Here is a 57,671-nt window from a genome sequence, read left to right as displayed (position 1 = left end):
TTTACGCATGCGGCGTGATGGCAGGCATCAAGTCATGGAAAGTACGACCAGAAGCCGTTTCACCAATCGCATGCATTTTCCACTCGTTATTATGACGATATACTTTTGCCATAATCATCGCGGTATGCCCACCTTGCGCTGATAAATTGTAGCGCGCGACTTCCTGATTGTTATTGGCATTGACGATACGACAAAATGCATTTTCTACCGTTTCAAACGTTTGACCAGTGAAACTATTGACCGTAAATACTAGAGAGACGACATTGGCAGGGATTTTTGAAAGATCGACATTGATAACTTCGTCGTCACCATCGCCGTCGCCAGTGCGGTTATCACCAGTATGGACGATACTGCCATCTTTTGATTTCAGCTGACTGAACCAAATCGCATCGATGGCTTGTTTATTGGTATCAAACATAATGCACGAAGCATCTAAGTCAATCGAGTCGCCGCCGCTACCACCACCGAATAATTTGCCCAAGAACCCACCTTTTTTGTCTTGAGGGTTTTGAGCAACGTCCCAGCCTAAACCCAGTTTTACTTGGGTAAGCTCGCCGCCCGCTTCTTTGCTTAGGGAGATTTTCTGACCTTTTTGTAAACTAACTGCCATGTGATATTCCTTATACTACAGTGTTATAGTAATTGTGAGTAGAGGGTTAAATAAAGTCCATGATGACGAGGAGTCGTTGTAACATACAGCTTTAAAAACATAATAATAGCTATAAGATATTGCCAAGCAAACTGTTACTGCCACCTCGACCGCCTGAGCTAGTCCCTAAGACGCTTTGTAGCCAGCCTTGGTAACTATCACGATTACGAGAGCAGATAATGACTTTGCCTGAGCCTGAGAAGTTTAAAACCATACCTTCGCCACTGGTGACCGAATTGATAATATTGCCCATGAAGCCTTTTTTCTTACTGGTGGCGACTGAGAGTTTATATTCCAAACGCGAGTCCCAACAGACCACATGACCGTTATCAATGATGACGTCTTTACCAGGTTCGACATCAATCTCAAACAATGAGCCGAAACCCGATACCACTACCTGACCTTGACCTTGCGTCTGCATCACCATAAAGCCGCCAGTATCACCAAAGACGGCGCCACCTAGATTACGTTGAATCTTAGCCTTCACATCGACACCCGTTTGCGCCGCGACAAATGCGCCATCGCTTAAAGTATATTGCTGCGCACCGCAATCAATGATTTGCATATCACCGTCGAGCGTTGGCGCAAGTAAACAATCGCCTTCACCATTGACTGCTTCGATTTGCTGTTGAAATAGTGACTCGTCGTTGGCAAAACGACGCATAAGTGACTGCATCAGACCGCCTTGTAGCTTGCCTTTTAGCTCAAGGTTTGATTCCATCATCACCATTGCATTGGCTTCACAATAGATGGAGTCGCCTTTTTTGAGGTTACAATGAAGAAATGGTTCAATGGTACCGATCAAGCTAAACGTGGCGGTCATAGAGTGCGAATCCTTATATCAGTATTCTATATATTTGTAAGTTATGTCTGTAAGTCGGCTTAACCATAGATTTTCGCTAGCCTATTACTTTTAAAGCCATCAAATGCGATAGTAGGGCACACTTGATGGCTTTTGGGGCTTATATTATTAGCGCTAAATGTTAGTCAGCTCTTAAACATTAACGCCATAAGAAGCCGCTAATGGTCCAAGACCACCGCTGAAGCCTTGACCGACGGCACGGAATTTCCAGTCACCACTATGACGATATAATTCACCAAAAATCATCGCGGTTTCGGTGCTACCGTCTTCTGATAAGTCATAACGTGCGATTTCAGCATCGCCATTATCGTTAATGACACGGATGTAAGCGTCACCCACTTGACCAAAGTTTTGATTGCGGCTTTGACCTTCATAAATAATCGCACAGATAGCGACTTTGCTCACGTCAGCTGGAATGCTAGCAAGATTGATTTTGATTTTTTCATCATCGCCGTCGCCTTCACCAGTACGGTTATCGCCTGTGTGCTCAACCGCGCCATTGTCTGACTTTAAGTTGTTAAAAAAGATGAAATCTTGGTCATTACGTACTTTGCCTGCTTCATTGACCAAAAAGCCAATCGCATCTAAATCAAACTCTTGACCATCAGTAGCACGTGGATCCCAGCCAAGACCGACTGTAATATTGGTTAAACCCGGCGCTTCTTTTGATAAGTTTACGTTGCCGCCTTTTGTTAAGCTAATAGCCATATAAATATCCTTTTGATTAATAATTGAGTGGATTGAATGATAAAAAAAATAAACTAAAATAGTGCAGTGGTCGATATATAAATGCAAACAATGAATAAATTTACTCGTATGCCACGCCCTGCATATCATTACGATTTACTATACTAAGCGATTGCTTACTAAGCAAGGCGTATTTTGTGTGATTACGATATGATTACTAAGGGACATATCAATGCTGCAAGTCTGATACTTTTTAACCGTCCGAGCAACAGTCGTTAAGGTGTTGTTATCAAAAAGTAAATTAGATCGTCAGGCAGTACAACATAAAAAAGCACTTATTCAACGGGTGTCAAATAAGTGCTTTAAAGCAAAAACGGGTCATACCAACTGCTTTGGTACAACCCGTCTATTTTTAAACTAACTTTATCTACCCACTTTATACTGTTTGATATTAAAAATTTTTGCTTGGGTTTTTAACATCGAACGAGCATCAAGTAATTGATTTGGCTTCTCGCTTACGATAATTGAGTGAAGCGACAAACGCCCAACCAATAAAGGTAATACCAATCAGACCAGTGATAAGCTCTGGTACATGGAATTTCACTGATAGCAGCATGATGATAGCTAAAGCACCGATAGCATAATGCGCGCCATGCTCAAGATAGACATATTCATCAAGGGTGCCTTTATCGACTAAGAAGATAGTCATCGAACGTACGAACATCGCACCAATAGCCAGACCTAGCATAATAACGATTACGTCATTAGTAATCGCAAATGCGCCAATCACGCCATCGAAACTGAATGAAGCATCAAGGACTTCTAGATATAAGAAACCGATAATACCACCTTTCATAATCGCGCTAGTTGCAGCACCAGTACTGTTACCTTGAGCGTCTAGTTCTTCTTCAAGATCACCCTCTAACATACCAGAGACCACTTGTACGCCAAGGTAAACTAAGATGCCCCATACGCCAGCGATTAGGACCGCAGCTGATTGCTCAGGCTGGGCAAATGATACGGCAATCATCAAGACGATAAGCGCAACGAAGACGCTCATGGCATCGACTTTACCTAATTTTGCCAGACGGCTCTCAAGCCAATCGAACCAGTGTACTTCTTTTTCATCAAAGATGAAGTTTAAGAAGACGAGCAACAAGAAAATACCACCAAATGCTGAGATTTCGGCATGATGCGCTAATAGTCTGGCTGAGTATTCTTTAGGATCATTCAATGCCAGATCGATTACTTGCATCATACCAAGGTCGGCAGTAACAGCGACGATAACAATAGGGAATACCAAGCGCATACCAAAGACGGCGATTAAAATACCTACCGTTAAAAATATCTTTTTCCAAAACTCGTCCCAGCCCTTAAGGACTGAGGCGTTGACCACCGCATTATCAAACGATAATGAAATCTCCATGACGGCCAAAATAGCGGTAATAGATAGGGTGGTTATCATACCGCCCATACCGCCATGTGAATATCCCCACCATGCCGCGACCGCTAGGGCGATGGCGGTGAAAATAAAGTCTAAATAAAAATGTCTCATGACACATCCTGTCTGGTTGCATAAAGCTAAGGTCGGCCTACTATAGGCACAAACCACAAAAAAAGCGGTTATCGCTAACCACTTTTTTTGCATAATTCTAAACGAAACATAAAGCATTACTAGTCATTTAGCTATGAATAATTGTGACTATTTTGCAACCATATTTTACAGCCATTATCATTGCTAATGGTGAGTAAAAATAGAGCGCTAATACTTGCTTTATATTTTGAGTTTAATTGTCATATAGTAGTCTAAGCATGAATAAGTTATCACATTAGATAACAACGCCATACTGTTGACACATGGCTTGCAAGCCGCCTGAATAGCCTTGACCAACGGCGCGGAATTTCCATTCACCGTTGTGACGATAGACTTCGCCAAATACCATTGCTGTTTCCACAGAGTAATCTTCTGCCAAATCAAAACGTACCACTTCAGTGCCTGTCTCTTCATTCACGACACGAATGAAGGCATTGGCAACTTGACCAAAGTTTTGACTACGAGCCGCCGCATCATGAATAGTAACAGTGACGACAATTTTATCCACATCAGCAGGTACTTGAGTCAGGTTTACTTTGACGACTTCATCATCGCCATCACCTTCGCCAGTGCGGTTATCACCAGTATGCTCAACCGCGCCATTATCAGACTTAAGCTGGTTATAGAAAATGAAGTCATGGTCGCCGCGTACTTTACCTGCCGTATTCAGTAAAAACACACTGGCATCAAGATCAAACTCAGCACCAGAAGTTGCGCGTTCATCCCAGCCAAGACCGATAAGTAACTTCGTTAAATTTGGGTCAGTTTTGGTAAGCGATAAGTTACCGCCTTTATTAAGTGATAAAGCCATGGTGTTATCCTTGTTATTAGAGTGATTAAGGGTTTGATAGTTAAGTTATATAAATAAAAACAATCGCAATAGTGGGATTAAAGCGCTCGTAAATATACGCTTCACGGTTGCTTAGCTATTACTTAGCTAGTATTTAGTGACGCTCTATCATAGCAACAAAAAATGACCCAATCAAAGCCGATTGGGTCATTGTTATGTGTACGACAAGACTGACTATAAAAGATGGCGTCTAAATGCGGTGGTTAACCTTCATATCCATCCATAAACCTAAATTATCAGCCCTGACGATGACGAATCTCAAAGCTTTGATGAATAGGCTTTTTAATATCAAAATCAAAACCAATGGTTTTTTGCGTGATATCGACAATATCATAACGCTCGGTTAACTGCTCATCGAGCTCAAAGCGGGTAAAGTTATTTGAAAAATATAAAATCCCGTCAGAGGTCAAGCGGTTCATCGCGCGATTAATGAGGGCAGAGTGGTCGCGCTGCACATCAAAGGTACCTTGGAACTTTTTCGAATTTGAAAAAGTCGGTGGATCGATAAAGATGACATCAAATTGTTCAGTGTTGTCTTTAATCCACTCAAAGATATCGGCTGCGACGAATTGATATTTATTGCGGCTAACGTCCAGACCATTTAATACAAAGTTTTGCTTGCCCCAGTCTAGATAGTTCTGTGACAAGTCAACGCTGGTGACTTTTTTCGCGCCAGCCAATGCTGCATGGACACTTGCCGTACAGGTATAAGCAAATAAGTTCAGTACGGATTTATTACGACTGTTGTCTTTGATACGGGCACGCATATTACGGTGATCAATGAACAAACCCGTATCTAAATAGTCCGTAAAGTTGACGTAAAAATAAGCACCATCTTCACGTGCAACATGAAATTTACCACGCTTTTCTGTGGTGTTCTGTTTGCTATATTGGTCATTACCAGACTGGCGTGCACGGGTTTTGATAAATATTTGTTCACGGTTAATACCAAAAACTTCACGAATACCCATTAGTGCCAAGTTGAAGCGTTTTTTAGCCGTCTCAGGTGGAATGGTTTTTGGTGGCGCATATTCTTGCACGTGCACATAGTCGCCATATAAGTCGACGGCGACTTTGAAGTCGGGCAAATCCGCATTGTAAACGCGCAAATTACTAACCTTGTCTTTTTTAGCCAACTTCTTCAGCTTGGACAGGTTTTTCTGCAAGCGGTTGATAAAGTCTTGTCCCTCTTCCACTTCAATTTCACGTTTTTCGAAGCGACTAACGAGATTGCCCGTTTGTCCAGCAATCAACGTACCATAGCGGAAATAAACCGTGATAGCACCATTATGACAGCGTAAGGTTTTTGGTTCTTTAATCGGTAAGATATCAACTTGCTCAACATTAGATGCCAATATGCCAAGCATCGGGTCGATGCCGCTACCAGCAAAGCTGTCTTGCAAAATAAGCCCAATCGCCTGATATAACGGCTTAATCATCTCTTCATCACCCAAACGCTCACCATAAGGTGGGTTGGTGATGACTAGAGGGTTGCTCAATCGACCGTCATCGACCAATGGCTTCAAAATAGTGCTCAGCTGGTCAAGCGCCCGCGTCTCAAGATCAAGTAATGGCAGTAAATCTTGCAACCCTGCGGCAATCAGGTTTTTCTCTGTTGCTAAAATCGCGCCGCTATCGGCATCAAAGCCCAAAATCAGTGGTAATGTATCTGGTTGCTCATTAGCAATTGCTAAGGCTTCGCGGAAGCGTGTTTGGGCATCATCGATCATCTGTTGCCATAAGGCATCGTCATGATGCTGCCATTGGTAAAAACCAAATTGATTGGCGGCTTTATCGATACCCACGGCATAATCGCAATGCATGAGTAGTGCTTCAATAATAAAGGTGCCAGACCCACACATTGGATCAATTAGCGCATTATAAAAAGGTGCATTGCCAGCTTCATTTTTCTTGTGCCAGCCTGCACTATATAGTAGAGCCGCTGCCAAGTTTTCTTTGAGTGGTGCTTCAGTCATTGCCACACGATACCCACGGCGATGCAAACTGGTACCTGATAAATCTAAATACAGCTCAGCTTGCTTATCATTCACGGTTGCAAATATAGAAAAGTCTGGATTTTTACTATCGACGTTAGGACGGCTGTCATAAACTTCATTGAATGTATCTGCAATCGCATCTTTGATACGTAGCATCGCAAACTGTTGACTGACGGCGACACGCTTGTCGACCGACAGACGAATGGCAAAGGTTTGTTCTAAACTAAACTGCTCAATCCAATTGACCGATTTTGCCAAGCCATAAAGTTGCTCAGCCACATCGTATTCGGCATTGATGTTTTTGCGTTTAATGAGCATTAATACCCGCGAGGCGACACGTGACCACAAACAAATACTATATAAGTCACGCAAAGTACCAGTAACTGCCAGACGGCCTGTACTTTTGATTTCGCTTGCAATACCAAAACTTGTCAGCTCAGTTTGGAGTGGTGCCTCAAGCCCATCGGCACAGGTGATAATAAGGTCAAGCGACAATTCTGGTGAAGCTGCTGTTAGAGATGCGGGTGCGGTTGTTTCGGTCATACGGATACCTGTGGGCTAAATTGATAAGTAATGCACATCATAAAATAAGATGTTTAACCGCCAATTTTACCATAATTCAGGGCAGGATGGTTTAAAGTGGTGGTGTTTATCAAAGAGAGATTCAGCAACGCTACCTTTCACAAAATCATGCTTACCATACTGAGGATGAAAACCTTAAGCCTAAAAATTGTGGGATAAATTGCTCAAGAGATAAATAATATAATGAGCTTATTTATCCGCTTTGCTCAGTGGTGGTGTTTCTGACACGACCTGCGTTGTAGTCGCAAAAGGTTTAGTGGCAATAGGATAATCCACATCCTTTGGCATAAGCAGACGCATATGAGGATAAGGAGTAGAAATATTAGCGGCATCAAAGGCACGCTTGATATCTTCTTTTAGACCTTCTTTAATTTTGGGCATGCGCGCGACAGCAGCAGGCTTGACCCAAAAACGCACGATAAAGAACACTCCGTATTCACCAATTTCATCCACGGTGGCGGAGGTTTCAGGACGGCTGAGTACCACATCGGTGTCAGTAAGCACCTGCAAAATTTCCTTGCGAGCAGTATCGACATCATCTTCAAAGGCGATACGCACACGAATATCGAAACGTATGAAGTTCTTGGAGGTTAAATTGGTCACCTCAGAGGAGGCAACGTTAGAGTTGGGAATAATGACGGTGATGTTGTCTCGCGTCAAAATATGGGTGGTGCGTAACGCAATGAGTACGACGCGACCCTCATTGTCATTGATATGAATCCAGTCGCCAACCTGAAAAGATTGTTCGAGTAAAATGGTAATACCTGCAATGAAATTAGCAAGCGTTGATTGGGCAGCAAAACCGACTGCCAAGCCCACAATCCCTAAACCTGCGACCAATGAGACGATATCGAAACCAAATTGCGCCATGACGCTGGCAAGTCCGAGTACCAATAGCAGCACTGACAAGATGTTTTGAAGCAGCTGCTCTATAGAAGCATTGAGACCATAATGCTGTAACACCTTATGGATAATCTGTCCAGATGACGCCCAAAGTACATAATAAATCCCCGCCCATGTACTGGCTTTTGCAGTGGCTTTGATAGTCTCTGGCTCAAAGTAAATCTGGCTCATAATGGCAATCAAGCTGGCAACTATCCAGATATAACGCAAGACTGAACGGACAATCTTAGTACGGCGCTCATTCAGGCGGATTTTTGTCCTACTTTGCTTAAGGATATAAATGGCAAGCCAATAAAAAAATCCCAACACTGCCAGCAGTATTAGGATTTTGATGGCAGTACTAGCGAGCTCTACCGCTTGAGACGACCAATCAAGTGACTCTTCATCGACAGAGCCACCAAGCGCAAGGTAGAGGCTAGTATGCAGGTCACGAACAATCTCTTTAAAAAAATCAGTAATACTAGCGATTGCCATTTTTTGGTCCATGCAGAGTTTTTAAAATACCTCAAGTCGTCAGTGCTACCAAATACAACATGAGTGATGATTAATACGACACATCCTTGTTTTGAAAGTGTAGCTGAGCTGATGCTTAAAAGCTATCTTCCTGTGTGTCTTGGTACTGATAAGGTATTGCCATTTTGTGTTGAACATCGCGTAACGCGGTACGTAAGCCTTCTAATATCGTAGGATGATAAAAAGGCGTATCGAGCATGGCTTTAACACTCAAATCATTGGTAATCGCTGCCGCTAAAATGTGTCCAATATACTCGGCATCAGGACCCACCATACTAGCGCCTAAGATTCTATCAGTTTTTTTACAGCCATAGATATGTAGCAGGCCACAGTTGACGCCCATCACGCGACTACGTCCTTGGTTGTCGAAGCTGACACTACCGATGACATATTCTAAGCTTATATCCTGCTGAATGTCTGGTAGAGACATGCCGACGTTAACGATTTGTGGTGAACAAAACACAATAGAGAAGGGCGTGGCGGGCGGGCGAATATGAGCGGCGTCTTCATTCTCGCAGACCATACTTCCAGCGCTATAGCCTTCATCGCTGGCCACATGCAATAGTGGAAGGTTGGCGTTGGCATCACCAACGATATAGACATCTAAATCACCAATCTGACCTGTTTTTTTATTCAAGTGCTTTGGACGGTCTTTGTCGTCAAGCTCAACGCCTAAATGTTCAACTCCTAGCGGTTTGATATTATTGCGGCGACCAGTGGCAACCAGTACATACTCACCTTGCCATTGTTGCGACTCTCCAGCACTGTCTTCATAATCAATGAACGCGGCTGAATGGTCATTATCCGTGGCTGTTTGCACGCCGACATCACTGATTTTGCTACCCAAATGCATGGTCAATTCGCGGCTTAAGCAATCGATAGCTTTGTTATTGATATCATCGTCTTTGAGACCTGCAACACGTTTGACACGATTAAACAAAGTTACTTCTACGCCTAAGCGTTTAAAGGCTTGCGCAAGCTCTAATCCGATAGCACCTGTACCGACGACGGCCATTGTTTTTGGTAAATTTGTGAGCTCAAAGATCGTATCAGAGGTGAGCATGGCGTCACCAAGCTTATCTGCCCAGCCATCTGGGATAAATGGAGAGCTGCCCGTGGCGATAATGATTTTGTCAGCGGCAATCAGCGCATCATTGACTTCAATGAATCCTCGGTTATTGATATGAGCGCGTCCTGAGATTTTTTTGTGATCAGGCCAGCTATCTACTTGAGCTTTGATGTAGCTAGCAAAATGAGCACGCTCGTCCCGAACGCGCTGCATGACTTGCTTGCCATCTATCTGGACAGTGGCATGGACGCCAAATTCAGCAGAGTGATTGGCTTCATAGGCCCGATCAGCGGCGGCAATCAATAGTTTGCTTGGCATACAGCCGACCGCAATACAAGTGGTCGTCCAGAATCCGTCATTAATAATAACAACATCATCATGGGTTTTACTGGCTTGACGAAAAGCATTTTGCCCAGCAGTACCTGCACCGATAATGGCAACAGATACTTTGCGAGTAGCTTTGGATACTGTGTTATCCGCTGCTGTATCGGATTGTTTATTCATATTATTCTCAAGTTATAAGATGTTTATTATTCAGGGCTGTTTTTTAGATAATTTTTTTAAGAGATTCCTCTGATAAGAGATTGCTCTAAAAGATAGTCATTCAAAAACGACTTTCAGCCTCTGATATCCAGCGTTTATCGTAATGATTATTAGCGTCTATTTTAAAATGCTTTTTTATGACTCTTAGTTTTATTGGTTAAGGTGCTAAGGTTTCAAGCAAACGTTCAGTGTAGCCTTTGGCACGTAAATTTCGCTGAGCATGGGTCAGCTCGCCATCTTTGTTAAAAACGAACGCTGAGCGGACCAGCCCTAATGTTATTTTGCCGTACATATTTTTTTCTTTAATAACGTCAAAGTATTGGCATAGTTTTTCATCAGTATCGCTGATAAGGGCAATGTTTAAATCATATTTGGTGATGAATTTCTCGTGAGATTCAACACTATCACGTGAGACGCCGATAATGTCATAGCCTAAATCATCAAACTCATGGAGATGAGCAGTAAATTCGGTTGCTTGAGTGGTACAGCCTGGCGTACTGTCTTTTGGATAAAAGTACAGAATAAGCCCTTTATCAGTATTGGCAATCATCTCTTGGAGATTGATTTCATCATGGATAAAGTTGCCGGCAAGCTTTCGTACTATCGTCACTGGAAAGTCAGGTAAGGTTAGGTTTTCTGTGGTTGGTTTTGCCATTATAAAATCCTTATTCGTTTTTGTTTGTGTCAGTACTTATATCAGTGCTTATGTCGATTGATAATCTATGCTGTGTGCTTATTATAAGCAGATTAGCAGCGATTCATAATCAGTTTTACACTTTGCGCCTGTATTGACAACAAAAAAGACTGGCAATAGCCAGTCTTTTTTATATCAAATGAGATGTGTATTATGCTGGTTTTTGTGGCTGTTTTAAATCTAAGCCAACAGTGCATTGCTGCAAATCTTTTTGCATTTTTTTGACGTAAGGCAGTCCAGACGGATCTTTTTTGTCTTGGGCATAGCTCTCAATTTCCCACATCTGACCGATGGTCATGTTGCTACGCACGCCAATAGTGCAATTGCATAGTTTGGTCGCATCGCCTTTGTCAGCGACTTTATATTTGACCGCACCATTAACGCAGGTATTGATGTTATTTTGCTTAATATCGGCAGCGTTTGCTTGTGGCATCACAAAAATGGCAGCTAAAGCTAGGGGTAATAATGGCAACAACTTCATAAATATCCTCTTACGGGTAACATCAATTTTCTAAATTTTGTACTCAAAGTCAAGCAAAAGTACTCATAGTTCGTTGACTAATATGGTTACTTATATCTTGTGATAAATGCAATCGCTCATACCATAACAAGTATGTGAGTTAAAATACAACGGCGGCGTGCTGTGTTAATGCAAGCGAATGTTTCGCTAATGTTGATTGCTATCACGCTTTCATGCAAGTGCAATCCCATCATTAACTAAGATTGATAATGGGTTGGGTCAGTGATGCCCGCCTGAGCAAATCCTTGACGGCGTAGGGCACAGCTGTCACATACACCGCAAGCAAGACCTTGTGCATCGGCTTGGTAGCAAGATATGGTTTGCCCATAATCGACGCCCAATGACAATCCAAGCTCAATGGTTTTTGCTTTTGACAGTTGCTGTAATGGCGTTTGAATGGATAAGTGATGACCGGTAACGCCCGCTTTGGTGGCAAGATTGGCCATATGCTCGAAGGCGGCAATATACTCTGGACGACAGTCAGGGTAGCCTGAGTAATCGACTGAGCTGACGCCAATGACGATATGATTGGCATCGGTCACTTCAGCAACGGCTAGCGCATAAGACAAAAATATCGTATTACGCGCAGGCACATAGGTGTTGGGAATAGCGTCGTTATCGATCTCATCACGCTTTTTATTGGGGAACTTATCCGTATCGCCATCAGGAACAATCATACTGTGATCTGTCAGCGAAGAGCCACCAAGCTGAGCGATATCAATATCGATGATTCTATGATTGACCTCGGCAGTCTCAGCGATGGCTTTTGCCGCGACCAGCTCACTATTGTGGCGTTGACCATAATTAAAACTGACCGCAGTCACCGACGCATAACGTGCCTTGGCCCAATACAAACAAGTCACCGAATCAAGCCCGCCTGACAGCAGCACAACGGCATTTTGGCTTTTATGCAGAGCATTTAAGTCAGTATCGAAGGCTTGATTATTAGAGGTACTTTGCGAAGTAACATTAGTCATAGTGGTATCTATTATTGGTTTGCGAAATGGGTTTGCGAAAAACGACTATTTTAGCAAAAATACGCTCATTACAGAACCACGAAGCCATTATAAATACGATATGAAACCTTAATCAGCTCAAATGAGAAGTTTGTTTATAAAAGTGTGGAGCTATCAGCAGTGCTGGTCGAATGTTCAGCATTCTCTAAGCTAAGCCATAAAAAAGACTGAATATTTAATCTGATAGTTTAATCTCATCTTTTCAATCTGTTAGCAAATTTTGTTATAATCGCTGCTTTTAGAGCCACTGTACTATTAACTCCTTGCTAAAGGCTTTATTCTTCCATTTTTTAGCAAAATTCCTTTGTAAAGATATTGAGTAACTTATGACCGCAGCAACCTTGTTTACGCCACAAATTACGCCTGAAATCGATGATATGTCAGCTGATACAGGTTTGGATAATCATGCTTGGGACACTGATGGTGATAGCATGGAATATGAGGATGTTGCTGACGATCATACAAATGAAGAAGACAGTATCGCTACTGCACCGTCAGCGTCTACTGAATCAGCAGAGTTCCGTAAACTACAAAAGAAGCTGCGTAGACAAGTCTCTTGGGCGATTCGTGACTTTAATATGATCGAAGACGGCGATGTGGTGATGGTCTGTGTTTCAGGTGGTAAAGACAGCTATACTTTGCTGGATATTTTACTATTACTCAAGCGTATCGCCCCGATTAACTTTGATATCGTCGCGGTCAATCTCGATCAAAAGCAACCCGGTTACCCTGAGGATATTTTGCCAGCGTATCTAAACGAGCAGGGCATTGCTCACTATATCTTAGAAAAAGACACTTATAGTATCGTTAAGAGCGTGGTGCCAGAAGGCAAAACTTATTGCTCGGCGTGTTCACGTCTCCGCCGCGGCTCGTTATACGGTTTTGCTAAGCAGATTGGCGCAACCAAAATTGCGCTGGGTCATCATCGCGATGATATGTTGGCGACTTTCTTTTTGAATTTATTTCATGGCGGTACTCTTAAATCGATGCCACCGAAATTGCTCAGTGATGACAAGCAAAATCTACTTATTCGCCCATTGGCTTATGTCGAAGAAAAAGACATCATCGAATATGCTCGCTTAAAAGAATTTCCAATTATTCCGTGCAACTTATGTGGCAGCCAAACCAACTTACAAAGAGCCATTATCAACGATATGTTGCGGGAATGGGATAATGCTCATCCGCAGCGTTTGGCCTCTATTTTTAAAGCCATGCAAAACGTCGCACCGTCGCAACTAGCAGACCGTGAATTGTTTGATTTTGAGCAGTTAAGTCTTGATCGTGATGAAAATGAGCGTTTGTTTGAAGGAGATAACATTCAAGCTGGGCAGACCGAGAGCTTGGCTGAAATTGGCTTACCTGTATCGCCAACAACCCAAGCGTTCAATCCGAAGTTTGATCGTAAGCTGCTTTCGACAGAGTCGGATAATTCAGCAGAAAATAAGCATACGAATCAGAAAATTCCAACAATAAATCCTGTTATTTAACGATTCGCTTATTCGATAATATTAAGTGACATTTATAAAAAATAGCATAAACCGTTAGTGTAAAAAACCAGCTCATTATTGATAAATGGCTGGTTTTTTATGTGTTAATAAATTGAATATTAACCATGCTTATAATAGCAAGATTGGTAAAATCAACTTTCTGCAAAAACAGGTAATGGGTCAAAGCTAACTTTTGAACGTGGTAATTTCGCTACATCTTGCATACGCCAGTCATCTTTACCATCACTACTTACTTGTAGATAATATTTTGCTTTTAAAGGATCTATATCTACCTGCGCACTGTATTTATTGCCCTCGACATGTTGAAGTACGACATCGTGATCTTTTTTGATGTCGGTTGCATGCGAGATAGACAGATCTAGTTTTTCAGGATAAGCCAGAGGATTGCCATTCAGCAGTTTACCTGATTGCAGACTCTGTTCAGGATAATTTAGATAGAATACAACATCACCATTATCTGCAAACTGCATTTCGCCGTGCAAATCTAAGTCATAAGTCAATTTGTCACGTGACACATCATGATAAAGCGTCTTACCATCCATATACCAGTCGTCACGTACCACGCTATCCCGAATTTGATAAGAGTAATAAACAAAAAAGATACAGGCCACTACGACAAATGCTGGCATGCCAATAACAAAAATAACCACCATGTAATTCTTATACCATGGCTGAGTATCTTGATGCTTAAAATTTGATGCTGGAGTAGACATAAAATACCTATTAATCAGATATCTGTTTATCAGATATCTATAAACTGTATCAATGGATAAGCTGACAGCGAAACAGCTGCCAGTTTAATGATAAATCGTCCACCTGCTAGCCACTGACTCACAGGTGAAATATAGAATTATATACTAGGGCGTGTCTTCAATCTGAATGAAAGCACCTAAACGGATTAAAAATGGTTAAATTTTGCCAAACTATATCAAACAGTTGGTTAATAGTACGATATTATCTGTACTATTTTCCCAGTTTAGCTGCCATTTATCTCATTTTTATTACCACTTTTAAAATGAGGACCCGCACTAGCTAAGCTATTAATTGCTTATAAAAACTTACTGCCCTTGAGTAGTAAATACGTTTTGTTTACTGACTTTATACTGACCATCTTCACTGGTCACATTTAGGGTCACTGATGTTTGTTCAAAATCGATAACCTTAGGGTCGCCATAAATACTCACAGGCATATCAAAGCTTTCACCTGCTTCTAATGGTACATCGTTGAATCGCAGCTCCAAGCTCAAACCTTCTTGTGGAGCAAGGGTTATTGTATAGGTATGCGGCTCTTGTGTTTTATTAGTCAGCTTGACGATATAGCTGTTTTCAATCATGCCTTGATTATTCACTGAGGACAACTGGTTACGGTCACGGCGAATATCAATCTCTAAGGGTACACGGTCCGTCAACGCATAAATAACGCCACCACATAAAATAGTAATAACGGCTAAATAAGCAAATAGACGTGGACTGATGACGCGGGTATTTTCTTTTTCTGACAACTGTCGTTCTGTCGTATAACGAATGAGCCCACGTGGATAGCCGACTTTATCCATAATTTCATTACAAGCGTCAACACAAGCCGCGCACTGTATACAAGCAACTTGCAAGCCATCTCGAATATCAATGCCAGTCGGGCATACCTGCACGCACATGGTGCATTCAATACAGTCGCCTAAATGTTCAGGATGCGTGCCTTTTTTGCGTGCCCCGCGAGGCTCTCCGCGCTCATAATCATAAGATACGACCAAGGTATCCTTATCAAACATGACACTTTGAAAACGACCGTATGGGCAGATTTGGATACACATCTGCTCACGCATATAACCTGCATTGACGTAGGTAGCAAAGGTGAAAATAAACATCGACACCCATACCCATGTTGGCCAATCAGGAATAGGAATAAAACCAATGGTTTGCCAGCTTTGATATAAATAATCTGTTCCAGCGACATAACTGACAAAGGTTGCCGCGGTAATCACTGAAAATACCAACCAAATAAAATATACCAAAGAACGTTTAAAGGCTTTTTTTGCGCTCATCGGTTCTTTGTCAAACTTGATACGCTTGTTGCGATCGCCAATCACCCATTTTTCAACATATTGATAAAGATGTGTCCAAATCGTCTGAGGGCAGGCATAGCCACACCAAACACGCCCTGCATACACAGTCACCATGAATAAAGTGAATGCGGCAATAATCGCAAAGGCGGCAATGAAGTAAAAATCTTGGGTCAAAAAAGTCATGCCAAAAATATAGTAATGCTGCGAGGGAACATCAAGCCATATTGCTTGCCTACCATTATAACGTAACCATGGCAACAGCAGAAAAGCGGCTAAAAGCGCATACATCGTGACGACACGAATGTTTTGATAAAAACCGGTGACAAACCTAGGGTGAACTCGATGCTTGGTTGCATCAAGGTCAATTTGCTGTACAGGGATTTTATTGGGTTGTGGTGCTGACATAAACGTGCCTCTTTTAAAAAAGAATCAGTTTGCTGGCATGATGAACAAACATCTTTAATCATCAGATGTATGAGTGTGTGATGTTATCAATGTCAGTAAGTAGCGGATAAAATATTGAACAGAAAAATATTTTAACCCATCTACCAAATGATCGATTGCAAATAGCTTAATGAGAATGGATGAATATCTTCTAAATTCGCCACTAATAAGTGGTTTTTAGGTATTATCATTTTAGCATTCTCCCTATTATAAATGGGGTAATAATCTTAAAAACCAATCAATATATCAGCATAATGATCGATATATTGGTCGTGCTCTATGCAGTATTAAACCGCGTTTCATTTACCACTCAAATTTTGACAATGCGGTAGCAGTTAATAAATTCTCATCAAAGAATTTATAAAAAAAGGAGAACTGCAATAACAGTTCTCCCTTTATCAAATCTTATCCACTGATGCTATGACAACCATCTTTAAATATTAGTTAGCCGTCGTTTCTACAGTGGTTGCTACTTGAGTAGCAGGTTGAGGGGTTTTATCTGATAATGAGTAAACATAAGCTGCAAGCAGCATAATACGCTCATTACCCAGTTTGGTTTCCCACTCAGGCATCACACCAGCACGACCATAACGTAAGGTTTCGCGGATGGTCTCACGATCACCACCATATAACCAAATGTTATCTGTCAAGTTTGGCGCGCCAGTAGAAGTCATACCTTTGGCATCTGCACCATGACAAAGTACACAGTTAGTCGGCTCATTGAAGATGGCCTCACCTTGAGCGACTTGAGCTTTATCAAGCTCGTAACCAGGTTGGTTGCCAGATATTGACAGCACGTATTCAGATACCGCACGTACCCCATCTTCACCGATTTGGTCACGCCATGCAGCCATACCACCAACTCGACCTTTATGTAGCGTGGTCAAAATGTTTGACGCTTCTCCGCCATATAACCAGTCATTGTCAGTTAGATTTGGATAGCCTACCGCACCTTTGGCGTTAGAGCCATGACAGACCGCACAGTTCTGTAAGAACAAACGACTACCAACTTTTAAAGCATTCGGGTTTTCTGAAAGCTTTTCTACATAAGGTGATAGTTCTGCAGTTTTCTCATCAATTTGAGCTTGCAGATCTGCTGGTGGTGTTTCACTGCGACGCATCGTTGCCTGTAACTCAGCAAGTGCCGCTAAGGTCTCTGTTGCACCACTAGCATCCGCTTTTGCTAAAATGTTTTTCTCAAAGTTATCCGTAAATACTTTGTTATTACTCTCAAGCTCGCTATATAGCTCGTTCTTAGAGGTCCACGGTACCGTTTCGCCATCGACTTCTACAGTGGCAATACCTTCCCATTTTGATGGGAAAATACCTGGGAAAAATACCCAATAGGCAACACCCCAAGCGATAGAGCCAAAAAATATTACGAGCCACCATTTAGGTAATGGCTTGTCGTACTCTTTGATACCATCATAAGCGTGGCCTGTCGTACCGTCATCTTCTAGTTCTGGCTTGTACTTCAATACCATTAGTAAGACACCGAGGATAGCAGCCCAACACATGATACTTAGTATGGTAATCCAAGAACTCCAAAAAAATGTCATCGTTTATCCTTATTGCGCTGCTCTTCAGACAGAGATTTTATATCCTCGTCATCAAGCGCAAGTTGTGCATCTTCTTCGAAGCGTTTTTTGTTTTTTGGCGAATACGCCCACCATGCAACACCTACGAAGGCAACAAAGGCAGAAACGGTCGCAATTGTTTGTAATTCACCAATACCCATTAGCGCTGTCCTTCCATCGCGGTGCCCAGTTGCTGTAGATAAGCAACCAAAGCATCAAGTTCAGTGGCACCAAGTACAGCATCTGGTGCTCCTTCGATATCTTCTTCAGTGTAAGGTACACCAAAGCGATCACGGAATAGACGCATTTTAGTTTGAACGTTTTCACCATTCACTTCGTTGGTAGCAAGCCACGGGAAGCCAGGCATTACTGATTCAGGTACTAGTGAACGTGGCGCAATTAAATGCTGCTTTTGCCAGTCTTCAGAATAACGACCGCCAACACGTGCTAGATCAGGTCCAGTACGTTTTGAACCCCATAAGAATGGGTGATCCCACGTAGATTCAGCAGCACGTGAGTAAGGTCCATAACGTTCAACTTCAGCACGTAGTGGACGAATCATCTGAGTATGACAAACGTGACAACCTTCACGAATATAGATGTCACGACCCTCAAATTCTAGTGCAGTCCATGGCTCCATAGAGGGCAGGGGAGCATTCACCCCACCTTCTTCAGGACCCTTGTTGTCATATATCAATGGTACGATTTCAACTAGCGTTGCAAAGCTAATAGCAATAACGATACCGATAACCAACAAGCCTGTATTTTTTTCAATAATTTCATGCGGTGTACCAGACATGATCGCTCCTTATACGTTAGCTGCTGAAGGTTTATCAACACTAGGTTCATGATCAGTAGGATCTGCGATATCGACAGGTTTACCTTCTGGCATTTTAAGTGTTTTATAAACGTTATATGCCATCACAAACATACCCGATACATACAATAGGCCACCAAAAGCACGACCAATATATGGGAAATGTGAGAACTCAACTGTATCAACGAAGCTATATACCAATGTACCGTCTGGATTAGTAGCCAGCCACATCATGCCTTGGCCAATACCTGAAATCCACATAGATACGATATAGAAAATAGTACCCGCTGTCGCCAACCAAAAATGCGTGGTGATTAAGCTGATAGAATACATCTTAGGTTTGTTATAAATACGTGGTAACAGTACATATAGCGAACCAATGGTAATCATACCTACCCAACCAAGTGCACCTGAGTGTACGTGACCGACTGTCCAATCCGTATTATGCGATAACGCATTCACTGTCTTAATCGACATCATTGGACCTTCAAAGGTCGACATCGCATAGAACGACAATGCCACAATCATAAAGCGAATGATCGGATCGGTACGCAGCTTATCCCAACTACCTGATAGTGTTAGTACACCGTTAATCATACCACCCCAAGATGGCGCAAACAGGATGATTGAGAATACCATTGCTAGAGACTGCGTCCAATCTGGAAGCGCTGAATAATGCAAATGGTGACCACCAGCCCACATATATGACGCAATCAATGCCCAAAAGTGAACGATAGACAAACGGTAAGAATAAATAGGACGACCAATTTGTACTGGAACGAAGTAATACATCATTCCTAAGAAAGCTGCCGTTAGATAAAAACCTACCGCGTTATGTCCGTACCACCACTGCACCATCGCATCAGTCGCACCGCCAAATAACGAGTAAGACTTAAATGCGCTAACAGGAATCGCCATGCTGTTTACGATATGCAGTAATGCAATCGTAATAATAAAGGCTGCAAAGAACCAGTTAGCCACATAAATATGTGAGGTTTTACGTTTGATGAGCGTACCGAAGAAAACAATGGCATAAGAGATCCATACCAAGGCAATCAAAATATCGATTGGCCACTCAAGCTCAGCGTATTCCTTGGTCGATGTTAAACCTAAAGGTAGGGTAATAACCGCTGATACGATAACGGCTTGCCAACCCCAAAAGGTAAACCAAGCTAAATAAGGCGCAAATAACCTTGTCTTACAGGTACGCTGAACAATATAGTAAGACGTTGCGAACAGGGCAGAGCCACCGAACGCAAAAATGACCGCATTGGTATGTAGCGGTCTTAAACGACTAAATGTCAGCCATGGAATGTCAAAGTTAAGTGATGGCCATGCTAACTGTGAAGCAATGAACACACCAATACTCATGCCGACGATGCCCCATACCACGGCCATTATCGTAAAGAATCTTACGATAGTAATTTCGTACTCACGGTCAACTGGGGCGACTGCTGTGTTTTGTAAACTCATTGGATGATTCCTTTACAGCCCGAATTATCAACAGAATTAACTAACTCTCCGCGCTATCTGCATCATAAAAGTAATAGTCAGATAAAAATAGAATCGCGGCACATGCTGTTTTTTGGCTCGCTTATCACCATAATATTATTAACTATCAATCTAAGCTTTCGCTTTATATCCGCTGGTATTGAGGCATAAAGGCGTTTTAACCGCACGACACTCACAGCTGGTCGATAGTAGGATTGTTAATAAATCATTAAGGTGAATAAGAAGATGCGCCGTTTTTGAGCATCAAACATCTAAAGAGGTGAAGTATTTATCTTAATTATTACCAAAAATTCTGTACTAATGAAGATAGATACCAATATCCATAGGGCCATAAAAAGGTACTGACCATAGACGTATGCTAGCGGCGGCTGACAAAAAAACATGTTCGCGTAATGTTTAGTTAAAACTCCCGACTCTGTTTAAGGGTATTGTAACGCAATCCTAATCAAATATCATCAGAACTATGCGGCAAAATACAAACTCTTTGGTAAAAATCTTAGCAAGCAACTTATTATAGCTATGCAATTTGTCTATTTTATACCCAATTTTAGCACGATTCTAGGAATACATTTTGGCGATAGAGGGACAGTAATTACTACGCTTAGATATCATGATCAGCAGCATTTTTGTAACAATGGCCGCATAAGCACTCTAAATAAGTTTTACTTATCATCAAGTCGACCCTTATAATGAGGCTAAATATAAGTGATGATAGCAGTTTTTGTACTGCTATTATGAGCAACTATTTTATCACTTGATACCCAGTCAGGCGAGTGAGCCAAACAACGGTAGCCTGGAATAACACCAATTAAGGACAATAATATGGCAGTTTTTTTGACAGATGAGTGGTTTGAGCAAGTTGAGCAAATGGGTAATGAGGCAGGCGAGCTAAATTTGCCGCCAGCACTGGCGAATATGATCGTCAACCTAAAAGTCTCTGATACTGAGCAAGACATCGAAGCAAACTTTGCAAACGGTTTATTGCATCGCGGCTTGAACGATGCAGCGACAACCACATTGTTGCTTGACCGCAGTATCTTGCAATCAATCATCACTGATTTCGATACCAATGAAATTATGGGTGCTTTTATGGGTGGTAAAATTCGTGTTGAAGGCGATATGTCACAACTGATGGCAGTACAAACGGCACGCCCAAGTGCTGAACAAAAAGAGCTATATACTCGTATCAAATCAATGACGACCATGGCTTAATTTTATATTTGTAGGGTTTTATCCCGATGATTGTAAGAAGACAAAAAGCCCCTAATGCTTATTAGGGGCTTTTTATTTGATGATACATTTAATGGTCATTATTAAAAGTAGCGGATGACTCGTAAAGTAGTTAACTGGCTTTTGATTGCTGCGCCGCACTTTGCTGGTTTTCTTTATAGATGGCAGCTTGTAGCCAGACGTTCGCTTGTACGTAGTCATGCACTTTAATAGAAGCCGTCTCTGGCGTATTGAGCGCGCCGATACGAATCACGAAAGGATCGGCATCTTGTTCGCGTAGTATCACGACATCAAACAGAATAATGGATTTATCATTAAACACTGTTTCTTGCTTGCCGAGCACCTGACCTTGGCACCATGCTTCATCTTCTTGTCCCAAAGTATCACCAAATAGATAGGCACACATGTGACCTAAGTTGATCTCAACTGGCGCCATTTGCGCTTTGGTCTCTGGTTTCCATTCTTTGATTTGCTCTTGTAGATCATCGGGTATTTTTCCATCATTGGCGGCAACGATGTCGTTAAATGCACGGTGATAGCGGATAGCTTCTTGATCTTCAACCATGATGACTTCGTTTTGCTCACTTAGCTTAATCTCATGTGCCCAAGCGCTAAAGTTCACAAAGTAAGACGTGTCTCGCTGATATAAATGGCGATTGGTGGTGTAGAGCTGGTCAAAGGCGTAAATAATACTGCCATCAGCGGTACGCAAGCGTAATACAGCATCGTGTGAATTGTCATTGGCAATGATGCGCTCAATCTTACAATTGAGTCCATACGGGCTATCGACACAAGGATAAGCATTGATAAAGCATTCAGGCTTGCCATTTTTCATGGCTAATACTTGATTGATATGACAAGGCTGATTTTCAGACAGCAATAGGCAACTGTCTTGAGCGCTGACATTGCTATTGAGACCTTTAGGCATGGCCGCCTTTTCGATCATTTTTTGTAGCCATTCTGGCACGTCATGACTCATGTCATCGGTCAGAATACGCCAATGATCGGCGTGACCTGCAGATTGCTCATCAGTCATGGTAATTTTGGTGGGAGATTGGACGTTTTTATATTGATAATTAATGGTCATGAAGATACTCAAAATTAGTCAGCGTGAGGTTTGGACCTGAAACGGCTATTGCTGGCTATCATAAGGCTCTATTTAACACGATAGATTTATGATAGTTGGCAACGTTGTTATCAGTAAAGGGTCAACAAACCACAATGAATGGTTAATGACAATTGTCCTTAGCATATAATATATAGGTATTGACGCAAGTAATAGCAAGCCCCTCATAAAAAATAGTAACAAAAGCCAGTATTTTTATTAAAAAATACGCCCAGTTTTTGCTAATGACTGGCACATATCAGCCAAATTGTGTCAAACTAGCTCCCTTTTGACGGCTGTCTTTGGCTCGTCTGAAACCCTGTTTTTGTGTTCGATTTATATGTGACTATGGCAAGTGCAGGTGTGAGATGCATTTGCTGTTGCTCGTTGTATAGTATATATAAAGTCGCACGTAGATAAGATAAAGAGTTTGAATATGTTTCGTCCTTTAGCGTTGTTTATCGGCTTACGATACACCCGAGCAGAGCGTAGTAATGGTTTTATCTCCTTTATCTCGCTTATCTCGATGATTGGTTTGACTCTTGGGGTTGCCGTATTGATCACGGTGCTATCAGTCATGAATGGTTTTGATCGGGAGTTAAAAACCCGTATTTTGGGTATGGTCCCGCAAGCAACGGTCGTTTCCACCGAGATTATCAGTGATTGGAAGCAATTGGCTGATAAAATTAAAGAAGATCCTGAAGTGGCAGCTGTAGCGCCCTTTATTCAACTGCAAGGGATGTTGACGTCAAACGGTCAGGTTGCAGGGATTATGGTTACTGGTGTCGATCCTGAATACGAAAAAGATGTCTCTATTATCAATGAACATATGGTTCAAGGCAGTATTGATACTTTACAAAGTGGTGAGTTCAATATTGTGCTAGGTGAAGAGATGGTACAGTCTCTAGGGCTGCAACTGGGTGATAAAGTGACGCTAGTGCTGCCAGAGGCATCGCCTTCACCAGCTGGCGTGATACCACGATTCAAGCGCTTTACCTTGACAGGTATTTTTACCATCAGTCCAGAAGTGGATAGCCTCATGGCATTTATCCCGATGGGTGATGCGGCAAAACTGTTGCGTCTGCCAGATGGCGCGCAGGGTGTGCGTATGAAGCTCAATGACATCTTTACCGCTCCGATGGCAGCAGAAAAAGCCGCCGCTATTGCCCCTCAGCAATTGTATCCTAATGATTGGACACAAACGCATGGCAACCTATTTGGTGCGATTCAAATGGAAAAAGCTATGGTCGGCTTGCTGCTATTTTTAATTATCTTAGTAGCAGCTTTTAATATTGTCTCCAGCCTAGTGATGCTCGTAACTGATAAAAAAGCGGATATTGCGATTCTAAAAACTTTTGGTGCATCTCCTCGTTTGATTACCCAAGTGTTTATGGTGCAAGGCGTGGTCATCGGTGTGATTGGTACGATTGCTGGCACGATACTGGGCGTGATATTTGCGCTTACAGTGAGTGATATTTTAGGCTTTATTAATCAAGTCTTTAATTTGAACTTGTTTGATGCGTATTTTGTTAATTATTTACCATCAGAGTTGCGTGTACTAGATGTGGTATTGATTACAGGTGCGTCTTTCGTACTGAGCTTTTTGGCAACCATTTATCCGGCACGCCGAGCGGCTAAGATTCAGCCAGCACAGACGTTGCGTTATGAATAAATGATTTTATATGCCGCTTAAGTTTTTATATACAGCTTAAGTTATTACCAATGCTTGTTAGGTAAAATTAATTTTAATGCAAGTTTAGGCTGATAAATTGTTTGTAGCGCTGAATACAGCATCAATACCAGTATAAATAGAATAAAGGAAAAGCCATGTCTGCCATTTTAGAGGCGAAAAATATCAACAAGATATATGATGAAGGGGCAGTTAGTACGCAAGTACTGACTGGCTTGGATTTGACCGTCCATGCTGGCGAGCGCATCGCCATCGTTGGCACCAGTGGTTCAGGCAAGAGCACTTTGCTACACTTGCTTGGTGGTCTTGATACGCCAACCAGCGGTGAGGTCTGGCTACATGGTCAATTGTTAAATAGCATGAATGAAACTGAGCGCGGTGCCATGCGTAACAAGCATTTGGGATTTATTTATCAGTTTCACCATTTATTAGCCGAATTTACTGCCATTGAAAACGTTGCAATGCCGTTACTGATGCGACCAGAAGTCTCAACGACTTCAGCAAGAGAGCAAGCAATTGCGATACTAGAAAGTGTCGGACTTGAGCACCGTCTGGCGCATAGACCTGGTGAGCTATCGGGCGGCGAGCGTCAGCGTGTGGCTATTGCCCGTGCTTTGGTTACGAAGCCGTCGCTTATTTTGGCAGATGAGCCAACTGGTAATTTGGACTATGACAATGCACAAAGCGTGTTTGGATTATTATCAGAGCTGCAAAATACGATGCAGACGGCACTATTAATGGTGACACATGATCGCAATCTCGCGGCGCTGGCGGATCGTCAGTTATTGCTACGTAATGGTCATTGGGAGCAGTATTAACTGTTTTTTAACGCTGTATTTTTTAGCGCTTTAAGTTTAATAGCGTAAATGGTTATGGTTGCTAACTAGTAGGGTGTGTCCTGATTTAAGTCAATTGATATCTACATGGGCTAAACTTTATCAAACGTCGTTGAACTGAACTGCTGATTAATATTTACTATGATCTGTGTTATTTCTCTTGTTTAACGGCAATTTGTCTTGCTTTTATCATCATTATTAAATGAGGATATACCCTAGAACGACAAGATTATGTTCAACAGACACTAAGTTTTTAATAAAAATAAACGCAAAATGGGGCTGAAAAATGCCGCCAATTTATTAAAGAAGAAATATTATGATGGATAGAGATGACGACCCAATCGCTGCTTTTGGCAGTGCCGAAGAAGGCAATGAACCGTTAAAACCCTATATGGATGTGACGTTATTCGAGACAATTGATAAACAGGCACAAATAGATCTATTAACACCCGTTTTTGATGCCATTACTTTGGCTGGCGTTGATTATGATCTAAAAGCTCAAGACAGTGCAACGGGCAAACGCTACACATTACTTAAAGATGAAAAAGTGGTTGAAGTTTTCGTGATGGACACTAGCCTTACGGACAACATCCTTGCGGCCATAGAAAAGAATAAAGAAGCAGAGTGATGGGTATCAATAAAGAAAATGGCTTTTGTTTTTAAGTCATAGCCAGCTTATGGTGATATCGAGACATAGCATAGAATAATCGAGGATAGATGGTGACCTAGATTGCTATCGTTAGTGAATGGTTAGCAGTAAAAGGTGGTTCGCTACGTTATGGTTACCATGACTTGGTAACAGCAGTATATATTAGGTTTTAGGCGGTTTATCAGAAGGTTCTTGCTGACGTTTTTGCCAGCTCACGACGGTTTTGTAGCGCCAAACCGCCTTAAATGCCAGTCCACAAACGATGCTGGTCACAATCGCTAAGATCGTCAAGCCTATGCAAAAAGCAGCAATCGATACCGTGCCGCGATAAGTAATAAATGGATTTGCACCATCTGACAGTGCCCATAAGCTAAAATCAGCAATCATCCTGCCGATAAGCCGCAGACTAATCATCGGTACGTCAAGGATTTTGGCGCCGACATAATAACCTGCATAAAAGATGGGCAAGCTCGTGAGTGGATTGGTAATCCAAGTCAAGCCGAGTGCCATGGGAACATTGGCACGAAAAATTAATGAGCCAACTAGAGCCAGTAGCATCTGCCCTGGTAATGGGAAAAACGCACTAAGCACCCCAATATAGACCGCTTTATTTAAGCTATGTCGATTAAAGTGCCATAATCGTGGATCAGCCAAATGCGGTGCGAACAGTTTCAAGGTGCGACTTTCTAAAATTTTCTCTGGCGTGGGAAGCAGGTCTTTCAGACGTTTTTGGGGCACAGGATCGCCTTTTGTAATCGTTAGCTACAGTCCGCTCAATCGCATTGATGGTCTGCTATAAAGTAATATTATTCATAAAGTGTACAGCTGAGAATATAGAGGATAATGATATCAGATTATCATCATCGCAATATGTCAGTCAGTATAGGGTAATAGTTATATAAATGCTATTGCATGACGTATCAGTTGTTGTTGCTGGTTTAAGTATCAATCTGTGTTTTGGTGTTCCGATACATTTTCGTCATATTAAGTGGCTATTTATCATAATAAATGGCTTTATTTAGGCAAAAACTAATATTCACCTCATCAAGCAAGGAGCGCTGGTGTACTGGTTGATTGGTAGCTTGATTATTATCGCCATGATGGGCGTTTTGGCAGTCGCAGATAGTATGGCGATACCCACTAGTTCATCGTTAATGGATATATTGAATACTCCTATCTTATCTTTGTTGCTCATTATTTTTGCTATTATCCTGATGGTTATTGCCCAGTTTAATGTAACTTCTGCAAAACCCAGCCATTTATCGCAACATACTGCTGGTCTCTCTTCACGTAATCCTTCATATAATACTTCACATAAATCTAAACTCTTCTTTCGTATTTTGACTCATGTTTTAGTTGCTGTATTGGCAATTGGATTAATCATTGGCAGTGGGCTGCAAGCCCTGATTAGCCATCAAAAAGCAGAATTAACAGAAATCACTGAGCCAATGCGTGTACAAGCATTAGTCACCATCGAAGGAATAAGTGACAGCGTTTATGACGTCGCCACGGACAGTGGCTATCGACAAGTTGCTGTCATTAGTGATATATCACCCTTGGTGTCGGCGTTGGCGGTTGAAGATTTAGATGCCATGACCAGTAACTTTCAAATAGATAAAAATAATAGCCTAAGCAATAGCAACTTATACGAAAATAACTCAAATAACAGTAAGGATGTCACGTACCGTGTATTGCTCAATGGTTATCCAAAAAATTCATCAAAACAATCATCCAAGAAAAATTTGGATAATAATCCGTTTGACCGTTTAAATTACTTACAACCTGGCGATCAGCTGTTTATGAGTTTAGCCCTTGCACCACTGGTGACCTCTGAGCAAGCGTTGAGCAATCCATCTGGTTTTGACAGTTATCGCTGGCTGCGAGGTCGTCATATTGATGGAGTCGCTAATATATTGACCGTTGGTACATCAAATTTCACCAATATTGAGGTATCAAAGCCAGCGTTTGCCTCTTTTTCATATCTGCAGCGTTTTCAGACTTATATCAACCAAGGACGTTGGCAATTACGCCAGCATTTTCATCAAGATTGGTCAACACAGACCACAGCAGCGCAACAGGCAAAAGCGGTCACTTTAAGTTTGCTCACAGGTGATCGCAGTTTAATCAATCGTGAGACCAAAGATCTATATCAACTGGCTGGTATTTCACATTTGCTGGCTATCTCTGGCACTCATGTGTTGTTTTTAGCGATTATGCTGGCGGGTGCGGCGGTTTTGCTTTTTGATCGGCTATGGCCAAGGATTTATCGTTATGTACCGCGTTGGCAAGTGCGCTGGTGGGTGATGATCGCTGCTGCTTTTATTTATGCGCTATTTACTGGTTTTGATGTACCCGCTGCTCGTACCGCATGGATGTTATTCGCGATAGGTTTGGTACGTTTAACATTATTGCCGGTTAGTACGATGCGGGTGTTGTTTGCATTGGCAGTGTTGATGGCATGGCTTCATCCCTACGTATTATGGCAGGCAGGGTACTGGCTATCTTTTATCGCAGTGGCATTACTCCTTAAGTATGATGATGCATCACATACGCAATCAGCTGTCGTATCAGAAACGGCATCTGCTCATAATGCCAGTGTAGTAGAGACTGCGTTCAAGCATATTTGGATAATAGGCAAACGTGTATTCAAATTACAATTTTGGCTATTTATTACTTTACTGCCTATTACATTACTATTATTTGGTAAGGCGTCGCTGTGGGGTCTTATCATCAATCTGTTTGCTATCGGTTTATTTGGTTGGGTGATTGTGCCGCTTAATCTATTGGCAGGGCTTTGCTATCTTTTATCACCTGCTATTGCTGATAGTATTTGGCGGCTCGTTAGCGCCATTGTCGCGAAATTGCATGAACTGATAACGTGGTTAACTTCATTACCAGCATTGTCAGAAGCATGGCTTTATACCCCTGTGAATGTCGCCATATTGCTGATGGTACTATTAAGTATGTTGCCATGGCTACTACCACGAGGATTTATCAGTCGTTGGCTGGCACTGCCGCCGCTCACCTTATTAATGATGACGGTATATGCCAATCAGCAATCACTAACGACGATACCGACCTTGTATATCTTACCAACGGGTGATCCCTATATAAGCGCTGCTTTGTTGCAATATCCTGTTGTCAATAATGAGCAGTCATCCACAACAGATACGCATAAGAAAAACATCAGCTGGCTATTTTTATCTGACCACAGACCCAATGCTGCACGAACGATGCCAAGTAATCTAACGGCGAATAAGCTGTCGATGACATTGGCGCAGCAGCTGGGTAGCTTGTCAGTTGATACACTAGAGGGTATGGTTGTGCAGAGTAGTAGTGCTGGATTGACGGATACGCTTGCTACTGATAAGACGTATTTAGCTTCTAATGCTTCTGCTTCTACTAATGCTAATGCTTCTGCGCTGTTACCTTTGACGGTTTTTCAGCTTAATCAGCGTTTACCTATTAGTCAGTATTGGCAAGCAGGGCGCTCTGATCATTGGTCTGCATTTCAGCAAGCCTATAAAGTCACTAGCCAATCCAAGGACATTACGAATATTAGTGTGCAACGTTGTGAACAAGGCAAAACGTGGCAGTTGGGCAATGGTGATTTGTCCATACAAGCATTGACAGGGTGGAGTAAAATAGACAGTCTCAGTGTTTGGGATTGTACGGTGGCTATAGATGCCAGCTTGCCCATAAGGGTGTTAAAGTATAATGCGGCTGATCCACTCAAATCAACACCTGCCACTGCGCAGATACTCACATCAAGTAGCCATCCATCGACTCATCAAGCCAATATGCCTCAGGCACGTGTGATATTAAATGCAGATACCCATCAGCGTATTTGGCAAATGTGGGCATTGTTATGTTCAGTCGGGCCACCTGAGCAACCACGCACTTTTTATAATGTGACATGGCTAGGACATAGCACATCACAGATAACTGCTGAGGTGATAAATCGTCAAACCATCAATGAAATGATCACTTATGATGGCAAAATGCCAGAAGCAACGTTGTCTCTCAACCCGGCAGTAGATACGACCAATACGACGCCATAAAAATATCGCTTATCTAATCAATGTTACAATATAGTGATATTTCCCAGTTATACTATTGAACCATGATTGAAATACCACCATACTTAGCAGCCTATGAATATAGATGACTGTGACCGTATTTGGAGTGAGAAGCAGCTCCTTATTACTGACTGTATTTCTATCTTCTCTTTTTATTGCTTTAGACTGTTTCTGACTTAGGAAGTTATATGCCCAACTGGCCACCAGACCCTAACAAACGTCCTGACAATTCGGCAAATCAGCCAGTACCGATGTCGCCGCCAAGCCAGCCGAGTGGACAAGAATGGCGATTGCTTGAAAACACTTTATTGGCTAGTGTGGTCGAGCAACGCCGCGCCCGTCGCTGGAGTATCTTTTTTAAACTATTGACCTTTGGTTATATTTTACTGATATTTCTGACGCTTGGTCGTAGTTGCAGCAGCAGCGCGCCAACGGGTTTAGATGGTGTTGACACGAGCAAGCCGCATTTAGCTGTGGTTGAGCTACAAGGTGTCATTAGTAGTGGCGATGTGGCCAACGCTTATGATGTCAATGAAGCATTGACTCGTGCTTTTGAAAATAGCAATTCAAAGGCGGTAGCATTGGATATCAATTCACCTGGTGGCTCACCAGTACAGTCTGATGAGATTTGGCAGACTATGATGGATTTGCGTAAAGAATATCCAGACAAAAAACTCTATGCAGTGATTGGTGATATGGGTGCTTCTGGCGCATATTATATTGCTTCTGCGGCGGATGAGATTTATGTGAACCCATCAAGTTTGGTTGGCTCTATCGGCGTGATTATGCCAAGCTATAACATCAAAGGTTTGATGGATAAAGTCGGCGTAGAAGATCGTACGATTACTGCTGGTGAATACAAAGACATCTTAAGTTTGTCACGTCCGTTAACGGATTATGAAGAAAAACATGTCGAAAAAGTATTGGACAACACTCACAAGCATTTCATTAATGCAGTGAAAGAAGGGCGCGGTGATCGTCTCAAAAATCCTGAACAAAATAAGCTGTTCTCAGGATTATTCTGGACAGGCGAGCAGTCGATTGAGCTTGGCTTAGCCGATAAGAAAGGCAGCATCGCTAGCTTAGAAAAGCAGTTAGAGCTGGATAATGTCATCAATTATAGCCCAACAGATCCGTTCCAATTATTCATGGACCGCTTTGCTGTTAAATTGGGTGCGGGCATTGGCTCTAGTGTCAGCCTTGATGTTTTACCGCAAGAAGAAGGTAATGCGCAGATGCGTTAAGCGTGTTATGTTTGAAATTTACTGTGTATGATTGTTGAGGCTGAGCGTATGATTATGCTCAGCCTTAATTGTATATGAGATTCAATGATTATAAAAAATACCCTAAATAGCGACTTAAATCGAAGAGAGCTTGTCATGAGTGATAAAATTAATTTGCCAACTTTTACTGCTTTACCTGTCTCTACAATAACCAACAAACCTGTCCTGCATTTTGCTCATGCTAATGGGATGCCAAGTGCGGTTTATCAACCATTTTTTGAGAAGTTAGCAGAATTTTTTACCATTGAATATATTGCCATGCTGGGTGCAACGCCTGATTATCCAGTCGATGACCATTGGCGCAGCCTTACACAGCAGATTATTGATAGTGTCAAAAATACCTGTGAGAAGCATGGCGTGACGCAAGTAGTGGCAGTGGGTCATTCGCTGGGTGCGATGTGTACCTTGCAGGCATTGTATCGTGCGCCGCAGTACTTTGCCCAAGCGGTACTAATGGATCCACCTTGGATTTATGGCAAAGTGAGTTTGCTATGGCATTTGGCAAAGACGGCGGATAGATTGCCGATGATGAATAACCGCCTGATGGATAAATTGTCACCAGCTGGCGTGTCTAAGCATCGCCGTGATGTCTGGGAGAGCCGCGCAGATGCGTACGATAAGATGCGGCATAAAGGCTTTTTCAAAAACTTTGATGAACGCAGTTTTCAAGGCTATATCGAGCATGGGCTATACGAACGTGCGGATGGCAAAGTGACATTGGCGATTCCGAAAGCCAGTGAGGTCGCTGTCTTTCGCACCAATCCATCTTGGTATTGGCTGGCACCAAATCATGGACCAAAGCCGCCTGTTACTTTGATTATCGGTCAAGACAGTATCTTTTTAAAACGCCGATTTCCGCAACAAATAAAGTCGCGTTTGAATATTTCTTATGAGACCCATGCCGGTGGTCATATGTTCCCACTTGAGTATCCAGAGTCGGTCTCTCAGCAAGTATTATCATTGATTGAGCAGCAATTACCAACATAATCGCTGATGACTATTTCTGCTCATTATTGCTTATGCTAGGGCGTGTCCTCATTTTAAAAATGGTGATAAAAATGAGATAAATTGCCGTCAAACAAGGAAAGTAGCACAAATAATATCGAGATATTGATAAGCTATTTAACGATGTTTGGCAAAATTTAGCCATTTTTAACTCATTTAGAGGATAATCGATTGAATTGAGGACACGCCCTAGATGCGAGCTAACAAAATATCCGTTTGAGTAATGACTTTATGCTAAAAAATGCTACTGGTTCGCACAATCTTAATACGCCGCCTAAGCGCACGCCGCTATTTTCACGATTGGGTGTATTGCTACTGACTGTTGGTATGCTGATGGCATTTTTTATCAGTCAGCTGCTAGGCGTATATATCGCTGGCAAGCTGGTCTTACCGGCTTCTAAAAATTCAACCATGGCTGATATCTTCTTTTTTGGTAGTAACGATGGCACTGTGGTTAGCCTCTCTATTATCATAGGCTGCGTGCTATTGATTGCTATTAGCTTTTTAGTGATCCGTGTAAGAGGCGGCGATAGTCGGCAGTATTTAGCGCTAAAGCCGTTCTCATTTGCGGTGGGTATGGGATTGCTTGGGCTGCTATTGATATTTATGATTGGCAGTCAGGCATTGACTTATTTACTTGATAAATCGCCATTGCTCTTCGTCGACCCTTTATATCAGTCTGTCAGCTCAGTATGGCTGTTGATATTTGCAATGGTCATTGTCGCGCCAATCTATGAAGAGCTGATATTTCGTGGTCTATTATGGTCAGCGATCGCAGAGCAATTTACCTCGTCAACTTATTCAAAGCATCGAGGGGCGATCGTAGCAAGTGTCGTCACCAGCTTGATATTTGCGGTGATCCATGTGCAGTATGGTATTTATGAAATCAGTACCATTGTGGTACTGGCATTGATATTTTGCTACGCGCGTATCAAGTCAGGCTCGCTGTTACTGCCGATATTATTGCATATTGTGAATAATGGGGCGGCGATGTGGCAATATATTGCACAAACCGCCTAAATAAATAATGGCTATTTCGGCATCATTGCACTTTTATAACTATCATAATAATGAATTTTCTTAAGCATCAGGATTTAGTAGTAATACCTCATCCGCTGCCCGTTTGATATCGTCGATTGTTAGCTGAGGTTTACCACTTAATGCCTGTCGCCATTTGCGCGCACCCGTCAGTCCTTGAAACAACCCTAAATAATGTCTTGTCATCGTTGGCAGTGCTTCACCTTTAGCAATCTGCGCCTCCATATACGGATACAGCTGCGCTAGAATATCTGAGCGCTTAGGTGCTGGTTCGTTCCATAAGCTATTGGTTTCTGCTAATAGGTAGGGATTGTGATAAAACGCGCGACCAATCATCACGCCATCCACATGCTGCAAATGTGCTTCGATGTCTTTAACGGTATCGATGCCGCCATTAATCTCGATATCAAGCTGTGGAAAGTCTTGTTTGAGACGATAGACATCCTCATAACGTAGCGGTGGTATCTCGCGATTTTGCTTGGGGCTAAGCCCCTGTAGCCATGCAGTACGTGCATGGACAATAAAGCGTGTACAACCCGCTGCTGCCACTTTTTCTACAAAATCCACCATAAACTCATAACTGTCAAAATCATCGATACCAATACGATGCTTCACGGTTACTGGGATATCGACCGCTGCTTGCATGTGTTTGACCAAATCGGCAACCGTGTGCGGCTCTGCCATGAGGCAAGCACCAATCTTATTATGCTGTACGCGATCAGAGGGACAACCAACATTGATATTGACCTCATCATAACCATGCTGCTGCGCAAATTCAGCACATTGCGTCATCTCGCTAATATCTGCGCCGCCCAGCTGTAGTACCAGCGGATGCTCAAGCGTATCAAAGCGCAGATGCCGTGCTCGATTGCCATGTATCAGCGCGCCCGTACTGATCATCTCGGTGTACAAATAAACATGCGGATTAAAAAGCCGAGCAAAATAACGATAATCCGTCGTTGTCCAGTCGATCATGGGTGCAACGGAAAGACGTTTGTTGGTCATATCAACCATGGTTTTGAGCCTTAATGTTTTATAATATTGGTGTCTTAAATAAATGAACAAGGTGCAATGTATGAGACATACGATTGCACCTTAATTTTTAATTTCAATCGTTAAGCAGATAATAGGCAGCTATTAACTAGCTAAATAATGTGGTCGATTTTTTTAAATTCAGGCAAATTATAAAAATAAATACCCATTATTATGCCGATAAAACCGATAAATGCAATGTAGAGCGCTGGTGAGAAACTCACATACAGAGTGGCATAACCTAGTCCAAAAGGCACAAGCACTCCAACAATACCGTAGGCGATATTATAACAAAAAGCCATTCCTGTTAGTCTTACATTGGTCGGAAATAACTGTACAAGGATGGCAGGTATCATCCCAACGATGCCAGCACAAAAGCCTAAAAGCGCATACATAATAAGGATGTAGTCACCGCTGGCTTGCAGATGGTAAAAAAAGGCAAACATCTGAGCGATCAAAAGAATAGAGCCAACCGTCAGAATCTTACCGAAGTTTTGGTGGTTGGATATTATCCCATAAAAAATACAACCAAAAACCATGAACACAATACCCAGACTGTGTGAGAATCCAAATAAATCGCTGTCTAAGGTAAAACGTAATTCAATCAAATCGGGTAGCAATAGCACAACCACGGTCGTGATGCTAGAAATAATAAGCGTGAGAACCATGCCGATAAATAGCGAATGTTTGCAATGCTTAAAGAGTAAATTGAAGGGTTTGGCAACATAATCGCTTGGTTTTGAGTTTTTCATTTCCAGAAAAAAGGGTGACTCATCTATCCATCGCCACGCCAGTAATGGTAATAAACTCAGAATAGCCGCGATGAAAAATGGCAAGCGCCAGCCGTAATTAGCCAATTGCTCAGTCGTCATAGAATTGGTTAACCAAAGAAAAAAGGCATTAGAAAACAACACGCCTACATAAAAACTGGCGGTGACATAGCTACAAGATACTGACGAATATTGGCGCGGTACATGCTCTGCCACAAAAACCCAAGCGAGTGGCACATAAAGACCAAATGCCATGCCTTGTATTAGCCTCAAGACTATAAATAAGGTTGGTGCAATCAACCCCCACTGTCCATAGGTCGGTAAGCAAGCCATCGCCAACAAGCTGACCGCCGTCACTAATATACTAATCAATAGTATGGGTTTTCGGCCTTTGATATCACCATAACGACCAAAGATGATACCGCCAAGTGGGCGTGCCAAATAGCCAATTGCAAATAGACCAAGCCCTTGCACCTTTGTAATAGCTGGGTCGATATTAGCAGGGAAAAAAGCGGTCGCCATGATATCTGCTAGATATAAATAAATCAAAAAATCAAAAAACGCGACTGCGCTGCTAAAGCAGATAAACAGTACGGTGTTTCTGTCTTTAGAAGACATCATTGCATATTGAGAACGAGAAGGCATAATAGGTCGCGCATCCACATATAATAGTATTCGTTAAGCCGATTATTATCTGGATAACCGGCTATAATAAAAAACGACAAATCAATATGAGAAATAATGATTTGCCGAAAAAATAAAGACGTTTGAGCTAACAGTTATTGAGCAATAAGCATCGGAGTTAAAAGCACTTGAATGAATAGTGCTTAAATGAAAAGCACTCAAATTAAAAAGTATTCAAACTAAAAAAATTGGGTCAAAGAATCACTCGATAACGCTGTTATTATTTAAATATGACTAGGTTTTAGAGTGCTTTTGATGGTGGCAGCTATAGCAACCAATCAATAGGTAGCCATGACATGATAGTCAGCCAGACATGATCGCTGATATCGACGCGTGGCTCTGAATCGTAAACCACTTTTTTATCGTCTTCCATAGTATGCCACTGTAGCTTACCATTATCTGATAGTTTGACTTCATAAGCTTGGTTTAGCAGGTCATCGCTCAGCGCACCATGCAATTGTTTTGCCAGCTCATCATCATTGATGATCACACCCATCTCTGTATTGATATTGGCAGAGCGAGGGTCGACATTATAGGAGCCAATGAATACTTGATAGTCATCAACGGCAAACGTTTTTGCATGTAAACTGGTTGAGGATTGACTACGAGCTTTCCAAAGCTTGTTTTCGCGTTTTTCCTCAGAGGCGGTGGATTTTAGCTCGTAGATTTTGACACCAGCGCGCAGCAAGTTAGGTCGCCATTGACTATAGCCAGAATGCACAGCAGTCACGTCGGTCGCATCAAATGAGTTGGTCAAAATCTTAATCTCGATACCAGCTTCAGCCAATTGCACTAAAGTATTGACACCATCTTTGGTGGGTACAAAGTAAGAGGAAATGATGGTTAGCTTTTTGGTTGGGCTGCCTAATAAGGTACGTAATTGATGCACCAAATTGGTATCCGCTGGTACTGTTTTGGTCAGCTTGCCCACATCATCACTCAAAAACTGCATATCTGTCCAGCGAAAAGGCACGCGTTTATTGACCAAGTCACTGTCTATCGTTGACTCTTCTAGCGCTTCTTTATACACCGTCAAATTATTGTCGCTACCTTTTTCGCCCTGACCGAGCTTGTCCAGTGCCGCTAGGAAATCAGGCGCTGTATTGTTGTCAGGCTTCACTAAAGTTTCGATGTCAAATGACAAAGGTGATGACCAATAGCTTGAAAAACTGTTGTCAATATCTGCGACGACTTTACCGATGAGTAAAACATCCAAATCCGCAAATTGACTATTTTGGTCATTGCTTAAATATTCATTGCCAATATTACGTCCCCCAATAATGGTAATCTGCTTATCAAAAGTCATGCTTTTATTGTGCATGCGGCGATTGATACGTGGCAGACCTGTGACGTAGTTTAATGTTTGAAACTTACGGTGCATCAGCGGATTGATGATTCGTACCGCAATATTCGGGTGACTGGAAAAACGTAATAAATGCTGATCGAAGGTGGCATCATTATTAAAATCATCTAATAATAAACGTACAATGATGCCGCGTTCAGCCGCTTCCCACAGATCTTTCAGTAATAGCTGACCAGCTTGGTCATTATGCCAAATATAATACTGCGCATCGATATTACGTGTGGACATGTCCGTTAATATACTGCGAGAAGCAAAAGCATTGGCACCAGTTACAATGGGGTGATAGCCGGATAAATCTGGGTGAATATCATTCTGTTCACTAATCGATGCTACCAAATCAACGTCATTGGTTGCTACTATGTCACTGCGTCCAGTTTCTTGATTGTCTTCTTGTTGATATAAGTCATGTACTCGTGCTGATAATGCTTGGCTCTCAGGTAAGTGCGGCTGTTTTGGCAAAACCTGACATCCACTAAGACCTAAGGTTAGTCCGAGTGTTAGACTCAACGATAAGTTGCTTGGTTCTATACTGAACATCGACATAAATGAATTACCTTAGTGAGCCTTACATAAAGAAGTATTTGTTAGAAAGTAAGCGTGAGGGCATGTCCTCATTTTTAGCCCATTAAAAAGACTATCAATTGAATGAAGGACATGCGCTAGTGCATCGTTTATTTTACCGATGATAGCACTGATTACGAAGCGTATAACAATATCGCCCAAGGCAAAAATTAAATCGCCGCTAAGCTTATCAGCTGTCGTCATCTATGCCTATTATAAATACGTTATTTTTGTTAGATTCAGCGACTTATCCAGTCATTATTTACTTATCGTCTCTCTTTCATCTGTTGTTAAGAAAGAGGTAGATGTGTATTCAAAAATAATATTTAACCATCGCTTGAAACCAGCTGTGTGGAATAAGTTGACATGATATGATAACGCTGATGCATTCGGTCGATAATCAGAAGAATAAGCAGTCATTTTATATCAATGAAAATACCAATCAAAGCAACGGAATATTTATGAGTCAGTCGCAAGCCCATGATGATAAAAATGTAGATAAATTAGATCCAAACTGGCGCAGTGACGCGCTCAATTTAGATCTCGATTATGGTATGCAAACCATTGCTGTACGGGCAGGGCAACATCGTACCGATGAGGGTGAGCACTCAGAGGCTATCTTTACTACCAGCTCGTACGTTTATACCTCAGCGGCAGATGCCGCGGCACATTTTGATGGAGACAAGACTGGCAACGTGTACTCACGCCATACCAATCCGAGTGTGCGTACCTTTGAGCGTCGTTTGGCAGCGCTTGAAAACGGTGAGCGCGCAGTGGCGACAGCCTCTGGCATGGGCGCGATTTTGACCATGTGCTTGGCATATCTGAAAGCGGGCGATCATTTGCTTGCTGCCAATCAATTATTTGGCTCATCGATTGGTCTATTTAATAATTATATGGCAAAGTTCGGTGTGGAAGTCAGTTATGTCGATTGCTTCGATAATGAGGCGTGGGCAAACGCCGTTCAACCAAACACCAAAGTCATTTATTGCGAAAGCCCTAGCAATCCATTAGCACAGATTTGTGATATTGGATTTTTAAGCCAGCTGTGTAAAGCCAATGATATCCTACTAGTTGTGGATAATTGTTTTGCTACCCCAGCTTTGCAGCGTCCGCTTGATTTGGGTGCCGATGTGGTGATTCATTCTGCCACTAAATATTTAGACGGTCAGGGGCGAGTACTTGGCGGCGCACTAGTTGGTAGCGATAAGCTGATGCAAGAGGCGTTTACTGTGGTACGTTCAGGCGGTATCAGTATGAGTCCGTTTAATGCTTGGGTATTTACCAAAGGGTTAGAGACGCTGAAACTGCGTATGCAAGCGCATTGTCAAAATGCCAATCAAGTAGCAGAGTTTTTGGTCAATCATCCCAATGTTAGTGCCGTACATTTCTCAGGTTTGAGTGATCATCCCGCTCATGAGCTTGCGACGCGTCAACATCATATGACAGGTGGCTATGGTGCTATCATGGGTTTTGAGGTAAAGGCTTCTGACAGCACTGATTCAAAAGCTGCCGCTTGGCATGTCATTGATTCCACCCAAATGGTTTCTATCACCAATAACTTGGGTGATGCTAAAACCACCATTACCCATCCTGCAACCACCACTCATTTTCGCTTGAGTGCAAAAGAGCGCGCAGAAGCGGGCGTCAAAGATGGTCTTATTCGTTTGTCAGTAGGCTTAGAAGATGTAGAAGATATCATCAAAGATTTGGCGCGTGGTTTAGACAGTTTGTAAAGATAACGGTATAATCGCGGTTAGCACTTTATATTAGTAAAATATCAATCATTTATGATTAAAAAACAAAAGAGGCAACTATGAATATTCAAGCATTAATGCAACAAGCACAAACGATGCAAAAGAAAGTCGAAGCAAACGTTGAAAATGCTAAGAAAGAGCTTGCGAATAAAGAAGTACAAGCTGAAGCGGGCAGTGGTCTGGTAAAAGTCACCATGACGGGTCGCCATGTGGTTAAGCGTTTAACCATCGATCCAAGCTTGCTAGAAGATGAGCCAGATATGATCGAAGATCTTATTGCTGCTGCTATCAATGACGCCGTTCGTCAAGCAGATGCGCTATACGAAGAAACCATGGCAGGCGCGACCTCAGGCATGGGTCTACCACCTGGTATGCAAGGTATGTTCTAAGTCGTTATTTTTTAAGCCAAACACGACATATTAAAGACAAAATGGGGTTGTTATCGACATGATACGACCCCATTTTCATAGCTACGATTTATAAATTAAGTTAAATAAAGGAAGATGCTTTGCTGACAGCCAAATTTGATCAGCTGGTTAAACAGCTGCGTATTTTGCCGGGTGTGGGTCAAAAAAGTGCCCAACGTATGGCGCTGCATTTGCTTACCAAAAAACGTCCACAAGGCATGGCACTTGCCCAAGCGCTTGATGAGGCGATGCGCGATATCGTCGAATGCCAGCGTTGTCACAGCTTTAGTGATGATCACATCTGTCCGCTGTGCCAAGATCAGCGCCGTGATGATGCCTTGCTATGTGTGGTCGAAACGGCAGCAGACGTGATGGCTATCGAACAAACCGCAGGCTACCGTGGCCGCTACTTTGTGTTAGGTGGTCATTTATCACCGATTGATGGCATTAGCGCTGATGATTTGAATATTGAACAACTGGTCTGGCGGGTTAAGCAAGAGCCTGTTGAAGAGTTGATATTGGCGACTGGTACGACTGTCGAAGGGCAGACCACCGCGCACTTTATCAGTGCAGCGGTTAGTCGTCATGTTAATAAGGTCACACGTTTAGCACAAGGTGTGCCAATGGGCGGCGAGCTTGAATATCTTGATAGCATGACCCTTGGACAAGCGATACAAAATCGTTCATTTTTATAGCACACTGACATTTTTTCTATAACTTCTTTATAAAAACCAAGTCTTGTCCATTTTATTTCATGAAATTGTTATAATTGATTCACTAGGGCGTGTCCTCAATTCAATCGATAGTTATCTAAATGGGTTAAAAATGGCTAAATCTTGCTAAACGGCGTCAAATATCTCGATATTATCTGCGCTATTTTCCTTGTTTAACTGCAATTTATCTCATTTTTATCACCATTTTTAAAATGAGGACACGCCCTAGTATTTTATTATTTACTTTTATTGAGACGCCCTTTAGCGTTTTATTTTTTCCTATTTATGCAGGTATCTGCCCGTGTCCAACCATGCTCCAACAGCTTCGACTGCTGCCATCCAATCAAACCTTGCAGACAATATTAACATTGCTGTTTCTGATGATTTATTAGCACCATCAATTAATTCTAAAATAGAGTCAGCAGATCTACCTTCAGAGCCAGATATTGATGCGCTGCTAGATAGTGCCGACGAAGCTGCTGTCACGTGGGTGCGTGAGCAAAATGGTTTGGCTGAAGTTATCGATGCATTGGCAACTTGTGGTCGGGTGGCGTTAGATACTGAGTTTATCAAACGTGATACTTACTATCCGCGCTTGGCATTGGTGCAGCTCAACACCGGTAATCATGTTTATTTATTAGATGCCCCGCAGTTGCAACTGACCGAACTGTGGCATGCACTGGCCAAAGTTGATGTGGCGATTTGGCATGCCTGTGGTGAGGATTTAGGGATTTTTTATCTACTCTCTGGTTGTCCGCCATTGACCAATATATTTGATACGCAAATTGCGTTGTCTTACTTAACCGGTCAATTGCAAATGGGCTATCAGCAAGCGCTTGACGACCAGCTAGACATGCACATTGATAAAGAACAAAGCCAGTCTGACTGGCTGCAACGTCCATTATCAGATGAGCAAGAGCAATATGCGATTGATGATGTACGCTTTTTGCCAGCGCTTTATTTAAGTCTTGAATATGCGCTAAAAAAGCAAGGTTTATACGATTATGTATGGGCAGATTGCCAGCTTTATGCCAGTGATTTGTATGATGCTCAGCATGTTGAAGACAATGCAATGTACCTAACAATGGCAGATTATCGTTATACTTCACAGCAGATGGCGATACTGCAAGCGGTTGCAACATGGCGCGAGGAGCTGGCGCGTTCGACCAATCAGCCACGTACGTTTGTGATTAAAAAACAAGCAGTACGTGAGATCATCACTGAAAAACCAAGCAATATGCGAGAGCTTGCGCACAAAACCACGATGCATCGCAGTATGTTGCGCTTATACGGTGAAGAGCTGCTAAAAGTGATAAATCAAGCAAAAAACCTGCACCCTGCTGAATATCCTGACTGCCTATTACCGCCGTATCGCTCAAAAAATAAAGTACTGTCAAAAGCAGTGCAGCAAGCGATCGATGATCACGCACGAGCTATCGGCGTACCTGACAATGTATTGATGCGTAAGAAGTGGCTCGGACAATTGTATGAAGTAATTGCTTTTGATAAGGAATTAAGTGAGCTGCCAGAGGGCTTAAAAGGCTGGAGGAATGACTGGGTCATAAACACCCTGATTCCAGTCATCAAAAAACATAAAATTGAGTTGCAGCAGGGTATGGGTATCAATGTTCGATAAGCCATAAGATTCTATCATTGATAAAAGATGATGCTTTTCTCAAGAGGTAAGTTTGTTATGCTCGAACTGTCCATGTTGTAAAAAGTACTTGGTTTGCGCGGCTACTGTTTTATCGACCAGCATCCCAGTATGCGAGACTAGTAAAACTATGTGATCCGTGGTAGCCTCTATTTTGGTTTCTTCTATATATACTGTGCCATCGTGTAGTAGATGTTCTACTGATGGCATATTATTTGTCTTACGCAATTTTCGATTATGATACTGTAAAAAAAGCTGACCCAAACCGTAGGGGCGATTACCCGCAATCACCCCAAGGGTAATATGCTCCGGTAAAGGTGCTACGCTGCCATCTAACGCATCGATGTATGAGCGACCCACTACAGCTGGGGTCAAGCGCCAAATGTAGTCAGCACATACACTGCCTACATGCGGTGTCCCAAGTGTCACGCAGCGTCCTATCTGCCACTGCGGATATGCAGTGACAAAATCACGAATAATCAGACCGCCCAAACTATGGCCAACCAAATCTATCGGCTCATCAGGCTCGTGATTTTCTTCAAGCCATTTATTAAGCCGCTGACTATTGGTTTGAATACCGTCTCGCATACTACGATAACCGAATTGATGAGTATCAAATCCTGCTGCTTGCGAGCGTTTGGCCAGTGGTCGCATGATCCAAGCGGTTTGGTGCAGTCCATGGATGAGAATGACAAGATTGTTTTTCTGCATAGTTAATTTTAACCAAGTAAATAATGTGAATAGATTTAGATTGATAGTCATTTTATTATAGCGCTAAATATTAGCTGCAAAATAAAAACCTCCAAGTCAGCTGCTGACTTGGAGGTTTATTTTTATATCAACTGTTCATGCTTATTTGAAGACTACATATAGTTTTCGATACTTGGGCAAGAACACATGAGGTTCTTATCACCATAGGCGTCATCGACACGTGCTACGCTTGGCCAGAACTTATGGGCGCGGATATAAGGCAGTGGGAATGCTGCTGTGTCACGGCTGTATGGGTGCGTCCATTCGCTGTTGGTGACCATCGCAGCGGTATGCGGTGCGTTGACTAGTGGGTTGTCTTCTAACGTCCAACCCTCTTCGCCAGCTTTGGCTTTCATTGCTTCGGCTTTGATAGATTTTAGGGCACTGATGAAACGATCTAATTCTTCTTTAGATTCAGACTCAGTTGGTTCAATCATCAACGTACCCGCAACTGGGAAGCTCATCGTTGGTGAGTGGAAACCGTAATCCATCAAGCGCTTAGCGATATCACTTTCACTGATGCCCGTCTCTTCTTTCAATGGACGAATATCGATGATACATTCGTGTGCGACGCGACCGTTTTTGCCCGTATAAAGGACAGGATAGTGGTCTTTTAATTGAGCAGCGACATAGTTAGCATTTAATAGCGCAAGCTCAGTGGCTTTTAGCAGACCATCACGGCCCATCATGGCAATGTACATCCATGAAATTGGTAAAATGCTTGCTGAACCATAAGGGGCTGCCGATACGGCCGAGCAGTCTTTTTGCGCATTATGCACAGGGCTCAATGTATGATTGGCCATAAAGGGTGCTAAATGCGATTTCATGCCGATAGGGCCCATGCCTGGACCACCGCCGCCATGCGGGATGCAGAAGGTTTTATGCAAGTTCATGTGCAATACATCAGCGCCAACGTCAGCCGGTTGCATCATGCCAACCTGTGCATTCATATTGGCACCATCCATATAAACCTGACCGCCATGTTTATGGATAAGGTCACAGATTTTACGGATGCCTTCTTCAAACACGCCATGCGTTGATGGATAAGTAATCATCAATGCACCTAGATTGGCACTGTTTTCTTCACACTTAGCAGTTAGATCATCGATATCAACGTTACCATTGTCATCGGTTTTAACCACGATTACTTTCATACCCATCATCATAGCTGTCGCAGGGTTGGTACCGTGCGCTGACTGAGGGATTAAACAAACATCACGGTCAGTTTCACCCAATGATTCGTGATAACGGCGAATCGCTAGCAGACCAGCATATTCACCTGAAGCGCCAGAGTTTGGCTGCATAGACACATCATCAAAACCAGTAATGGCTTTCAACTGGTCTTGCAAGCTATCAATCATGGCAACATAACCTGTGACTTGGTCACGTGGTGCAAAAGGATGCACATTAGCAAATTCAGGCCAAGTAATCGGTAGCATCTCACTGGTGGCATTCAATTTCATGGTACAACTACCCAATGAGATCATGCTGCGGTTCATTGCCAAATCTTTGTCTTCAAGCGATTTTAAATAACGTAGCATTTCATGTTCGGTATGATGCGAGTTAAATACTGGATGCGTCAAGATAGCGTCAGTACGCAAGTGCGCACTATCAAGAGAAACGCGAGCGTCTTCTGGTAGGTCATGTGCTTTACTAACAAACAGTTGAGTTAATACATTAAAGTCATGCTGATCGCTGGTTTCACTAAACGCGACGCTTAATTTGGTTTCACCGAGACGCCATAAGTTATAGCCTACATTGTCGGCGTTTTCGAAAATTTGAGTGGCCAGTTTTTCTGAGCCACAATCAATCACAATGCTGTCAAAGAATTGGTCATGTACCACGTTTAAATTGCTGTCATTAGCATTTTTAATGACATCAGCAAAGGCAGTGGCAAACGCGTGAATACGAGTTGCAATACGCTTTACGCCACCTGGACCATGATAAACGGCATACATACCGGCTAGGTTAGCAAGCAATACTTGTGAGGTACAGATGTTTGAGTTGGCTTTTTCGCGGCGGATATGCTGCTCACGAGTTTGTAGTGCCATACGGAGGGCAGTATTGCCTTGTGAATCTTTAGAGACGCCGATGATACGACCAGGAGCTGAGCGTTTGGCTTTATCAGAGAAGGCAAAGTAAGCAGCATGTGGACCGCCAAAGCCCATTGGAATACCAAAACGCTGCGTGCTACCTAAAGCGACGTCTGCGCCCATATCGGCTGGTGATTTTAATAATACCAAGCTCATGATGTCACTGACGACACTCACGTAGGTTTTGTTTTTCTTCACAGCGGTGATGACGTCGGTTAAGTCTTTAACATCGCCTTCAACACCGACGTATTGGAATAGCGCACCGAAATAATCACCTGATTTAGCCAGTTCAAAATCACCAACCACCACTTCCCAACCAAAGTACTTGGCACGGGTATTAATAACATCTAAGGTTTGTGGATAGATACGGTCATCAACAAAAAACTGCGTTGATTTGCTTTTGCTGACACGCTTTGACATTGCCATGGCTTCTGCGGCTGCGGTTGCTTCATCAAGCAATGACGCGCCAGCGAGCTCAAGACCAGTCAAATCAATACATACTTGTTGGAAGTTAAGCAAGGCTTCTAAGCGACCTTGGGCAATCTCTGCCTGATAAGGTGTGTAAGCTGTGTACCAGCCCGGATTTTCAAGGACATTACGCTGAATGACCGCTGGCATACGTACTGGCGAGTAGCCTTGTCCGATATAGCTCTTATTAACAGTGATGTCATCTGCCATGGTACGCAATTTGGCAAGCGCGGCATGCTCACTCATCGCCACTGGCAAATCTAGCTCTTTATGCAAGCGCACTGGCTCAGGCACGGTATCGTTGATGAAGCTCGCCATGTCTTGATAACCAACGGCACTGAGCAGGTCAGCTTGCTTGGTCTCATTAGAGCCTAGATGACGATAGACAAATTCAGCTTCGTTGAATAAACCTTTAAAGGTATCAAACGTTGGGTTTTGCGAGATAGTCATGACAATCCTTGGTTAAGGGAGTAATAAAGGGATGGCTAAAATAACTAGTAATAATAACTAATGACGGTTTAAGATTTTATACGTAATGAACAAATTGCTTTTGGTCAAAGCGGAACTGGCTGTTGTAAACACCATTATCAGCGCGCTCACCAGCACCAATCATCATAATGATATGTTGATCATCACTTAAATTTAATAAGCGCTTCATGGCAGGCTCATCAAAGCCGCCCATCGGACAGCTGTCAAAGCCATGCGCGCGTAGTGCAAGCATTAGGTTTTCAGCCGCAAGGGCGGTATTGTTGGTTGCCCAGTTTTTGGTGTCTTCAAAAGTATAGTAAGGTGATTTAATCGGACCTTTTACCCGTCTGACCACTTGAGTCGCACCCCATTTAGCCGCTGATACCACATTGGCAGGTCCTCGTAAGAAGTCCATGGCAACGACTTTGGTATAATAGTCTTTGACCTTTTTGGGTACTGGCTTATCAGGGTATTCGCGCAATATTTGCTTGGCATGGTCATGCCACACATCGGTGCGAGCAACGACTGCGATTAAACGCGCGGCGGTTTTCGCTGCATTTTGATTCATGCAGTTTTTCACCGCACGTTTGCGCTTGTCCGCATCATCAATCACATAAAATTCCCACGGCTGTAGATTGCTAGAGTTTGGTGCAAGCATGGCCAAACGCAAACAGTCTGCTAACACATCATCAGGTATCGGTGTGTCGGTAAAGCGGCGCACTGAACGACGTGATTCAACCACTTCGCGAAACGCTTGCAGCTGCGGTGTATTATCAGGCGTGGCAAATTTTTCTTGAGAACTTGCTTGAGCGTTTGCTTGATTATCAGTGTCAGGGGTCATATGAGAATCCATGCTGGAGATTAAGTGATCAACTTGGGGCAGTATTGAGTACGTCTCTTTAATAGCGCCTGACAAGTAATTGATATGAATAAATCAGATAGCGATTGGACGCAATAAATTGAGCGATAAGCATTCTAAGAAAAAGTGTACAGATATCAGCTGACGCCAATATCTGTCATAACAAGCTATGTTTTTTAAGGTTATAAGTAGCGGCATGTAAATAAAACACCGCTTTTAAGCGAGAGAGTGAAGCTGATATTACAGCTCGTTTTCGTATTCATCAGCAGTTAGCAGTGCTTCATAGTCAGCGATGTTGTCAGGCTTCATTCTAAAGAACCAACCTTCGCCATATGGGTCAGAGTTAATGATTTCTGGATCGTCTTCTAGGGCTTCGTTGATGGCAACGACTTCACCTGAGATAGGTGCATAAACGTCAGAAGCAGCTTTTACTGATTCAACTACAGAGATTTCGTCATCAACAGCGATGATGTCGCCCACGTCTGGCAATTCAACAAACACCACGTCACCCAATAGGTCTTGAGCATGGTCAGTGATACCAACAGTGATAGTACCGTCGTCTTCTAAGCGTAACCACTCGTGGCTGGCGATGTATTTTAGTTCTGCTGGGATATTGCTCATGGTCTCTCTCCTAAATGATAGAGGATGGTTAACAAAAATAGTGGACGTTAATAATAGGGTTTATAATGCCTACGAGTCAAACTGCTGTTTGCCATTACGGACAAACGGTAGCTTAAGAACACGCACATCAACGAACTTGCCTTTGCCGCGCAGATCGACCTGAACGCTATCATCATCTGATACGCTGGCAGGTACACGGGCAATCGCAATTGAATTTTTTAGACTAGGGGAGAATGTACCACTGGTGATAATGCCAGTTTGTTCATTGTCAGTGCCTTGATTGATGGTGACGGTCATGCCTTCACGCAATACGCCGCGTGTCGTTAGCAGCAAGCCAACTTGCTTCATGGCAGAGCTATCGTCTTTTGACTGTTGGCGTTTACTAACTAAAGCATCACGACCGACAAAATCACGCTCGTCTTTTAACGCGAGTGTCCAGCCCATGTTGCACTCGTAAGGACTGACGTTGTCGTCCATGTCATGGCCATAGAGGTTCATGCCAGCTTCCATACGCAAGGTATCACGCGCGCCAAGACCGGCAGGTTTAATGCCATTGGCTTTTAATTGTTCAAAAAACGCTGGTGCATCATCACCATGCATAATGACTTCGACGCCATCTTCACCGGTATAGCCAGTCCGAGCGACGAACCAATCTTTGCCTTCGATGTCTGTTAAATCAGCACCAACGAAAGGCTTAAGACCAGCTAAAGTATCTGCCCAGCTAGGTTTGGTTTGCGCGAGTTTTTCAACAGCGTTTGGTCCTTGCACGGCAATCATGGCAAGCTCTGGACGCTCAGTGATGCTGATGTCAAAACCTTCGGCGACTTTATCAAATTGTGCCATGTCTTTATCACGAGTAGCAGCGTTTGAGACGATACGATATTCAGTAGCGTCTTCGTTCATTAGGTAAACGATTAAGTCATCGATGACGCCACCTTGCTCGTTGAGCATGCCAGAATATAACGCTTTACCGACGGTTTTGAGTTTATCGACATCATTGGCCAGTAGCTTTTGTAGCCATGCTTTGGTATCGCTACCTGTGACATCAGCGACGACCATATGTGAGACATCAAACATACCAGCATCAGTACGTACCGCTTCGTGCTCTTCGATTTGCGAACCATAATGGATTGGTAATTCCCAACCAGAAAAATCCACTAGCTTGCCGTCACTATCAACGTGAGACTGATAAAGAGGTGTGCGTTTAGGGGCTGAAGTGTTGGCGCTTTGAGCAGTATTATCTTGAGTAGTGGTCATAACAAATCCTTATGTGGACATCAGCTGCATTCGATAACCAGTCGTAAAAACAAGTATCAAAGTATGAGGGCTGATGTGCCTTATCATAGTAGCGAGAAGCAATATTGCAAGGTGCAAACATTGCAACCAAGGGTAGCACAGAAAAATAGCGCAATCCGCCAAACAAACGCTGAACGTCGGTTTAAGCAAAAGCCCTATCTGTCCTGTAACCTGAGATTTTCAACACGAACCATCATTGCATGTTTTTAAAAGCACCAGCCTTAAAAAACCAAATTAAATGATGTCGCATTTTCTCCCCTTCGGTGGGTAAGGCGTCGTCCGTCCTTACCGCTCTCCAGATTTGTTATGCCTTATGTTTGGGTGTGCTACGCAATTGACGGTAGACAGCGAAACAGTCGTGACATGTGTTTTTTCAGTCCTTTTACCTGAGCGATTGGCAGGGTGGATGCGCCTTCGGTGGTCAAGTAGCAATTATCAGCGCCAGCTCATTAATATGAACGCACCTGATATCGTGCTCAAGACTCTCTCCTGAAAAACGCTTTTATTATGAAAGGTTCACCGCGCTTTTACAAGTCATCTAGGCGATTAAAGTGAATAATTTTGGCAAAAATGATTTTTTGTGAGAATAATCAATACCGTATCGATAAGTAAAGCGTTTTACGTTTGGTAGGTAGTGGTCAATTTAGCATGAATGCCCATCGTAAAACGTAAAGCGACTACTGATATTCACCCAAAATATGCTAATCTATGGCGATAGTTTCTGATAGGTCATTATTATGCATTGTGATATTTATAAATTCCCCAAACATAACGATATGTATGTCTATATTGCCCGTCCTGATTATCCTGACGATACCGACGAGCTTAAAGATTGGCTTGGCGTATTACCAAAAGATTTTCGTGCCAGTTTAGGGCGCAGTAAATTTGTGATGCACTTGGACTTAGCCAATACACCGACGCTTGCGCGCGTTGATAAAGCAGAAGTACTGGCAAAATTACGGTCGCAAGGGTATTTTGTACAAATGCCACCGCAAGATGTGATGCGCCGCCAAGCGGAATTACGTGCGCGCGAAGCACAAGACAATATTTATGATTAATGGGTATTTTTGAAGCGAGTTTTTAATCAGCCTCTTTTGGCTATGTTGCATGACAGCCAGCAAGAAAAAGTTTACGACACATTTGCGCTCATGCATTTTGGTAGAAAGTCGTGATAAACTAGCAGGCTATATGAGTGACAAGACAAAAAATACGTGGCGAGGCAAAAGGTCGTGTTTCAAGTGCTTATGTCTTAATTGCTTTTGACGATAATGTATTCGATATTATGGTTCGTTAAAACAGCACACTGTCTATCGTTAAGCGCGTAAACGCGCTGCACAATTTATAAACGCAGGTAACTACACACGCATGGACTGGTTAAAAGGTATTATAAACAGCTTACCGCTGGAAGCCATTAGTGATATTCTCGGCGAAATTGCTATTTGGTGGGGACAGCTGGTAAAAGACGTGCCACCCGCAGACTTACCGATGTATGCGTATCTGGGTGGTGTCGTTATTGTGTTGGTATTGTGGTTGCTGGTCGCTCGTATGCTGCCGCGGCCGTTGGGCGGTATGAGTTGGATGATATTATTTGCTGTGTTATTGGCACCAGGTACTGCCCTCGGCGACCCAAGTGTGATTGCCCCCGCTAGTATCGCCGTGGTTTATGCGATTATGATGAAGGACACGGCTGGCGCGATTACCAATATGCTGCCGATACTCGTCGTGTTAGTGGTTGGCTTGTTTGTGGGCTTCGTCTGGCAGCTTATTCGCGGTGCTTTTGAGTCAAGTCTAGACAAAGCGCGTAGCCGTACTGCAGAAGATACACAATCTACCATGCAACTGACGACTGGCAATTATTTGACAGAAGGCACGACTTTAACCGATCAAGCCACTGTTGCTGAACCGTCTAATAAAACGCCTTTAGCGGCTAATCCTAAAGCAGACATTAGCTTAAAAAAAGACAGTAGTTTAGCTAAAAAGCCTAATATGGAAAAGCTTGATAAGTAGTAAAGTAACATTAATAAAGCGACGTCAGTAAAATGATATTAAAATTTTGCTAGCGATGATTGGATCTGTGCTTTGGGTTTATGGTGGCTACATAAAAGATGCTATCAATAAAAATACTGTGAATGAAAAGCACCATAGAAAAGACACCATGCGTGTCTTTTTTTATGAAAAAACGTTTTATAACTGTGCCGACCAACCGTCAAAAGGCATTCAAGGTATCTATTATTTTTCAACAACTGCGAACGCATGAGTATTTTGGCAATCAATCATGCTGTGCTAATCTAAATGATTATTTATTTGCCATCAATTGCCTTTAAGCCTTTTCTGGCTCTTGATAGCCCTAATCTATAACAATAACTGAGACTTGATTATGAGCACGACTGATAAAACGAAAAAAAGCTTTACTGGTACGCAAAATTATATTGCCACTGACGATTTGCAGTTGGCGGTCAACGCCGCGATGACGCTACAAAAACCGCTATTGATTAAAGGCGAGCCAGGCACCGGTAAGACATTATTGGCGGAGGAGGTCGCTGAAAGCTTAGGGATGCCGCTGATTACGTGGCACATTAAGTCAACCACCAAAGCGGAGCAAGGGTTGTATGAGTACGATGCCGTATCGCGCTTGCGTGACTCGCAACTGGGTGATGATAAGGTTTATGAGATTGGCAACTATATCAAGCCCGGTAAGCTATGGGAGGCATTTACCAGTAACGAGCGCAGTGTGTTGCTGATTGATGAAATTGATAAAGCTGATATCGAGTTCCCAAATGACTTGCTACATGAGCTTGATAAAATGTCTTTTTATGTCTATGAGACAGGCGAGACCATCACCGCCGAGCAGCGTCCAGTGGTCATTATCACCTCAAACAATGAAAAAGAGTTGCCCGATGCTTTCTTGCGTCGTTGCTTCTTCCATTATATTGACTTCCCAGAAGAAGAGACCATGCGTCAAATCATTGACGTGCATTTCCCTAATATCCAAGAAAAACTGGTCAATGATGCGCTGGATATTTTTTATAAGCTGCGTAATGTCCAAGGGCTTAAAAAGCCACCATCAACCTCAGAATTGGTCGATTGGTTAACGTTGCTACTGGCTGATGATATGGCGCAAGCAGAGCTAGAAGAAAACTTGCGCGGTGAGAAGTCCATTCCACCGTTATATGGCGCGCTGCTCAAAAATGAAGCCGATGTGAGCTTGTTGCAACGCTTTGCTAATATAATGCGCCGTTAAGCAATAGACTATTTTCAAAATGACGACACGCCCTAATAAAATGGTTTCACTCGTTACCATATCAGCCAATAAGCGATGCGACTCTTATGTTTATCAAATTGTTCTATACCTTACGTACTTATGGTGTGCCAGTCAGTACGCGTGAGCTGCTTGACCTAAATGCCGCGTTAGATCAAGGGCTGATGATGCAGCCGCATCCTGAAAATCCAGAGCTGTCTACCTTTGCCAGTCGTGAGGATATGTACCGGTTGATTCGGCTTTGTATGGTCAAAGACGAACGCCATTTTGATAAATTCGATCGAGCAATGGCAGATTATTTCGAAGGCGTCGACAGTCTAGATATGGATGAGCTATTGGCTAAATTGACGGACATTCCTAAAGAGTGGCTTGACTTAAAATTAGATCCAAAAAACCTAACCGAAGAGCAGCGGCGCTTGCTGAAAAAATACGGCTCATTAGAGGAGCTGATGAAAGCGCTTGAAGAGCGTCTCAAAGAGCAAAAAGAGCGTCATCAAGGCGGTAGTAAGTGGGTTGGTACAGGCGGTACATCGCCATTTGGGGCTTATGGTGATCATCCAGAAGGGGTGCGCGTTGGCGGTGAATCGCGTAAACGTAGCGCCGCAAAAGTCTGGGAGCAGCGTAAATACCGCAACCTTGATGATGACAGTCAGCTTGGTACCCGTCAAATTCAAATGGCACTACGAAACTTGCGCCAGTTTGCTCGTACCGGTAGCGCCGATGAGCTAGACATTCATGAGACTATTAAACGCACAGCAAAAAAAGGCGTGCTCGATATCCATATGCAAGCTGAGCGTCGTAATCGTGTCAAAGTATTGATGCTGTTTGATGTGGGTGGCAGTATGGATGTCCATGTTGAAGCCTTAGAAAAGCTATTTTCAGCGGCTAGAAATGAATTTAAAACCTTAGAGTTTTTTTACTTTCATAACTGTTTGTATGACTATGTTTGGAAGGACAATAATCGTCGCCATAGTGCGCCGATGCCTACCTTTGAGCTGCTCAATAAATACGGTCGTGAATATCGCGTTATCTTCGTCGGCGATGCGTCAATGTCGCCATATGAGCTGATGACAGTTGGTGGTAGCGTTGAATATATGAACAATGAGGCGGGTATTGTTTGGTTAAAAAGGGTATTGGCGCATTTTGATAAAGTCGCTTGGCTCAATCCTGAAGATCCCGCATATTGGCAATATACGCAAACCATCGTTGAAATTAAGAAACTATTCGACAATAAAATGTATCCGATGACCTTACATGGGGTAGAAGAGATGACCAATTATCTAGCGCGTTAGTTTTGACGTTTGAATAAAGATACGCCCTAACTTAGAAAACCTGTTAATCCTCATGTTTTTTGATAAAAGCAGCCGTTATGACAGCATAGCGGCTGCTTTTTTGTCGAAAATAATCAGTTTTGCAGTCACACGGCATTGGTATGCTAAGTAAAGTGTGATAACATTCATTTAAAATGAATGTTATAGAAGCATTTTGACTGGTTCGGCGAAAAATTTGATGACAAGAATTTGATAATCGTTTGTAAAAATCAGTCGTCGTTGCTTATTTAAGCACTTCATTTTTCATATGTTAATCAACCAATCAATGTAATGAACTTATGCCATTTTCAACCATTTTAGTAGCAAAAAAGCGCGTGCAAGTACTATATTCAGTAGACTAAACGAGTTTGACATCGCTCCTCACATGTTTTGGAATTGGTACTAATAAGAGAGACAGTATGGCCTCACCAAAGACTTTAGAAATCGTCACCGCAACTGTTCCCGTCCTTGAAGAGCATGGAACGGCAATCACCACGGTGTTTTATAAAAATATGTTTGAAGAGCATCCCGAGCTGTTGGACATATTTAACGAAACCAATCAAAAATTGGGTCGTCAACAGACGGCTCTAGCAACGACCGTGTTAGCTGCTGCTAAGCACTTGGATAAATTGGCGACGTTATTGCCACAAGTCACGCAAATCAGCCACAAGCATCGTGCTTTACAAATTTTGCCTGAGCATTATCCTATCGTTGGTAAGCATTTAATCGGTGCAATCAAGGAAGTGCTGGGCGAGGCTGCCAATGACGATATCATCGATGCTTGGACTGAAGCTTATGATGAGATTGCCTCAGTATTTATCCAGATTGAACATGGCATGTATGAGGAGGCGATGTGGCAGGGTTTTGCGCCTTTTGTAGTGACTAAAAAGATAGCAGCTGCTACGGATATTGCGGCTTTTACAGTTGTACCAGCCAAGGATAATGCAGAAAGTCATCAAGAGATCGACCTGAGCAAATTGACTTTAACCGCAGGTCAGTACATCACAGTGAAAACAGATCCAAAAGACAGTGACCATGTTGCGCTACGTCATTACTCTTTGTACTCTGCTAGTACCGATGCAGGCATTCAGTTTGCGGTCAGACGCGATAACCGCAATGAGCATCATGGTTTGGTCTCTAACTATATGCACGACCAATTAGAAGTGGGTGACACGGTTTTATTATCGGCACCAGCAGGTGACTTTGCGCTCAATCAAGACTTGGTACAGCAAAATGAGATTCCGCTAGGATTGATGAGTGCTGGTGTTGGTGTAACTCCTGTGCTATCTATGTTGGAAGCACAAGTATTAGCCAATCCAAAACGACCTATTATCTGGGTTTATGCTTGCCAAAATGATGCGCATCACGCTTTCAATACTGAAGTGGAGATGCTGTTAGAAAAGGCTGAGACTGTAGAGAAGTATGTCTTCTATTTTGAGTCTGGACAACTATTAGATGAGGCGTGGCTTGCTCAATTACCTAAGCCTGCTGATATTTATGTCTGTGGCTCGATGCCATTTATGGAAAGCATGATCGATGGGCTAGTGACGCTAGATCACGGTGTTGATAGCGTTCATTATGAACCGTTTGGTCCCAAGATGAGTTTGGGCGGTTAATTTTAGCTATTGTTAGCCATTAACTGTTGCTATTAATAAAAAAAGCACTTGGATGACAAAGTCGTCTCAAGTGCTTTTTATTCAGTGCAATTTATCTTATTTTTATCACTATTTTAAAAATGGATACATCGCCTAATCTTTATTTTCAACCAATCCAACCATCACACCCATCTCTTTTTTATCATGATTATCAATGCTGGGCGCATATAATGCCGACGCAATCCCGCCATCTAAAAACAGAGCATTCGGACAGTTTAAGTCATTCTTAAACAACGATGCAAATTGATAAAATGTCACCGGCTCATCACTATTAACAAATTTTATGTGGCCGTCATCACAAACACCTGCGCCATTACGAATCTTGAGTGAGGTGCTATCAGGATTAAACTGTGGATGTATCTCGTTATTGATAACCAACATAGGACCTGATTGGGTGGCGTACCAAGGCTTCGCTTCGCCGCTGTTAAGCTGCTCGTTTAAGGCGTTGCTTTCTGTGATATGTACTTTTCCAACTTTATCCCACCACAGCACACCATTGGGCAATAAATGGAAATTGCCACCGCCTTCTTTGAGATTTAGCGATTTGATCTCTTCACCGTCAATGATGGTATAGCCAATCGGTGCATAGTTCTCATTGTACATGCCGGCATTCATGGCAAAGTTAAGTGCTTGATTTTTTGGTAATGTCGCTAATAAAGTCTCGAAGGTGAGTAACGATTTCGTACTGTCAGGCTGCTGCCAAAACAATTTCAATGAATAGCGGCCATCCATCAACGCTTGAGCGTCAATGCTACAAACACTATAAGAAAATGGTGCATCCTGAGTCTGGCACGACCAGTTTTGTGTCTCGCTGTCAGCAGCATCAGTGCTTATCGGTTGGCAAGCACTGACACTTAGCAAGAGTAGGGCGACTGCTCCTAAAGGTAAGGGAAGAGCGAAATTTGGCATCAATGATATATCTTTTATAGTATGGAGTGAGATATAAATAGTCAGGGCTCACGGATTTTTGATCGCTAAATCTCAATCACTGCTAGGCGGAAATTCGCGAAAAGTATTGTTGACGTTGCCGATTAACTGCCCACCGCCAGTGATACTCGCAAAGTTACCAAGGCTCTGTTCCACCGATGTGGTGGTTTCTCTGCCTTTATCCCGTGAGTCTTTATTATAAGCAATGAGAGCGTCATCATTGGCTAAAAAGCTATCCGGGTTCGCCATGACCCACATCTGATTAAACACATCTGCGCGGGCGCTATTATTGAGTAGCGCTCCCTTATCGGTAAAATAAAAGAACTTCGATAATAGTTTTATCTGCCCATCATCGAGGCGGCGCGCGATATGATACGGTTGTAATTGGCTTGGGTGTTGTAAGCCGACCGCACCGACGATACTGGCTAGGGATTTCAGAGTGTTTTTATGGAAGCTTGCGACACGCTCAGCTTTGCTTGGTACATCCAGCGCTTTTTGACGATACGGGTCTTGGGTGGCAACGCCAGTCGGGCAAGTGTTGGTATGGCACGAACGTGATTGAATACAGCCAACAGCAAACATAAAGCCGCGCGCTGAATTACACCAGTCTGCACCCAAGGCAATCATACGGGCAATATCGAAACCAGAGACGATTTTCCCGCTCACGCCAAGTTTGATCTTATCGCGAATGCCTGCGCCGACCAAAGTATTGTGTATTAATAAAAATCCTTCAACCATAGGCATGCCGACGTTGTCCATAAATTCGACAGGAGCCGCGCCAGTACCGCCTTCTGCGCCATCGATGACGATAAAATCAGGATAGTTATCGGTTTCAATCATGGCTTTCACAATGGCCATAAACTGCCAAGGCTGACCAACACAAAGTTTGAAGCCAACAGGTTTGCCGCCTGACAACTCACGCAGTTGTTGCCAAAAAGCCACCAATTCTCGCGGGGTACTAAAGGCTGTATGCGATGAGGGCGACACACAATCTTGACCTGTCAATACTTGACGGGTATCAGCGATTTCTTGGGTGATTTTCTCCGCGGGTAGCACGCCACCTTTACCAGGTTTTGCCCCTTGAGATAATTTGATTTCAATCATTTTTACTTGTGGATCAACCGCTTTTTCGGCAAAAGACTGCGGGTCAAAATTGCCACTATCATCACGGCAACCAAAATACCCTGTACCTAGCTCCCAAATCAAATCACCACCGAACTTGCGATGATAAGGGCTGATAGCCCCTTCACCCGTATCATGAGTAAAGCCGCCCATTTTTGCGCCTTGATTGAGCGCCATAATCGCGTTAGCCGATAAGCTGCCAAAGCTCATCGCCGAGATATTAAATACCGACATATCATGCGGCTGCTGACAACGCTCACCGCCAACCATAATACGAAAATCTTTGTTTTCTAGAGGTTGGCTAATCGCTGATTGTAAAAACCATTCTTTACCATTGGTGTATAAATTATCTAGCGTACCAAAGGCGTTAGTGTCACTGACATTCTTAGCACGTTGGTAGATTAGCGCTCGCTGCTGGCGTGAAAACGGTACTTGTTCTTTGTCATTTTCTAGTAAATATTGACGAATTTCAGGACGAAAGTCTTCAAGTACATAACGGATATGTCCGGCAACAGGATAGTTTTTCAAAATAGCATGCTTTGATTGTATGACGTCATAAATTCCCAAGCATACCCCAAACCCACCGA

47 protein-coding genes and 2 riboswitches (1 of these 49 only partly in view) are annotated in these 57,671 nt (G+C 42.8%); of the genes, 18 read left to right on the top strand and 29 right to left on the bottom strand.

Annotation, left to right across the window (positions count from 1 at the left end; translation table 11 throughout):
• Position 1: 1 nt before the first annotated feature.
• The 11 genes from JMX82_RS06475 to queC form a co-directional block, all read right to left on the bottom strand.
• Complete coding sequence (locus tag JMX82_RS06475) at positions 2–610, bottom strand: TerD family protein (RefSeq protein ID WP_045445366.1); 609 nt, start codon at positions 608–610, stop codon at positions 2–4.
• A 109-nt stretch (positions 611–719) separates the two neighbouring features.
• Positions 720–1,472, bottom strand: a complete 753-nt coding sequence (locus JMX82_RS06470) for a TIGR00266 family protein (RefSeq protein WP_045451333.1) — start codon at positions 1,470–1,472, stop codon at positions 720–722.
• Between the two features lie 171 nt (positions 1,473–1,643).
• On the bottom strand, positions 1,644–2,219 hold the full coding sequence (locus JMX82_RS06465; protein WP_087813710.1) for a TerD family protein: 576 nt from the start codon (positions 2,217–2,219) through the stop codon (positions 1,644–1,646).
• Between the two features lie 469 nt (positions 2,220–2,688).
• On the bottom strand, positions 2,689–3,753 hold the full coding sequence (locus tag JMX82_RS06460; protein ID WP_201539925.1) for a DUF475 domain-containing protein: 1,065 nt from the start codon (positions 3,751–3,753) through the stop codon (positions 2,689–2,691).
• A 274-nt stretch (positions 3,754–4,027) separates the two neighbouring features.
• Positions 4,028–4,603: a TerD family protein gene (locus tag JMX82_RS06455; RefSeq protein ID WP_055123872.1), complete on the bottom strand. Its 576-nt coding sequence runs from the start codon at positions 4,601–4,603 to the stop codon at positions 4,028–4,030.
• Positions 4,604–4,878: 275 nt separating this feature from the next.
• The gene (gene rlmKL, locus JMX82_RS06450; RefSeq protein WP_201539924.1) at positions 4,879–7,182 is read right to left on the bottom strand and encodes a bifunctional 23S rRNA (guanine(2069)-N(7))-methyltransferase RlmK/23S rRNA (guanine(2445)-N(2))-methyltransferase RlmL; all 2,304 of its coding nucleotides are present in this window, start codon (positions 7,180–7,182) and stop codon (positions 4,879–4,881) included.
• 228 nt (positions 7,183–7,410) lie between these two features.
• Positions 7,411–8,598 carry a mechanosensitive ion channel family protein gene (locus tag JMX82_RS06445; protein WP_226950312.1) on the bottom strand — a complete coding sequence of 396 codons (1,188 nt, stop codon included), beginning with the start codon at positions 8,596–8,598 and terminating at the stop codon, positions 7,411–7,413.
• A 115-nt stretch (positions 8,599–8,713) separates the two neighbouring features.
• Entirely contained in the window at positions 8,714–10,210 is a 1,497-nt protein-coding gene (locus tag JMX82_RS06440; protein WP_201539923.1) for a dihydrolipoyl dehydrogenase, read from the bottom strand.
• Between the two features lie 196 nt (positions 10,211–10,406).
• Positions 10,407–10,904 carry a peroxiredoxin gene (locus JMX82_RS06435; RefSeq protein ID WP_201539922.1) on the bottom strand — a complete coding sequence of 166 codons (498 nt, stop codon included), beginning with the start codon at positions 10,902–10,904 and terminating at the stop codon, positions 10,407–10,409.
• A gap of 190 nt (positions 10,905–11,094) precedes the next feature.
• Positions 11,095–11,424 carry a hypothetical protein gene (locus tag JMX82_RS06430; RefSeq protein WP_045445384.1) on the bottom strand — a complete coding sequence of 110 codons (330 nt, stop codon included), beginning with the start codon at positions 11,422–11,424 and terminating at the stop codon, positions 11,095–11,097.
• A gap of 236 nt (positions 11,425–11,660) precedes the next feature.
• On the bottom strand, positions 11,661–12,377 hold the full coding sequence (queC, locus tag JMX82_RS06425) for a 7-cyano-7-deazaguanine synthase QueC (RefSeq protein ID WP_167541684.1): 717 nt from the start codon (positions 12,375–12,377) through the stop codon (positions 11,661–11,663).
• 428 nt (positions 12,378–12,805) lie between these two features.
• Here queC and ttcA point away from each other — a divergent pair, with 428 nt between their 5' ends.
• Positions 12,806–13,966 carry a tRNA 2-thiocytidine(32) synthetase TtcA gene (ttcA, locus tag JMX82_RS06420; RefSeq protein ID WP_201539921.1) on the top strand — a complete coding sequence of 387 codons (1,161 nt, stop codon included), beginning with the start codon at positions 12,806–12,808 and terminating at the stop codon, positions 13,964–13,966.
• A gap of 152 nt (positions 13,967–14,118) precedes the next feature.
• On the opposite strand, the gene JMX82_RS06415 is transcribed toward ttcA, so the two are convergent.
• The 6 genes from JMX82_RS06415 to ccoN all read right to left on the bottom strand — a co-directional run bounded on the left by JMX82_RS06415 (position 14,119) and on the right by ccoN (position 20,361).
• Positions 14,119–14,700 carry a FixH family protein gene (locus JMX82_RS06415; RefSeq protein ID WP_087813718.1) on the bottom strand — a complete coding sequence of 194 codons (582 nt, stop codon included), beginning with the start codon at positions 14,698–14,700 and terminating at the stop codon, positions 14,119–14,121.
• Positions 14,701–15,045: 345 nt separating this feature from the next.
• Positions 15,046–16,455: a cytochrome c oxidase accessory protein CcoG gene (gene ccoG, locus JMX82_RS06410; protein WP_201539920.1), complete on the bottom strand. Its 1,410-nt coding sequence runs from the start codon at positions 16,453–16,455 to the stop codon at positions 15,046–15,048.
• 479 nt (positions 16,456–16,934) lie between these two features.
• Positions 16,935–18,053 carry a cytochrome-c oxidase, cbb3-type subunit III gene (gene ccoP, locus JMX82_RS06405; RefSeq protein ID WP_201539919.1) on the bottom strand — a complete coding sequence of 373 codons (1,119 nt, stop codon included), beginning with the start codon at positions 18,051–18,053 and terminating at the stop codon, positions 16,935–16,937.
• Positions 18,050–18,232 carry a CcoQ/FixQ family Cbb3-type cytochrome c oxidase assembly chaperone gene (locus JMX82_RS06400; protein ID WP_010199605.1) on the bottom strand — a complete coding sequence of 61 codons (183 nt, stop codon included), beginning with the start codon at positions 18,230–18,232 and terminating at the stop codon, positions 18,050–18,052. The genes ccoP and JMX82_RS06400 overlap by 4 nt, the downstream gene beginning before the upstream one ends.
• A complete protein-coding gene (gene ccoO, locus JMX82_RS06395; RefSeq protein ID WP_045445396.1) occupies positions 18,232–18,870 on the bottom strand; it encodes a cytochrome-c oxidase, cbb3-type subunit II in 639 nt (212 codons plus the stop codon). The genes JMX82_RS06400 and ccoO overlap by 1 nt, the downstream gene beginning before the upstream one ends.
• A 9-nt stretch (positions 18,871–18,879) precedes the next feature.
• Positions 18,880–20,361 carry a cytochrome-c oxidase, cbb3-type subunit I gene (ccoN, locus tag JMX82_RS06390; protein WP_045445398.1) on the bottom strand — a complete coding sequence of 494 codons (1,482 nt, stop codon included), beginning with the start codon at positions 20,359–20,361 and terminating at the stop codon, positions 18,880–18,882.
• Between the two features lie 861 nt (positions 20,362–21,222).
• On the opposite strand from ccoN, the gene JMX82_RS06385 reads away from it, so the two are divergent.
• Positions 21,223–21,612, top strand: a complete 390-nt coding sequence (locus tag JMX82_RS06385; RefSeq protein ID WP_055123882.1) for a hypothetical protein — start codon at positions 21,223–21,225, stop codon at positions 21,610–21,612.
• A 130-nt stretch (positions 21,613–21,742) separates the two neighbouring features.
• Here the strand turns inward: JMX82_RS06385 and JMX82_RS06380 are convergent, their stop codons facing one another.
• The gene (locus JMX82_RS06380; RefSeq protein WP_201539918.1) at positions 21,743–22,717 is read right to left on the bottom strand and encodes a hypothetical protein; all 975 of its coding nucleotides are present in this window, start codon (positions 22,715–22,717) and stop codon (positions 21,743–21,745) included.
• Between the two features lie 454 nt (positions 22,718–23,171).
• Between JMX82_RS06380 and JMX82_RS06375 the strand changes: the two genes are divergently transcribed.
• The 3 genes from JMX82_RS06375 to JMX82_RS06365 all read left to right on the top strand — a co-directional run bounded on the left by JMX82_RS06375 (position 23,172) and on the right by JMX82_RS06365 (position 25,889).
• Positions 23,172–24,407 carry a lipoprotein-releasing ABC transporter permease subunit gene (locus tag JMX82_RS06375; RefSeq protein ID WP_055123885.1) on the top strand — a complete coding sequence of 412 codons (1,236 nt, stop codon included), beginning with the start codon at positions 23,172–23,174 and terminating at the stop codon, positions 24,405–24,407.
• A 155-nt stretch (positions 24,408–24,562) separates the two neighbouring features.
• Positions 24,563–25,243 carry a lipoprotein-releasing ABC transporter ATP-binding protein LolD gene (gene lolD / locus JMX82_RS06370; protein WP_045451357.1) on the top strand — a complete coding sequence of 227 codons (681 nt, stop codon included), beginning with the start codon at positions 24,563–24,565 and terminating at the stop codon, positions 25,241–25,243.
• Between the two features lie 334 nt (positions 25,244–25,577).
• The gene (locus JMX82_RS06365) at positions 25,578–25,889 is read left to right on the top strand and encodes a hypothetical protein (protein ID WP_226950370.1); all 312 of its coding nucleotides are present in this window, start codon (positions 25,578–25,580) and stop codon (positions 25,887–25,889) included.
• A 183-nt stretch (positions 25,890–26,072) separates the two neighbouring features.
• Here JMX82_RS06365 and JMX82_RS06360 read toward each other — a convergent pair whose 3' ends face one another.
• The gene (locus tag JMX82_RS06360) at positions 26,073–26,648 is read right to left on the bottom strand and encodes a DUF2062 domain-containing protein (protein WP_227676409.1); all 576 of its coding nucleotides are present in this window, start codon (positions 26,646–26,648) and stop codon (positions 26,073–26,075) included.
• A gap of 323 nt (positions 26,649–26,971) precedes the next feature.
• On the opposite strand from JMX82_RS06360, the gene JMX82_RS06355 reads away from it, so the two are divergent.
• The 4 genes from JMX82_RS06355 to JMX82_RS06340 all read left to right on the top strand — a co-directional run bounded on the left by JMX82_RS06355 (position 26,972) and on the right by JMX82_RS06340 (position 33,297).
• Positions 26,972–29,971, top strand: coding sequence for a ComEC/Rec2 family competence protein (locus JMX82_RS06355; RefSeq protein ID WP_201539917.1), 3,000 nt, complete (start codon positions 26,972–26,974; stop codon positions 29,969–29,971).
• 206 nt (positions 29,972–30,177) lie between these two features.
• Positions 30,178–31,233 carry a signal peptide peptidase SppA gene (gene sppA, locus JMX82_RS06350; protein ID WP_045451362.1) on the top strand — a complete coding sequence of 352 codons (1,056 nt, stop codon included), beginning with the start codon at positions 30,178–30,180 and terminating at the stop codon, positions 31,231–31,233.
• Positions 31,234–31,368: 135 nt separating this feature from the next.
• On the top strand, positions 31,369–32,259 hold the full coding sequence (locus JMX82_RS06345) for an alpha/beta fold hydrolase (RefSeq protein ID WP_201539916.1): 891 nt from the start codon (positions 31,369–31,371) through the stop codon (positions 32,257–32,259).
• 249 nt (positions 32,260–32,508) lie between these two features.
• Complete coding sequence (locus JMX82_RS06340) at positions 32,509–33,297, top strand: CPBP family intramembrane glutamic endopeptidase (protein ID WP_201539915.1); 789 nt, start codon at positions 32,509–32,511, stop codon at positions 33,295–33,297.
• 60 nt (positions 33,298–33,357) lie between these two features.
• Here the strand turns inward: JMX82_RS06340 and dusA are convergent, their stop codons facing one another.
• The 3 genes from dusA to JMX82_RS06325 all read right to left on the bottom strand — a co-directional run bounded on the left by dusA (position 33,358) and on the right by JMX82_RS06325 (position 37,707).
• Positions 33,358–34,329, bottom strand: a complete 972-nt coding sequence (dusA, locus tag JMX82_RS06335; RefSeq protein ID WP_045445423.1) for a tRNA dihydrouridine(20/20a) synthase DusA — start codon at positions 34,327–34,329, stop codon at positions 33,358–33,360.
• A 131-nt stretch (positions 34,330–34,460) separates the two neighbouring features.
• Positions 34,461–35,762, bottom strand: a complete 1,302-nt coding sequence (locus JMX82_RS06330; RefSeq protein WP_201539914.1) for an MFS transporter — start codon at positions 35,760–35,762, stop codon at positions 34,461–34,463.
• A gap of 304 nt (positions 35,763–36,066) precedes the next feature.
• A complete protein-coding gene (locus tag JMX82_RS06325; protein WP_201539913.1) occupies positions 36,067–37,707 on the bottom strand; it encodes a phospholipase D family protein in 1,641 nt (546 codons plus the stop codon).
• Between the two features lie 479 nt (positions 37,708–38,186).
• On the opposite strand from JMX82_RS06325, the gene JMX82_RS06320 reads away from it, so the two are divergent.
• From JMX82_RS06320 to JMX82_RS06305, 4 genes are all read left to right on the top strand, one after another.
• On the top strand, positions 38,187–39,461 hold the full coding sequence (locus JMX82_RS06320; protein WP_201539977.1) for an O-succinylhomoserine sulfhydrylase: 1,275 nt from the start codon (positions 38,187–38,189) through the stop codon (positions 39,459–39,461).
• Between the two features lie 80 nt (positions 39,462–39,541).
• Complete coding sequence (locus JMX82_RS06315; protein ID WP_045445429.1) at positions 39,542–39,871, top strand: YbaB/EbfC family nucleoid-associated protein; 330 nt, start codon at positions 39,542–39,544, stop codon at positions 39,869–39,871.
• Positions 39,872–39,990: 119 nt separating this feature from the next.
• On the top strand, positions 39,991–40,584 hold the full coding sequence (recR, locus tag JMX82_RS06310) for a recombination mediator RecR (protein ID WP_201539912.1): 594 nt from the start codon (positions 39,991–39,993) through the stop codon (positions 40,582–40,584).
• Between the two features lie 319 nt (positions 40,585–40,903).
• Complete coding sequence (locus tag JMX82_RS06305; RefSeq protein ID WP_201539911.1) at positions 40,904–42,238, top strand: ribonuclease D; 1,335 nt, start codon at positions 40,904–40,906, stop codon at positions 42,236–42,238.
• Positions 42,239–42,277: 39 nt separating this feature from the next.
• Here JMX82_RS06305 and JMX82_RS06300 read toward each other — a convergent pair whose 3' ends face one another.
• The 5 genes from JMX82_RS06300 to gcvT all read right to left on the bottom strand — a co-directional run bounded on the left by JMX82_RS06300 (position 42,278) and on the right by gcvT (position 48,772).
• Positions 42,278–42,967, bottom strand: coding sequence for an esterase/lipase family protein (locus JMX82_RS06300; protein ID WP_201539910.1), 690 nt, complete (start codon positions 42,965–42,967; stop codon positions 42,278–42,280).
• 152 nt (positions 42,968–43,119) lie between these two features.
• Positions 43,120–46,017, bottom strand: coding sequence for an aminomethyl-transferring glycine dehydrogenase (gene gcvP, locus JMX82_RS06295; protein ID WP_201539909.1), 2,898 nt, complete (start codon positions 46,015–46,017; stop codon positions 43,120–43,122).
• A 76-nt stretch (positions 46,018–46,093) separates the two neighbouring features.
• A complete protein-coding gene (locus JMX82_RS06290) occupies positions 46,094–46,876 on the bottom strand; it encodes a nitroreductase family protein (RefSeq protein ID WP_201539908.1) in 783 nt (260 codons plus the stop codon).
• Positions 46,877–47,134: 258 nt separating this feature from the next.
• A complete protein-coding gene (gene gcvH / locus JMX82_RS06285) occupies positions 47,135–47,515 on the bottom strand; it encodes a glycine cleavage system protein GcvH (protein WP_011280078.1) in 381 nt (126 codons plus the stop codon).
• Between the two features lie 69 nt (positions 47,516–47,584).
• Positions 47,585–48,772, bottom strand: coding sequence for a glycine cleavage system aminomethyltransferase GcvT (gcvT, locus tag JMX82_RS06280; protein ID WP_201539907.1), 1,188 nt, complete (start codon positions 48,770–48,772; stop codon positions 47,585–47,587).
• A gap of 188 nt (positions 48,773–48,960) precedes the next feature.
• Positions 48,961–49,120, bottom strand: a riboswitch (glycine riboswitch).
• Between the two features lie 55 nt (positions 49,121–49,175).
• A riboswitch (glycine riboswitch) is annotated at positions 49,176–49,313 on the bottom strand.
• Positions 49,314–49,548: 235 nt separating this feature from the next.
• Between gcvT and JMX82_RS06275 the strand changes: the two genes are divergently transcribed.
• The 5 genes from JMX82_RS06275 to JMX82_RS06255 all read left to right on the top strand — a co-directional run bounded on the left by JMX82_RS06275 (position 49,549) and on the right by JMX82_RS06255 (position 54,996).
• Positions 49,549–49,869, top strand: a complete 321-nt coding sequence (locus JMX82_RS06275; protein ID WP_201539906.1) for a YcgL domain-containing protein — start codon at positions 49,549–49,551, stop codon at positions 49,867–49,869.
• Positions 49,870–50,176: 307 nt separating this feature from the next.
• A complete protein-coding gene (locus JMX82_RS06270) occupies positions 50,177–50,818 on the top strand; it encodes a hypothetical protein (RefSeq protein ID WP_201539905.1) in 642 nt (213 codons plus the stop codon).
• A 370-nt stretch (positions 50,819–51,188) separates the two neighbouring features.
• Entirely contained in the window at positions 51,189–52,052 is an 864-nt protein-coding gene (locus JMX82_RS06265; RefSeq protein ID WP_201539904.1) for an AAA family ATPase, read from the top strand.
• A gap of 86 nt (positions 52,053–52,138) precedes the next feature.
• Entirely contained in the window at positions 52,139–53,362 is a 1,224-nt protein-coding gene (locus JMX82_RS06260; protein ID WP_201502301.1) for a vWA domain-containing protein, read from the top strand.
• 437 nt (positions 53,363–53,799) lie between these two features.
• Positions 53,800–54,996 (top strand): globin domain-containing protein, encoded by a 1,197-nt coding sequence (locus JMX82_RS06255; RefSeq protein ID WP_201539903.1) that lies wholly within the window; start codon positions 53,800–53,802, stop codon positions 54,994–54,996.
• A 132-nt stretch (positions 54,997–55,128) separates the two neighbouring features.
• Here the strand turns inward: JMX82_RS06255 and JMX82_RS06250 are convergent, their stop codons facing one another.
• Together JMX82_RS06250 and JMX82_RS06245 are read right to left on the bottom strand one after the other, a co-directional pair.
• Positions 55,129–55,944, bottom strand: a complete 816-nt coding sequence (locus JMX82_RS06250) for a phosphodiester glycosidase family protein (protein WP_201539902.1) — start codon at positions 55,942–55,944, stop codon at positions 55,129–55,131.
• Positions 55,945–56,016: 72 nt separating this feature from the next.
• Positions 56,017–57,671, bottom strand: partial view of an FMN-binding glutamate synthase family protein gene (locus tag JMX82_RS06245; protein ID WP_201539901.1) — the 3' portion only. Its footprint extends 148 nt past the window's final position; only the last 1,655 of its 1,803 coding nucleotides appear in the window; the start codon falls outside the window, past its right edge — the gene reads right to left on this strand; the stop codon is at positions 56,017–56,019.

Source organism: Psychrobacter sp. 1044 (assembly GCF_904846525.1).
Classification (GTDB): domain Bacteria; phylum Pseudomonadota; class Gammaproteobacteria; order Pseudomonadales; family Moraxellaceae; genus Psychrobacter.
Note: the sequence above shows the minus strand (reverse complement) of the source record. Positions and strands in the feature narration are given on the sequence as shown.

What these genes read in the sequence shown, in the direction of transcription:
- JMX82_RS06475 (WP_045445366.1), bottom strand. Translation starts at nt 610, where the DNA reads ATGGCAGTTAGTTTACAAAAAGGTCAGAAAATCTCCCTAAGCAAAGAA.
- JMX82_RS06470 (WP_045451333.1), bottom strand. Translation starts at nt 1,472, where the DNA reads ATGACCGCCACGTTTAGCTTGATCGGTACCATTGAACCATTTCTTCAT.
- JMX82_RS06465 (WP_087813710.1), bottom strand. Translation starts at nt 2,219, where the DNA reads ATGGCTATTAGCTTAACAAAAGGCGGCAACGTAAACTTATCAAAAGAA.
- JMX82_RS06460 (WP_201539925.1), bottom strand. Translation starts at nt 3,753, where the DNA reads ATGAGACATTTTTATTTAGACTTTATTTTCACCGCCATCGCCCTAGCG.
- JMX82_RS06455 (WP_055123872.1), bottom strand. Translation starts at nt 4,603, where the DNA reads ATGGCTTTATCACTTAATAAAGGCGGTAACTTATCGCTTACCAAAACT.
- rlmKL (WP_201539924.1), bottom strand. Translation starts at nt 7,182, where the DNA reads ATGACCGAAACAACCGCACCCGCATCTCTAACAGCAGCTTCACCAGAA.
- JMX82_RS06445 (WP_226950312.1), bottom strand. Translation starts at nt 8,598, where the DNA reads ATGGCAATCGCTAGTATTACTGATTTTTTTAAAGAGATTGTTCGTGAC.
- JMX82_RS06440 (WP_201539923.1), bottom strand. Translation starts at nt 10,210, where the DNA reads ATGAATAAACAATCCGATACAGCAGCGGATAACACAGTATCCAAAGCT.
- JMX82_RS06435 (WP_201539922.1), bottom strand. Translation starts at nt 10,904, where the DNA reads ATGGCAAAACCAACCACAGAAAACCTAACCTTACCTGACTTTCCAGTG.
- JMX82_RS06430 (WP_045445384.1), bottom strand. Translation starts at nt 11,424, where the DNA reads ATGAAGTTGTTGCCATTATTACCCCTAGCTTTAGCTGCCATTTTTGTG.
- ttcA (WP_201539921.1), top strand. Translation starts at nt 12,806, where the DNA reads ATGACCGCAGCAACCTTGTTTACGCCACAAATTACGCCTGAAATCGAT.
- JMX82_RS06415 (WP_087813718.1), bottom strand. Translation starts at nt 14,700, where the DNA reads ATGTCTACTCCAGCATCAAATTTTAAGCATCAAGATACTCAGCCATGG.
- ccoG (WP_201539920.1), bottom strand. Translation starts at nt 16,455, where the DNA reads ATGTCAGCACCACAACCCAATAAAATCCCTGTACAGCAAATTGACCTT.
- ccoP (WP_201539919.1), bottom strand. Translation starts at nt 18,053, where the DNA reads ATGACATTTTTTTGGAGTTCTTGGATTACCATACTAAGTATCATGTGT.
- JMX82_RS06400 (WP_010199605.1), bottom strand. Translation starts at nt 18,232, where the DNA reads ATGGGTATTGGTGAATTACAAACAATTGCGACCGTTTCTGCCTTTGTT.
- ccoO (WP_045445396.1), bottom strand. Translation starts at nt 18,870, where the DNA reads ATGTCTGGTACACCGCATGAAATTATTGAAAAAAATACAGGCTTGTTG.
- ccoN (WP_045445398.1), bottom strand. Translation starts at nt 20,361, where the DNA reads ATGAGTTTACAAAACACAGCAGTCGCCCCAGTTGACCGTGAGTACGAA.
- JMX82_RS06385 (WP_055123882.1), top strand. Translation starts at nt 21,223, where the DNA reads ATGGCAGTTTTTTTGACAGATGAGTGGTTTGAGCAAGTTGAGCAAATG.
- JMX82_RS06380 (WP_201539918.1), bottom strand. Translation starts at nt 22,717, where the DNA reads ATGACCATTAATTATCAATATAAAAACGTCCAATCTCCCACCAAAATT.
- JMX82_RS06375 (WP_055123885.1), top strand. Translation starts at nt 23,172, where the DNA reads ATGTTTCGTCCTTTAGCGTTGTTTATCGGCTTACGATACACCCGAGCA.
- lolD (WP_045451357.1), top strand. Translation starts at nt 24,563, where the DNA reads ATGTCTGCCATTTTAGAGGCGAAAAATATCAACAAGATATATGATGAA.
- JMX82_RS06365 (WP_226950370.1), top strand. Translation starts at nt 25,578, where the DNA reads ATGATGGATAGAGATGACGACCCAATCGCTGCTTTTGGCAGTGCCGAA.
- sppA (WP_045451362.1), top strand. Translation starts at nt 30,178, where the DNA reads ATGCCCAACTGGCCACCAGACCCTAACAAACGTCCTGACAATTCGGCA.
- JMX82_RS06345 (WP_201539916.1), top strand. Translation starts at nt 31,369, where the DNA reads ATGAGTGATAAAATTAATTTGCCAACTTTTACTGCTTTACCTGTCTCT.
- JMX82_RS06340 (WP_201539915.1), top strand. Translation starts at nt 32,509, where the DNA reads ATGCTAAAAAATGCTACTGGTTCGCACAATCTTAATACGCCGCCTAAG.
- dusA (WP_045445423.1), bottom strand. Translation starts at nt 34,329, where the DNA reads ATGGTTGATATGACCAACAAACGTCTTTCCGTTGCACCCATGATCGAC.
- JMX82_RS06330 (WP_201539914.1), bottom strand. Translation starts at nt 35,762, where the DNA reads ATGCCTTCTCGTTCTCAATATGCAATGATGTCTTCTAAAGACAGAAAC.
- JMX82_RS06325 (WP_201539913.1), bottom strand. Translation starts at nt 37,707, where the DNA reads ATGTCGATGTTCAGTATAGAACCAAGCAACTTATCGTTGAGTCTAACA.
- JMX82_RS06320 (WP_201539977.1), top strand. Translation starts at nt 38,187, where the DNA reads ATGAGTCAGTCGCAAGCCCATGATGATAAAAATGTAGATAAATTAGAT.
- JMX82_RS06315 (WP_045445429.1), top strand. Translation starts at nt 39,542, where the DNA reads ATGAATATTCAAGCATTAATGCAACAAGCACAAACGATGCAAAAGAAA.
- JMX82_RS06300 (WP_201539910.1), bottom strand. Translation starts at nt 42,967, where the DNA reads ATGCAGAAAAACAATCTTGTCATTCTCATCCATGGACTGCACCAAACC.
- gcvP (WP_201539909.1), bottom strand. Translation starts at nt 46,017, where the DNA reads ATGACTATCTCGCAAAACCCAACGTTTGATACCTTTAAAGGTTTATTC.
- JMX82_RS06290 (WP_201539908.1), bottom strand. Translation starts at nt 46,876, where the DNA reads ATGACCCCTGACACTGATAATCAAGCAAACGCTCAAGCAAGTTCTCAA.
- gcvH (WP_011280078.1), bottom strand. Translation starts at nt 47,515, where the DNA reads ATGAGCAATATCCCAGCAGAACTAAAATACATCGCCAGCCACGAGTGG.
- gcvT (WP_201539907.1), bottom strand. Translation starts at nt 48,772, where the DNA reads ATGACCACTACTCAAGATAATACTGCTCAAAGCGCCAACACTTCAGCC.
- JMX82_RS06275 (WP_201539906.1), top strand. Translation starts at nt 49,549, where the DNA reads ATGCATTGTGATATTTATAAATTCCCCAAACATAACGATATGTATGTC.
- JMX82_RS06270 (WP_201539905.1), top strand. Translation starts at nt 50,177, where the DNA reads ATGGACTGGTTAAAAGGTATTATAAACAGCTTACCGCTGGAAGCCATT.
- JMX82_RS06265 (WP_201539904.1), top strand. Translation starts at nt 51,189, where the DNA reads ATGAGCACGACTGATAAAACGAAAAAAAGCTTTACTGGTACGCAAAAT.
- JMX82_RS06260 (WP_201502301.1), top strand. Translation starts at nt 52,139, where the DNA reads ATGTTTATCAAATTGTTCTATACCTTACGTACTTATGGTGTGCCAGTC.
- JMX82_RS06255 (WP_201539903.1), top strand. Translation starts at nt 53,800, where the DNA reads ATGGCCTCACCAAAGACTTTAGAAATCGTCACCGCAACTGTTCCCGTC.
- JMX82_RS06250 (WP_201539902.1), bottom strand. Translation starts at nt 55,944, where the DNA reads ATGCCAAATTTCGCTCTTCCCTTACCTTTAGGAGCAGTCGCCCTACTC.